General features: G+C 67.2%; 56 protein-coding genes (2 of these 56 cut by a window edge). 35 read left to right on the top strand and 21 right to left on the bottom strand.

Annotated elements, in window-relative coordinates; genetic code table 11:
• Positions 1–514 carry the 3' portion of a GntR family transcriptional regulator gene (locus tag FOA17_RS10450; protein WP_149141400.1) on the top strand. The gene continues 134 nt to the left of window position 1, outside the view, so 514 of the gene's 648 nt are visible here — the last part of the coding sequence; its start codon lies off the left edge, out of view; it ends in the stop codon at positions 512–514.
• A 3-nt stretch (positions 515–517) separates the two neighbouring features.
• Here the strand turns inward: FOA17_RS10450 and FOA17_RS10445 are convergent, their stop codons facing one another.
• Positions 518–1,366 carry an SDR family oxidoreductase gene (locus tag FOA17_RS10445; protein WP_149141399.1) on the bottom strand — a complete coding sequence of 283 codons (849 nt, stop codon included), beginning with the start codon at positions 1,364–1,366 and terminating at the stop codon, positions 518–520.
• Positions 1,367–1,534: 168 nt separating this feature from the next.
• On the opposite strand from FOA17_RS10445, the gene FOA17_RS10440 reads away from it, so the two are divergent.
• The 3 genes from FOA17_RS10440 (at position 1,535) to FOA17_RS10430 (ending at position 4,398) form a co-directional block, all read left to right on the top strand.
• Positions 1,535–3,013 (top strand): AMP nucleosidase, encoded by a 1,479-nt coding sequence (locus FOA17_RS10440; RefSeq protein WP_238991779.1) that lies wholly within the window; start codon positions 1,535–1,537, stop codon positions 3,011–3,013.
• Between the two features lie 162 nt (positions 3,014–3,175).
• Positions 3,176–3,463, top strand: a complete 288-nt coding sequence (locus FOA17_RS10435) for an HU family DNA-binding protein (protein WP_149141397.1) — start codon at positions 3,176–3,178, stop codon at positions 3,461–3,463.
• Positions 3,464–3,531: 68 nt separating this feature from the next.
• Complete coding sequence (locus FOA17_RS10430) at positions 3,532–4,398, top strand: DMT family transporter (protein WP_149141396.1); 867 nt, start codon at positions 3,532–3,534, stop codon at positions 4,396–4,398.
• Here the strand turns inward: FOA17_RS10430 and FOA17_RS10425 are convergent.
• Positions 4,386–4,973: a glutathione S-transferase family protein gene (locus tag FOA17_RS10425; protein WP_149141395.1), complete on the bottom strand. Its 588-nt coding sequence runs from the start codon at positions 4,971–4,973 to the stop codon at positions 4,386–4,388. The genes FOA17_RS10430 and FOA17_RS10425 overlap by 13 nt on opposite strands.
• Before the next feature lie 69 nt (positions 4,974–5,042).
• Here FOA17_RS10425 and FOA17_RS10420 point away from each other — a divergent pair, with 69 nt between their 5' ends.
• Positions 5,043–5,735 (top strand): helix-turn-helix transcriptional regulator, encoded by a 693-nt coding sequence (locus FOA17_RS10420; RefSeq protein WP_149141394.1) that lies wholly within the window; start codon positions 5,043–5,045, stop codon positions 5,733–5,735.
• Here the strand turns inward: FOA17_RS10420 and trhO are convergent.
• A complete protein-coding gene (gene trhO, locus FOA17_RS10415; RefSeq protein WP_149141460.1) occupies positions 5,720–6,622 on the bottom strand; it encodes an oxygen-dependent tRNA uridine(34) hydroxylase TrhO in 903 nt (300 codons plus the stop codon). The two genes, FOA17_RS10420 and trhO, sit on opposite strands and share 16 nt — an antisense overlap.
• Positions 6,623–6,720: 98 nt before the next feature.
• Here trhO and pncA point away from each other — a divergent pair, with 98 nt between their 5' ends.
• From pncA to pncB, 3 genes are all read left to right on the top strand, one after another.
• Entirely contained in the window at positions 6,721–7,326 is a 606-nt protein-coding gene (gene pncA, locus FOA17_RS10410) for a bifunctional nicotinamidase/pyrazinamidase (RefSeq protein WP_149141393.1), read from the top strand.
• Positions 7,327–7,395: 69 nt separating this feature from the next.
• On the top strand, positions 7,396–9,660 hold the full coding sequence (locus FOA17_RS10405) for a hybrid sensor histidine kinase/response regulator (RefSeq protein WP_149141392.1): 2,265 nt from the start codon (positions 7,396–7,398) through the stop codon (positions 9,658–9,660).
• Positions 9,661–9,707: 47 nt separating this feature from the next.
• Positions 9,708–10,997 (top strand): nicotinate phosphoribosyltransferase, encoded by a 1,290-nt coding sequence (gene pncB, locus FOA17_RS10400; protein WP_149141391.1) that lies wholly within the window; start codon positions 9,708–9,710, stop codon positions 10,995–10,997.
• Positions 10,998–11,013: 16 nt separating this feature from the next.
• On the opposite strand, the gene FOA17_RS10395 is transcribed toward pncB, so the two are convergent.
• From FOA17_RS10395 to FOA17_RS10360, 8 genes are all read right to left on the bottom strand, one after another.
• Complete coding sequence (locus tag FOA17_RS10395) at positions 11,014–12,489, bottom strand: inorganic phosphate transporter (RefSeq protein WP_149141390.1); 1,476 nt, start codon at positions 12,487–12,489, stop codon at positions 11,014–11,016.
• 83 nt (positions 12,490–12,572) lie between these two features.
• A complete protein-coding gene (locus tag FOA17_RS10390; RefSeq protein WP_149141389.1) occupies positions 12,573–13,511 on the bottom strand; it encodes a phosphotransferase enzyme family protein in 939 nt (312 codons plus the stop codon).
• A complete protein-coding gene (arfB, locus tag FOA17_RS10385) occupies positions 13,508–13,927 on the bottom strand; it encodes an alternative ribosome rescue aminoacyl-tRNA hydrolase ArfB (protein WP_149141388.1) in 420 nt (139 codons plus the stop codon). Before arfB ends, FOA17_RS10390 begins: the two co-directional genes overlap by 4 nt.
• 354 nt (positions 13,928–14,281) lie before the next feature.
• Positions 14,282–14,905 (bottom strand): queuosine precursor transporter, encoded by a 624-nt coding sequence (locus FOA17_RS10380; protein ID WP_149141387.1) that lies wholly within the window; start codon positions 14,903–14,905, stop codon positions 14,282–14,284.
• Positions 14,906–14,993: 88 nt separating this feature from the next.
• The gene (locus FOA17_RS10375; protein WP_149141386.1) at positions 14,994–15,878 is read right to left on the bottom strand and encodes an esterase-like activity of phytase family protein; all 885 of its coding nucleotides are present in this window, start codon (positions 15,876–15,878) and stop codon (positions 14,994–14,996) included.
• Positions 15,851–16,741, bottom strand: coding sequence for a penicillin-insensitive murein endopeptidase (gene mepA, locus FOA17_RS10370; protein ID WP_149141385.1), 891 nt, complete (start codon positions 16,739–16,741; stop codon positions 15,851–15,853). The genes FOA17_RS10375 and mepA overlap by 28 nt, the downstream gene beginning before the upstream one ends.
• Positions 16,738–18,105 carry an MFS transporter gene (locus FOA17_RS10365; protein ID WP_149141384.1) on the bottom strand — a complete coding sequence of 456 codons (1,368 nt, stop codon included), beginning with the start codon at positions 18,103–18,105 and terminating at the stop codon, positions 16,738–16,740. The genes mepA and FOA17_RS10365 overlap by 4 nt, the downstream gene beginning before the upstream one ends.
• A 57-nt stretch (positions 18,106–18,162) precedes the next feature.
• A complete protein-coding gene (locus FOA17_RS10360; protein ID WP_149141383.1) occupies positions 18,163–18,696 on the bottom strand; it encodes an acyl-CoA thioesterase in 534 nt (177 codons plus the stop codon).
• A 135-nt stretch (positions 18,697–18,831) separates the two neighbouring features.
• On the opposite strand from FOA17_RS10360, the gene FOA17_RS10355 reads away from it, so the two are divergent.
• The 3 genes from FOA17_RS10355 to yaaA are packed head-to-tail and all read left to right on the top strand — an operon-like array spanning position 18,832 to position 21,948.
• Positions 18,832–19,116 carry a YggT family protein gene (locus FOA17_RS10355; protein ID WP_149141382.1) on the top strand — a complete coding sequence of 95 codons (285 nt, stop codon included), beginning with the start codon at positions 18,832–18,834 and terminating at the stop codon, positions 19,114–19,116.
• A gap of 3 nt (positions 19,117–19,119) precedes the next feature.
• Entirely contained in the window at positions 19,120–21,159 is a 2,040-nt protein-coding gene (recQ, locus tag FOA17_RS10350) for a DNA helicase RecQ (RefSeq protein WP_149141381.1), read from the top strand.
• Positions 21,160–21,162: 3 nt separating this feature from the next.
• Entirely contained in the window at positions 21,163–21,948 is a 786-nt protein-coding gene (gene yaaA / locus FOA17_RS10345; RefSeq protein ID WP_149141380.1) for a peroxide stress protein YaaA, read from the top strand.
• Here yaaA and FOA17_RS10340 read toward each other — a convergent pair.
• On the bottom strand, positions 21,924–24,464 hold the full coding sequence (locus FOA17_RS10340; protein WP_149141379.1) for a hybrid sensor histidine kinase/response regulator: 2,541 nt from the start codon (positions 24,462–24,464) through the stop codon (positions 21,924–21,926). The two genes, yaaA and FOA17_RS10340, sit on opposite strands and share 25 nt — an antisense overlap.
• A 166-nt stretch (positions 24,465–24,630) precedes the next feature.
• Here FOA17_RS10340 and FOA17_RS10335 point away from each other — a divergent pair, with 166 nt between their 5' ends.
• Both FOA17_RS10335 and pbpC read left to right on the top strand, forming a co-directional pair.
• A complete protein-coding gene (locus tag FOA17_RS10335) occupies positions 24,631–30,066 on the top strand; it encodes an alpha-2-macroglobulin family protein (protein ID WP_149141378.1) in 5,436 nt (1,811 codons plus the stop codon).
• On the top strand, positions 30,063–32,099 hold the full coding sequence (gene pbpC / locus FOA17_RS10330; RefSeq protein WP_162528223.1) for a penicillin-binding protein 1C: 2,037 nt from the start codon (positions 30,063–30,065) through the stop codon (positions 32,097–32,099). The genes FOA17_RS10335 and pbpC overlap by 4 nt, the downstream gene beginning before the upstream one ends.
• A gap of 31 nt (positions 32,100–32,130) precedes the next feature.
• Here the strand turns inward: pbpC and FOA17_RS10325 are convergent, their stop codons facing one another.
• Positions 32,131–33,306 (bottom strand): acetyl-CoA C-acyltransferase family protein, encoded by a 1,176-nt coding sequence (locus FOA17_RS10325; RefSeq protein WP_149141376.1) that lies wholly within the window; start codon positions 33,304–33,306, stop codon positions 32,131–32,133.
• A gap of 146 nt (positions 33,307–33,452) precedes the next feature.
• On the opposite strand from FOA17_RS10325, the gene FOA17_RS10320 reads away from it, so the two are divergent.
• Positions 33,453–34,577 (top strand): MFS transporter, encoded by a 1,125-nt coding sequence (locus tag FOA17_RS10320; RefSeq protein ID WP_149141375.1) that lies wholly within the window; start codon positions 33,453–33,455, stop codon positions 34,575–34,577.
• 28 nt (positions 34,578–34,605) lie between these two features.
• Here FOA17_RS10320 and FOA17_RS19750 read toward each other — a convergent pair whose 3' ends face one another.
• From FOA17_RS19750 to FOA17_RS10310, 3 genes are all read right to left on the bottom strand, one after another.
• Positions 34,606–34,773, bottom strand: coding sequence for a hypothetical protein (locus tag FOA17_RS19750; protein ID WP_162528222.1), 168 nt, complete (start codon positions 34,771–34,773; stop codon positions 34,606–34,608).
• A 112-nt stretch (positions 34,774–34,885) separates the two neighbouring features.
• Positions 34,886–35,446, bottom strand: coding sequence for a DUF2585 domain-containing protein (locus FOA17_RS10315; RefSeq protein WP_149141374.1), 561 nt, complete (start codon positions 35,444–35,446; stop codon positions 34,886–34,888).
• 73 nt (positions 35,447–35,519) lie between these two features.
• Complete coding sequence (locus tag FOA17_RS10310) at positions 35,520–36,254, bottom strand: metallophosphoesterase family protein (RefSeq protein WP_149141373.1); 735 nt, start codon at positions 36,252–36,254, stop codon at positions 35,520–35,522.
• A gap of 341 nt (positions 36,255–36,595) precedes the next feature.
• Here FOA17_RS10310 and FOA17_RS10305 point away from each other — a divergent pair, with 341 nt between their 5' ends.
• The 15 genes from FOA17_RS10305 (at position 36,596) to FOA17_RS10235 (ending at position 47,356) form a co-directional block, all read left to right on the top strand.
• Positions 36,596–37,102 (top strand): hypothetical protein, encoded by a 507-nt coding sequence (locus FOA17_RS10305; protein ID WP_149141372.1) that lies wholly within the window; start codon positions 36,596–36,598, stop codon positions 37,100–37,102.
• 281 nt (positions 37,103–37,383) lie between these two features.
• Entirely contained in the window at positions 37,384–38,886 is a 1,503-nt protein-coding gene (gene ffh, locus FOA17_RS10300) for a signal recognition particle protein (protein WP_149141371.1), read from the top strand.
• Positions 38,887–38,938: 52 nt separating this feature from the next.
• Positions 38,939–39,493 carry a GNAT family N-acetyltransferase gene (locus tag FOA17_RS10295; protein WP_149141370.1) on the top strand — a complete coding sequence of 185 codons (555 nt, stop codon included), beginning with the start codon at positions 38,939–38,941 and terminating at the stop codon, positions 39,491–39,493.
• On the top strand, positions 39,490–39,789 hold the full coding sequence (locus FOA17_RS10290) for a chorismate mutase (protein WP_149141369.1): 300 nt from the start codon (positions 39,490–39,492) through the stop codon (positions 39,787–39,789). The genes FOA17_RS10295 and FOA17_RS10290 overlap by 4 nt, the downstream gene beginning before the upstream one ends.
• A gap of 42 nt (positions 39,790–39,831) precedes the next feature.
• On the top strand, positions 39,832–40,185 hold the full coding sequence (gene rpsP, locus FOA17_RS10285) for a 30S ribosomal protein S16 (RefSeq protein ID WP_149141368.1): 354 nt from the start codon (positions 39,832–39,834) through the stop codon (positions 40,183–40,185).
• Positions 40,182–40,823, top strand: a complete 642-nt coding sequence (gene bluB, locus FOA17_RS10280; protein WP_275259869.1) for a 5,6-dimethylbenzimidazole synthase — start codon at positions 40,182–40,184, stop codon at positions 40,821–40,823. The genes rpsP and bluB overlap by 4 nt, the downstream gene beginning before the upstream one ends.
• A gap of 1 nt (position 40,824) precedes the next feature.
• On the top strand, positions 40,825–41,349 hold the full coding sequence (rimM, locus tag FOA17_RS10275; RefSeq protein WP_149141367.1) for a ribosome maturation factor RimM: 525 nt from the start codon (positions 40,825–40,827) through the stop codon (positions 41,347–41,349).
• An 89-nt stretch (positions 41,350–41,438) separates the two neighbouring features.
• On the top strand, positions 41,439–42,320 hold the full coding sequence (locus FOA17_RS10270; protein WP_203232298.1) for a hypothetical protein: 882 nt from the start codon (positions 41,439–41,441) through the stop codon (positions 42,318–42,320).
• 3 nt (positions 42,321–42,323) lie between these two features.
• The gene (locus tag FOA17_RS10265) at positions 42,324–43,109 is read left to right on the top strand and encodes a hypothetical protein (RefSeq protein WP_149141365.1); all 786 of its coding nucleotides are present in this window, start codon (positions 42,324–42,326) and stop codon (positions 43,107–43,109) included.
• A 56-nt stretch (positions 43,110–43,165) separates the two neighbouring features.
• A complete protein-coding gene (trmD, locus tag FOA17_RS10260) occupies positions 43,166–44,008 on the top strand; it encodes a tRNA (guanosine(37)-N1)-methyltransferase TrmD (protein ID WP_149141364.1) in 843 nt (280 codons plus the stop codon).
• On the top strand, positions 44,005–44,517 hold the full coding sequence (locus FOA17_RS10255; protein WP_162528221.1) for a GNAT family N-acetyltransferase: 513 nt from the start codon (positions 44,005–44,007) through the stop codon (positions 44,515–44,517). The genes trmD and FOA17_RS10255 overlap by 4 nt, the downstream gene beginning before the upstream one ends.
• A 232-nt stretch (positions 44,518–44,749) precedes the next feature.
• Positions 44,750–45,124, top strand: coding sequence for a 50S ribosomal protein L19 (gene rplS / locus FOA17_RS10250; RefSeq protein ID WP_149141363.1), 375 nt, complete (start codon positions 44,750–44,752; stop codon positions 45,122–45,124).
• 11 nt (positions 45,125–45,135) lie between these two features.
• Entirely contained in the window at positions 45,136–45,357 is a 222-nt protein-coding gene (rpmE, locus tag FOA17_RS10245; RefSeq protein WP_149141362.1) for a 50S ribosomal protein L31, read from the top strand.
• A gap of 148 nt (positions 45,358–45,505) precedes the next feature.
• Complete coding sequence (locus FOA17_RS10240) at positions 45,506–46,432, top strand: restriction endonuclease (RefSeq protein ID WP_238991778.1); 927 nt, start codon at positions 45,506–45,508, stop codon at positions 46,430–46,432.
• A gap of 114 nt (positions 46,433–46,546) precedes the next feature.
• Positions 46,547–47,356, top strand: coding sequence for a division plane positioning ATPase MipZ (locus tag FOA17_RS10235; RefSeq protein ID WP_149141456.1), 810 nt, complete (start codon positions 46,547–46,549; stop codon positions 47,354–47,356).
• On the opposite strand, the gene FOA17_RS19745 is transcribed toward FOA17_RS10235, so the two are convergent.
• The gene (locus FOA17_RS19745; RefSeq protein WP_162528220.1) at positions 47,325–47,489 is read right to left on the bottom strand and encodes a hypothetical protein; all 165 of its coding nucleotides are present in this window, start codon (positions 47,487–47,489) and stop codon (positions 47,325–47,327) included. The genes FOA17_RS10235 and FOA17_RS19745 overlap by 32 nt on opposite strands.
• A gap of 205 nt (positions 47,490–47,694) precedes the next feature.
• On the opposite strand from FOA17_RS19745, the gene FOA17_RS10230 reads away from it, so the two are divergent.
• Positions 47,695–49,203, top strand: coding sequence for a malonate--CoA ligase (locus FOA17_RS10230; protein WP_149141361.1), 1,509 nt, complete (start codon positions 47,695–47,697; stop codon positions 49,201–49,203).
• A 186-nt stretch (positions 49,204–49,389) separates the two neighbouring features.
• Here FOA17_RS10230 and FOA17_RS10225 read toward each other — a convergent pair whose 3' ends face one another.
• A complete protein-coding gene (locus tag FOA17_RS10225) occupies positions 49,390–49,764 on the bottom strand; it encodes an ArsR/SmtB family transcription factor (protein ID WP_149141360.1) in 375 nt (124 codons plus the stop codon).
• A 204-nt stretch (positions 49,765–49,968) separates the two neighbouring features.
• Here FOA17_RS10225 and FOA17_RS10220 point away from each other — a divergent pair, with 204 nt between their 5' ends.
• The 5 genes from FOA17_RS10220 to FOA17_RS10200 all read left to right on the top strand — a co-directional run bounded on the left by FOA17_RS10220 (position 49,969) and on the right by FOA17_RS10200 (position 52,547).
• On the top strand, positions 49,969–50,319 hold the full coding sequence (locus FOA17_RS10220; RefSeq protein WP_149141359.1) for an AtpZ/AtpI family protein: 351 nt from the start codon (positions 49,969–49,971) through the stop codon (positions 50,317–50,319).
• Positions 50,316–51,086: a F0F1 ATP synthase subunit A gene (locus FOA17_RS10215; RefSeq protein ID WP_238991777.1), complete on the top strand. Its 771-nt coding sequence runs from the start codon at positions 50,316–50,318 to the stop codon at positions 51,084–51,086. Before FOA17_RS10220 ends, FOA17_RS10215 begins: the two co-directional genes overlap by 4 nt.
• A 49-nt stretch (positions 51,087–51,135) precedes the next feature.
• Entirely contained in the window at positions 51,136–51,369 is a 234-nt protein-coding gene (locus FOA17_RS10210) for a F0F1 ATP synthase subunit C (protein ID WP_054300836.1), read from the top strand.
• Between the two features lie 79 nt (positions 51,370–51,448).
• Entirely contained in the window at positions 51,449–51,985 is a 537-nt protein-coding gene (locus FOA17_RS10205; protein WP_149141358.1) for a F0F1 ATP synthase subunit B', read from the top strand.
• Positions 51,986–51,989: 4 nt separating this feature from the next.
• Positions 51,990–52,547, top strand: coding sequence for a F0F1 ATP synthase subunit B (locus FOA17_RS10200; RefSeq protein ID WP_149141357.1), 558 nt, complete (start codon positions 51,990–51,992; stop codon positions 52,545–52,547).
• A 69-nt stretch (positions 52,548–52,616) separates the two neighbouring features.
• On the opposite strand, the gene FOA17_RS10195 is transcribed toward FOA17_RS10200, so the two are convergent.
• From FOA17_RS10195 to FOA17_RS10185, 3 genes are all read right to left on the bottom strand, one after another.
• Positions 52,617–53,384: a FadR/GntR family transcriptional regulator gene (locus tag FOA17_RS10195; RefSeq protein WP_149141356.1), complete on the bottom strand. Its 768-nt coding sequence runs from the start codon at positions 53,382–53,384 to the stop codon at positions 52,617–52,619.
• Between the two features lie 116 nt (positions 53,385–53,500).
• The gene (locus FOA17_RS10190) at positions 53,501–54,151 is read right to left on the bottom strand and encodes a YiaD family glycine zipper/OmpA-like lipoprotein (protein ID WP_149141355.1); all 651 of its coding nucleotides are present in this window, start codon (positions 54,149–54,151) and stop codon (positions 53,501–53,503) included.
• A 102-nt stretch (positions 54,152–54,253) separates the two neighbouring features.
• Positions 54,254–55,108, bottom strand: the 3' portion of a protein-coding gene (locus tag FOA17_RS10185; protein WP_149141354.1) for a methylated-DNA--[protein]-cysteine S-methyltransferase. The gene runs 39 nt beyond the window's last position; the window shows 855 of its 894 coding nt (coding positions 40–894); its start codon lies beyond the right edge, outside the window — the gene reads right to left on this strand; the stop codon is at positions 54,254–54,256.

Here is a 55,108-nt window from a genome sequence, read left to right as displayed (position 1 = left end):
CACGCTGCGCGAGGTGTTCCGCCTGCTGACGCATGAGGGGCTGTTGCGGCATGAACCCAATCGCGGCGTGTTTGTCGCGACGCCCTCGATGGCGACCATCGTCGATATCTACCGCCTGCGGCGTCTGATCGAGGTGCCGGCGCTGGCCCAGGCCTGGCCGCGCCACGAGGCGGTGGCGCGGATGCGCCAGGCGGTCGAGCAGGCCGCCCGCCAGCAGGCCGAAGGCGATTGGCGCGGCGTCGGCAGCGCCAATATGGAATTTCACGCGGCCATCGTGGCGCTGGCCGACAGCCCGCGTCTCGATACCTTCTTTGGCCAGATCATCGCGGAATTGCGGCTGGCCTTCGGGTTGCTGCACAGCCCTGAACGGCTGCACGCCCCCTATGTCACCCGCAACGCCGATATTCTGGCGCGGCTCGATGCCGGCGACGCGGCGGGGGCGGCGCGCATCCTCTCCGACTATCTGGACCAGTCGGAGCGCGAGATCATGCAGGCCTTCGCGCGGATCGCCTGACCCTTAGTCCTCGCCCTCGGCCAGCAGGGCAGCCAGCCCCTCGCGGTAGCTGGGATACAGCAGGCGCACCGCCAGATCGCGCTTCATCCGGTCATTCCGCACGCGCTTGTTCTCGGCATAGAAGCTGCGGGCAAGCGGGGTCATCTCGGCCGTGGCGAAATCCTCGGCCGGGGGGAGCGGCAGGCCCAGAAGCTGCGCGGCATGGCCGATCACCGCCTCGGGCGGGGCGGGATCGTCGTCGCAGACGTTATAGACCGCGCCCGGGTCGGGATGGCGGATCGAGGCCTCCAGCACCTGCGCGATATCCTCGACATGGATGCGCGAAAACACCTGCCCGGGCTTGAGGATGCGCCGCGCCGTCCCGTTGCGCACCTTGGCAAAGGGGCCGCGCCCGGGGCCATAGATACCCGCCAGCCGAAAGATGTGCAGCGGCAGGCCAAGTGCCTGCCATTCGGCCTCGGCCCGCACCCGCTGCACCCCGCGCAGGGTCGAGGGGGTCAGGGGGCTGGTTTCATCGACCCAGCCGCCGTCATGATCGCCATAAACCCCGGTGGTGGAAAGATATCCGACCCAGGCCGGTCGCGCGGCCCGCAGCGCCGCGGCCGCCTCCGCCACAACCGGGTCACCCCCCGGCCCTGGCGCTACGGAACACAGGATGTGGCTTGCCCCGGCGATCAGCGGCGCCAGCGGCGTGCCGGGCCAGATCACGGGTTCCACCCCGTCGCGGCGCAGGGCCTCGGCCTTGTCGGGGCTGCGGGTGGTGCCGATGATGCGCCAGCCCTGCGGCAACAGCCGCCGGGCAAGGGCCTGGGCCGAATAGCCATGGCCAAGGGAAAGAAGCGTGCCTGTCATGGCGTCATTCTGGCCCCGGCACGCGCGCCCCGCAAGGCCTGCCGCCCCATCGTCATGGCGCCGTCATGTCGCAGCGCCAGGGTCGGGGCGCGGCCTTTGCGCACGCCGCGCTTGATTTCGCCCCCCGGGAGGGTGCAGAAAGAACGATCAAAAAATGGACAGACCCGAGTGACCCAGATTTCGCAGACCTATATCGCGCCGTCCGATGCGGCGCATGAAAGCTTTACCGACGCGGCCGAGGCCGTGGCCCGGCTGGAGGCGCTTTATACCCAGGCCGTCGATTTCCTGACCGAGCAGTTCAACGCCGTGATGTCGGGCCATCCGCCTGCCGCGCGCGTGCGCGCCTGGTATCCCGAAATTCGCTTTACCACGACCAGCTTTGCCAAGACGGATTCGCGCCTGTCCTTCGGCCATGTGGCGCAGCCCGGCACCTATGTCACCACGATCACCCGGCCTGACCTGTTCCGCAACTACCTGGTGCAGCAACTGACGCTGCTGATCCAGAACCATGGCGTGCCGGTGCAGATCGGGCCGTCGGAAACCCCGATCCCGGTGCATTTCGCGGTGGCCAACCGGCCCGGCGTGGTGATCCCGCAGGAAGGCGTGCTGGATTTCCCGCTGCGTGACGTGTTCGACGTGCCGGATCTTTCGACCACCAATGACGATATCGTCAATGGCATGCTGACCGAATATGCCGACGGCTCGCGCCCGCTGGCGCCCTTTACCGCGCAGCGGGTGGATTATTCGCTGGCGCGGCTGTCGCACTATACCGCGACCGACCCCGCGCATTTCCAGAACCACGTCCTGTTCACCAACTACCAGTTCTATGTCGATGAATTCGAGGCCTATGCCCGCAAGGTGCTGGGCGATCCGGCCTCGGGCTATACGGCCTTTGTGGCGACCGGCAACCAGACCCTGACCACGCCGGACGGGGTGCTGACCCATCCGACCAAGATGCCGCAGATGCCGACCTATCACCTGAAACGGGCGGACGGGCAGGGCATCACGCTGGTCAATATCGGTGTCGGTCCGTCGAATGCGAAAACCGCGACCGACCATATCGCCGTGCTGCGCCCGCATGCCTGGCTGATGGTCGGCCATTGCGCCGGCCTGCGCAATTCGCAGAGCCTGGGCGATTTTTGCCTGGCCCATGCCTATCTGCGCGAGGATCACGTTCTGGATGATGATCTGCCGGTCTGGGTGCCGATCCCGGCTCTGGCCGAGATCCAGATCGCGCTGGAAGACGCGGTGGAGGCCGTGACCCAGCTTGAGGGCTATGAGCTGAAGCGCATCATGCGCACGGGCACCGTGGCCACGATCGACAACCGCAACTGGGAACTGCGCGACCAGTCCGGCCCGGTGCAACGTCTGAGCCAGTCGCGCGCCATCGCGCTGGATATGGAAAGCGCGACCATCGCCGCCAACGGCTTCCGCTTTCGGGTGCCCTACGGCACGCTGCTCTGTGTCAGTGACAAGCCGCTGCATGGCGAATTGAAGCTGCCCGGCATGGCCAGTGATTTCTATCGCACGCAGGTTGCCCGCCATCTGCTGATCGGGGTGCATGCGATGGAGCTGATCCGCGAAATGCCGGTGGAGCGTATCCACAGCCGGAAATTGCGCAGTTTCGAGGAGACCGCCTTTCTCTGACATTGCGGCAAAAGCGGGCATTTGCGGCCTTCGGGGCCTTGGGCGCGGGAATCTGGGCTTGAACTTTGCCCGGAAAACCTGTGTAGCAAGGGCACCAACCCGGCAAGGCCCGGGGGCCGACATACCGCCACTGGGAGGCGGGATAACGATAAGGATGACAAGATGTCCAAACCGATGACCAAGACGCAGCTCGTTGCCGCCCTGGCCGACGCCATGGGCGCAGACAAGAAAGTTGCGGGCGCTGCGCTGGATGCCGTGGCCGCCGTCGTGGCGCGCGAAGTTGCTGCCGGTGGCGCCGTGACCCTGCCGGGTCTGGGCAAGGTGGTCTGCAAGGCCCGCCCCGAGCGTCAGGTGCGCAACCCCGCTACCGGCGAAACCGTGACCAAACCGGCCGACAAGCAGGTGAAATTCACCATCGCCAAGGCGCTGAAAGACAGCGTGAACGCCTGATCCTGCCAGATCACGGTGACAGGGCCGCCCCGAGGGGCGGCCTTTTTCATAGCGGAGGGGCACGCGCAATGGATCTGCGGGCAATTGTCATGGGGCTGGTCTTTGCCCTGGTCTGGTCATCTGCCTATGCGACGGCGCGGCTGATCGTCGCCGATGCGGCGCCGATCCTGTCGCTGGCCATCCGTTTCAGCGTGTCGGGCGCGCTGGCGCTTGGCCTTGGCGCGGCCCTGGGGCAGAGCCTGCGGCTTGACCGGGCGCAACTGCGGGCCACGCTGGTCTTTGGCCTGTGCCAGAACGCGATCTATCTGGGGCTGAACTTCGTCGCGATGCAATGGATCGAGGCTTCGCTGGCGGCGATCATCGCCTCGACCATGCCGCTGATCGTGGCGGGGCTGGGCTGGGCCGTGCTGGGGCAGCGCCTGCCACGGCTGGGTGTGCTGGGCCTTGCCTTGGGTTTTGCCGGGGTGACGCTGATCATGGCCTCGCGGCTGGGGGCGGGGGCCGATCCGCTGGGCGTGGCGCTCTGCCTGGTGGCGGCGCTGGCGCTGGCCACCGCGACGCTGACCCTGCGCGGCGCGGCCTCGGGCGGGAATGTGCTGGTGGTGGTGGGCTATCAGATGTGGGTCGGCGCCGCCGTCCTGTGGGCCGTGGCCCTGACGGTCGAGCCCTGGCGGCTGTCGGTCACGCCGCAATGGCTTTTGGCGATGTCCTATCAGATCGTGATGCCGGGCATCTTTGCCACCGTCCTGTGGTTCGCGCTGGTGCGGCGCATCGGGGCGGTCAAGGCCGCGACCTTCCACTTTCTGAACCCGTTTCTGGGCGTGGCGATCGCGGCGCTTTTGCTGCACGAGGCGGTGCGGCTGACCGACATGATCGGCGTCGCCGTGGTCATGGCCGGCATCCTTGCCGTGCAACTGTCGCGTCAGGCGGTATAGGTCGCCTGCGTGACCGGCCGCGCCTGACAGCGCGCCACCCAGTCGCGGATCGCCGGGTCATCCGGCATCAGATCGGGCACCCAGGCATAGGGCGAATGCAGCAGCAGATCGACGGCGCTGTAGCTCTCGCCCATGATCCAGGGCCGCCCGTCCAGCGCGGCGCGCAGCCGGTCGGTCACCGCCTGCGGGTCGCGCCAGGTGGAATAGAGCACCGGATGCGAGGCCCCGGCCATCGCCGTCAGCAGCGCCGGCTCCATCGCGGCGGTATACCAGCACATCCAGCTCAGAAAGACCCCCCAATCGGGCGTGCCGGGCGCGGGCGCCATGGTGCTGCCGGGGAACAGCGTGGTCAGATAGATCATGATCGCCGGGGTTTCCGAGATCAGCCGACCGTCATGATCGAGGATCGGCACCTTGCCTTCGGGATGCGGGTTGGCCGGGTCGCGCCCGCCCGAGCCGTCGGCGCGCAGGATATTCACCGCGCGCAGGTCGATGCGGTCGCCCAGACCCATCTCCTCGATCAACGCCAGGATGCGCCAGGACCGCGAATGGGGGGCATGGTAGAAGGTGATCATCGCTTTTCCTTTCCATTCTGCATGGCGCTGTTATCATTGAGTGCTCCTGCCAGAACCTGTCAGCATGTCATGGCCAAGCCCGATCGTCTTTTTCGCCTTCTGGATGCGCTGCGCCGGCTGCCGCAGCCGGTGACCGCTGCCCGGCTGGCCGCCGAGATGGAGGTGTCGCCCCGCACGCTGTATCGCGATATCGCCGCCCTGCGCGCCGCCGGGGCACGGATTGAGGGCGAGGCGGGGCTGGGCTATACGCTGGCCGAAGACCCGGCCCTGCCGCCGCAGATGTTCACCCGGCTGGAGGTGGAGGCGCTGATGCTGGGCCTCGCCGAGATCGGGCTGGCGGGCGACCCTGCGCTGGCGCGTGCGGCCGAGGCCGCCGGCGCCAAGATCATCGCCACCCTGCCAGAACGGGTGCAGCGCCAGGCGCTGCATGCGGCGCAGGCGGTGTTTCGCTGCGAGCCGCGCGCGTCGGCCCCCGCCCATCTGGGCCTGATCCGCGAGGCCATCTGGGAGGAACGCGCGCTTGACATGACCTATACCGATCTGTCGGGCCGCCAGACCCGGCGACGGGTCTATCCGCTGTCGGTGGTGTGGCTGGATCGGGCGCTGATGCTGCTGGCGCAATGCCAGTTGCGGCAGGATTTCCGCCGCTTTCACCTGCGCTCGATGCAGGATGTGGCGATGACCGGCGAGAGCTTTCGACCGCGCCGCGTGACGCTGCTGCGGGCCTTTCACCGCATCCTGAAGGATCAGCCGCCCAGATGACGCTGGCCGCGCCGCGCGGCAAGGTCCATCTGTTTCATGCGCTCGCGGAACCGCGCGCGGTCGGCCTCGGAATATTCCGAGACGCAGGCGGGGCAGCAGACGCCCGGCTCATAGGCCGGGTGCGCCTTGTCTTCCGCGCTGATCGGGCGGCGGCAGGCGTGGCAACTGCCATAGTCGCCCGGCACCAGCCCGTGCCCGACGCTGACGCGCCCGTCAAAGACATAGCATTGGCCGTGCCAGAGGCTCTGATCCTCGGGCACTTCCTCCAGATATTTCAGGATGCCGCCCTTGAGGTGATAGACCTGCTCGATCCCCTCGCCCAGCAGGTAATTCGTCGATTTCTCGCAGCGGATGCCGCCGGTGCAGAACATCGCGATGCGCTTGTTGTGGAACCGTTCGCGATTGGCTGCCCACCAGGCGGGAAAGTCGCGAAAGCTGCGGGTGCCGGGGTCGATCGCGCCCGCGAAACTGCCGATCGCCACCTCGTAATCGTTGCGGGTGTCGATCACCGCGACATCGGGGGACGATATCAGCGCATTCCAGTCCTCGGGGGCGACGTAATGGCCGACGCGGGCGCGCGGGTCGATGCCGGGCTGGCCCATCGTCACGATCTCGCGCTTGAGCTTTACCTTCATCCGGGCAAAGGGCATCGCCTCGGCGTGGCTTTCCTTATGCTCCAGCCCCGCGCAGCCGGGCAGGGCACGCAGATGCGCCAGCACCGCGTCGATGCCCGCGCGGCTGCCGGCAATGGTGCCGTTCACCCCCTCGGCCGCCAGCAGGAGCGACCCTTTCACCCCCTCGGCCTCGGCCAGCGCCTGAAGCGGCGCGCGCAGGGCGTCCGGGTCGGCAAAGCGGGTAAAGTGATAAAGCGCGGCGATGGTGATCATGCCCCGCATCTGCCCCTTTGGCCGCGCCAATGCAAGCGCGGCATTGACGCATGGCCCCTTGCGGCATAGCCAAGGGAAAACCTGACCGGGGGAAAGCCATGCGTGCAGCCGAAGAAGCCCTGATCGTTGTCGATGTGCAGAACGATTTCTGCCCGGGCGGTGCGCTGGCCGTGGCCGGGGGCGATGCCATCATCCCCGAAATCAACGCCATGATGCGGCAATTTCCGGTGCGCGTGCTGACGCAGGACTGGCACCCCGCCGATCACAAGAGCTTTGCCGAAAACCACCCCGGCGCCGCGCCCTTTTCGCTGACCCAGATGCCCTATGGCCCGCAGATCCTGTGGCCCACCCATTGCGTGCAGGGCAGCGACGGCGCGCTGTTCCACCCCCGGCTGGAAACCGCGCCGGGCGATCTGATCATCCGCAAGGGCTTTCGCCCCGAAATCGACAGTTATTCCGCGTTCTTCGAAAATGACCGCACGACGCCGACCGGGCTTGAGGGCTATCTGCGCACGCGCGGTGTGACGCGGTTGACGCTGGTCGGGCTGGCCACCGATTTCTGCGTGACCTATTCCGCACTGGATGCCGCACGGCTGGGCTTTGCCGTCGCGGTGAAGATGAGCGCCTGCCGCGCCATCGACCTGGAAGGATCGCTGGCCACCGCCTGCCAGCAGATGATGCAGGCGGGGGTCGATCTGATCTGACCGGCGCCGGGTCAGCATTCATTAAGGCATTGCCCCTAGGATCACCCCGAGTCGAGGGACGAGGGTGCGATGCCAGCAGGCAGCGTCGAGGCGCGGTCAGAGTTCTTGCGGAGGAACAGCCCCGACGGGCTGCTGCGCCGCTATGCGCGCGGCCGGTTGCGCGCCTTTGCCCTGCGCCAGACCATGACCCTGATCGGCTCCCTGGTGCTGAGCCTGCTGGGCAATCCCTGGTTCGGCCCGCTGGCGGTGCTGTGCGTCCTGACCGGCGAGGGGGTCGAGGCCGCGGCGCTCGGCTGTGTGTTGCGGCGGCGCGACGGTGCGTTGCCAGCCTGGCTGCGGCTCTGCGCCAGCGTGGCGGCAGCGGTGCAGGCCATGACCATCTCGGCCTGCATCCTGTTGTGCTGGGGCTGGGTTCCGCTGATCGAGGCGCGGTTCTTCGCCACGGTCTTTCTGATGTCGGCGGTCACCAATGCCAGCCTCGCCGCCCGCCACTTCCCCGAGGCGACAACGGCGCGGATCTGGGTCTATGGCCTGACGATGGGGGTCATGGTGATGGATCTGCTGCGCGTGGCGCCGCATCGCGGATCGCTGTTCATGATCCTGTCGATGGTGATTTTGGCCTATGCGGTGATCCTGTTCACCCGCACCATCGGCCGCAGCCAGATCGCACGCTATCAGTTTGAACGCGCGCTCCTGGACAAGCAGGTCGCGCTCAGCCAGTCGCGCAGCGAATTGCTGCGCGCCGCCCGCCTGTCGGAGCGGCTGGCCCTGGTCGCGCGCCACGCCGCCGACAGCATCCTGTTCACCAGCCCCGATGGCCGTATCGAATGGGTCAATCCGGCCTTCACCCGCATCACCGGCTACAGTTTCGACGAGGCCGTGGGGCGGTTTCCGGGCGATCTGCTCAATGCCGAGGAAACGTCACCCGAGGCGTTGGCCTATCTGCTCCGGGCGATCGAAGCGGGGCAAAGCTGCCGGGTGCAATTGCAAAATCGCACCAAATCCGGGGGACGGGTCTGGATGGATATCAACATGAGCCCGGTCTTCACCGCCGAGGGCGCGCTGGATGTGTTTATCGCGCTGGAACGTGACGTGACCGAGGAACGCGCGCAACGTGCCGAATTGGCCGCCGCGCGTCAGACGGCCGAGGCGGCGGCCCAGGCGCGGGCGCAATTCCTTGCCACCATGAGCCACGAGATTCGGACGCCCTTGAACGGGGTGATCGGCGTGGCCGAGCTGCTGGCGGATACCCCGCTCGATCCGGCGCAGCGCCACTATGCGCGCACGATCATCGATTCGGGGCGAGCGTTGCTGACCATCCTGAACGATGTGCTGGATCTGACCAAGCTTGAGGCCGGCAAGATGGTGCTGGAGGAGCGGCGCTTTTCCCTGCCTGACCTGTTGCTGGGCAGTCTCGACCTGATGCGCCCGGCGGCGCGGGCCAAGGGCATCGCGCTGACCGCCGACCTGCCGGAAAACCTGCCCGATTTCCTGGGCGATGCCGGGCGGCTGCGGCAGGTGGTGCTGAACCTTTTGGGCAATGCGGTGAAGTTCACCGAACAGGGCGGCGTCACCCTGCGGCTGAGCGTGAGCCCCGGAAAGGACCATGATGAAATGGCGATTGCGGTGACCGATACCGGCATCGGCATCCCGTCAGAACGGCAGGAGCGGATCTTTGACAGCTTTTCACAGGCCGACAGCACGATTTCGCGCCGCTTTGGCGGCACCGGGCTGGGCCTGACCATCTCGCGCGAATTGATGGGGGTGATGGGCGGGCGGATAGCGCTTGTCTCGCAGACCGGTGCGGGCACGACCTTTACCGCCACGCTGCCGCTGCGCCGGGCGCCCGGCACCGCGCAAGGCACGCCACCCGTCGTCGCCCCGCCGGTTACCGCGCTGCGGGTGCTGCTGGCCGATGACAACCGGACCAACCGCATGATCGCGGAAAAGCTGCTCGGCCCCTGTGTCGCGCAACTGGATCAGGCCGCCGATGGCGAGGCGGCGCTGCGCCTCGCGCGGGCGGGGGCCTATGATCTGGTGCTGATGGATATTTCCATGCCCGGCATGGACGGCGTTCAGGCCACCCGCGCGATCCGTGCGCATGAGGCGCAGATGGGCTGCCCGCCGGTCACCATCTTCGCGCTGACCGCCTATAGCGGCGAGGACGATCTGCGCAGCTTTCGCGAGGCCGGCATGGATGGCGCGCTGGCCAAGCCCTTTGTGCGGGCCGAACTTTACCATCTCTTGCGCCTGCTGGAGGAGCGGCGCACCGCCACGCCCCCGCCAGACCCGGCTGTGCCCGCCGCGCCACAGGGCAGGGCAGCGGGCTTTTGACCTTGCCCCCCGCTTTGCCGTAGACAGGGTGCAAAGCGGAGGGAAACATGGTTGATATCGCCACTCGGGTGCATAATCACAACTGGAAGATCGACCCGATCGTCCGTTCGCTTATCGATACCGATTTTTACAAGCTGCTGATGTGCCAGTCGATCTTTCGCAACAAGCCCGACACGACCGTCGCCTTCAGCCTGATCAACCGCAGCCATTCGGTGCGGCTGGCCGATCTGATCGACGAGGGCGAGCTGCGCGAGCAGCTTGACCATGTGCGCGGTCTGAGCCTGTCGCGGGGCGAAAGCACCTGGCTGCGCGGCAATACCTTCTACGGCAAACGCCAGATGTTCCGCCCCGATTTCATGGAATGGTTCGAGCAGATGCGCCTGCCCGCCTACCACCTGGAAAAACGCGACGGCCAGTTCGAACTGACCTTCGAGGGGCGCTGGCCCGAGGTCATGCTCTGGGAAATTCCGGCGCTGACCGTGCTGATGGAGTTGCGCTCGCGCGCGGTGCTGAAGGGGATGGGCAAATTCGAATTGCAGATCCTCTATGCCCGCGCCATGAGCCGGCTCTGGGAAAAGATCGAACGGCTGCGCCGGATCGAAGGGCTGAAGATCGCCGATTTCGGCACCCGCCGCCGCCACGGTTTCCTCTGGCAGGACTGGTGCGTTCAGGCGATGCAAGAGGGGCTGGGCGATGCCTTCACCGGCACCTCGAACTGCCGCATCGCGATGAAACGCGACATCGAGGCGATCGGCACCAATGCGCACGAACTGCCGATGGTCTATGCCGCACTGGCCGAAAGCGACGCCGAACTGGCCGAGGCGCCCTATCGCGTTCTGGCCGACTGGCACGAGGAACATGACGGCAATCTGCGCATCATCCTGCCCGATACCTATGGCACCGAAGGCTTTCTGAAACGCGCGCCCGACTGGCTGTCCAAATGGACCGGCATCCGCATCGACAGCGGCGATCCCGCCACGGGCGCCGAGATCGCGATCCGCTGGTGGCAGGAACGCGGCGAGGATCCGCGCAACAAGCTGGTGATCTTTTCCGACGGGCTGGATGTCGAAAAGATCGAGGAACTGCATGCGCGCTTTGCCGGGCGGGTGAAGGTGTCCTTTGGCTGGGGCACCATGCTGACCAACGATTTTCGCGGCCTGGCGGGGGACCGCCTGGCGCCGTTCAGTCTGGTCTGCAAGGCGATCAGCGCCAATGGCCGGCCCACCGTCAAGCTCTCGGACAATCCGAACAAGGCAATGGGGCCCGCCGACGAAGTGGCGCGCTACAAGCGCGTCTTCGGTGTGGGCGATCAGGCCGCGCAAGAGGTGGTGGTCTGACGCGGGGAACCCGCGCTCAGCCCAGCCAGTTCAGCACGACGAAGATGCCGGCCGACAAAAGCGCGGTCAGCGGCACGGTGATCACCCAGGCGGCGCCGATCGACAGCACATGTGCGCGGCGCACCAGCTTGCGGCGGGCGCGTTCCTCGGGGGCCACGGGCTTGCCCTTGATGATGCCGCTGCGGCGGCTTTTCCGCTCCGCATTCCATTCGCGATAAAAGCCAACGCCGAACACCGCGCCGACCGCGATATGGGTCGAACTGACCGGCAGGCCCAGCCAGCTTGCCACGATCACGGTGATCGCCGCCGACAGCGCCACGCAATAGGCCCGCATCGGGTTGAGCTTGGTGATTTCCGTCCCCACCATGCGGATCAGTTTCGGCCCGAACAGCGTGAGGCCAAAGGAAATGCCGCCCGCACCGATCAGCATCACCCAAAGCGGGATCTGCACCTTTTCGGCGGTGCCGCCGTCGGCCACGGCATGCACGATCGCCGCCAGCGGCCCCACGGCATTGGCCACGTCATTGGCGCCATGCGCGAAAGACAGCAGTGCGGCCGAGATCACCAGCGGCATGCCGAACAGCGCCTTGAGCGATTTCTTGCGGTTCTCCATCCCCTCGGACTGGCGGCGGATGATCGGGCGGGTCGCCAGCACAGACAGCAGGCCGATGACCAGGCCCAGCAGCAGCGCGCTGCCCATCGACACGTCGATGACCTTCTTGAGGCCCTTGATCGACAGATAGGTGGCGAAAGTGCCCGCCATGATGCCGATCAGGATCGGCACCCAGAACCGGGCGGCGCTGATCTTGTCTTCCACGTCATTGATGCGGCCCTTGATGAAGGCCAGAAACGCCGCCGCAACCACGCCGCCCAGAATGGGCGAGATCACCCAGCTGGCCGCGATCTGGCTCATCTTGCCCCAATCGACCGCGCCAAACCCCGCCGCGACGATGCCCGCCCCCATCACGCCGCCGACAATGGCATGGGTGGTGGAGACCGGCGCGCCCAGCCAGGTCGCGAGATTGAGCCAGAGCGAGGCCGCGATCAGTGCGGCCATCATCGCCCAGATGAAGACATGCGGTTCGGCCACGGCCGAGGGCGCGACGATGCCGCCCGAGATGGTGGAGACGACATCGCCCCCCGCAATCAGTGCCCCGGCGGTTTCAAACACCGCCGCGATGATCAACGCGCCGCCCATGGTCAGCGCATTGGCGCCGACCGCCGGCCCCATGTTGTTGGCCACGTCATTGGCGCCGATGTTCAGCGCCATATAGGCACCAAAGGCGGCGGCGGCGATGATGATCATGGAATTCGGGGCGCCGCCGGTGAACATCGCCGCCGCCAGCGCGCAGATCGCGACAAAGGCCAGCGCGACGCCGACCGCGATCAGCGGGCGCGAGAGAAAGGCCGTGGCCTGTTCCAGAACGACGAGGCGCGACAGATCCTTGTCGAGTGTCTTCCACTGGTTCTGCTGCGGCTGGGGGTCAGTCATGTTGCGGTCATCCGGTTGTCATGCTGCCGTTGCATTACCGGGCCGGGGCCAGTGGGGCAACAGATTCCCGCAACCCCGTCGCCTCAGTCGCCGCCCGACATGACATGCCGCGCCCACATCCGCGCGCGGGCAATATGGCTCCGATGCACCGGATGATCGGCGGGCAGGCGCGGCGCGGCCCAGCCGACCGAGGCCAGAACCCGCGCCAATGTGAACGCTGGCACCATATTGCGATCCAGCGGCCGCAGGCTGGCATAACCATCGCAGAGCGCGGCCTGAAGGGCGGGGCGGTCGGGCTCATACAAATCCTGCGACAGGACGGTGCCCAGATCATAGAGCCGGAAGCCAAAGCCGCTGTCGTCAAAGTCGATCAGCGCCGGGCCGTCGCCGGTCAGCAGGATGTTTTCGCGCAGCACGTCGGCATGAACCAGGCCGATCGGCGCCTCGGTGGCGTGATCTTGCAGCCGCTCGCGCAGGTAGTCGCGGGCGCGGCGTAGCTCGGCCGCGCCTTCTTCATCCAGCAGCGGGTGATCCCAGAACCGGCCCCAGAACGGCGTTTCGCCCAGCAGCCCGTCGATATCCCAGCGGGGGCGGGCAAAGCCCTCGGGCAGGTGCAGCCGGTCGGTCGCGTCATGCAGCGCGGCCAGCAGCCGGCCAAGCTGGTGGTGGCGGGCGCATTTCTCGTCGGTGCTGCCAGCCAGCGGCTGCCCGGCCTCGCCAAAGGCGGTGCCGTCGATCCAGCTGACGACCGAGGCGACGCGCCCGCCGGGCAGGGGGGGCAGCATCTCGCCGGTCAGGCTGGGCAGGGGGCGGGGCACCGGAAGCCCGGCCTCGGCCAGCGCGCCGCACCACCACAATTCCGACCGGATCGCCGCTTCGGTCTGATAGCCCAGCCGGTGCAGCCGCAGCGCGGCGCGGGCGCCATCGGGCAGGCGGATGGCATGAACCGCATTTTCGCGATTGCGCAATTCGGCGGTGATCTGCGCGCCCCAGAGCGACGCGGCCTGCTCTGCCTCGGTCATTCGTCTTCGATCTTTCCGCGCAATGCCTTCACCTCGGATCGGGCCGACTTGCCCGCCAGCCGTCGGCGTTGGCTGCCCAGCGTGGGCTTGGTCGGGATCCGGCGCTTGGGCGCCACAAGGGCGGCGCGGATCAGTTCGACCAGCCGTTCCTCGGCCAGGGCGCGATTGCGGGCCTGGCTGCGGGTTTCCTCGGCCCGGATGACGATCGCGCCCTCTTGCGTCCAGCGTCGGCCCGCCAGCCGCTTCAGCCGCGCCTTAACCCCGGGGGCAAGATGGGGCGAGCGTTCGGCCTCGAACCGCAATTCCACCGCGGTTTCCACCTTGTTCACATTCTGCCCGCCCGGGCCGGACGAGCGCGAAAAGCTCTCGCTCAGTTCCCAGTCAGCAATGATGAGGGTGTCGGTGATCCGCAGCATGGGCGCGACAGTAGCGGATTTCCGTCGCAGGGGAAGGGGGGTGAGAATAGACGATAGCCCAAGTCGTTCATAATGCGTTTATATTTTAAGCGCGCAAGCCGGCGATTTTAAGGCGACGCTGAAAGAGAAAGGGTCGCCGGCAATGCGGCGACCCTTTCCGAGTTCCAAGGAGATGGGCCAGTTAGGTTTCAAGCCCAATCTTGAGGTTTGATTTCAAGGGGTTGCCCTTAAATATCGCGCCTCCCGACTGTCCCGACACCTCTCTCCAATATCACTCTAGACACTGGATCACCTCCTTTCAAAAAGTTGCCGATAATTGGAGCGTGACACAGATTTTGCGATTGTCAAAAGGTTTTACACCGCGCGTAGCGTCAATTTTCCGACAACAAGCCGGAATGGCACAAGTGCCACAGCTGCCAGCGTCAGCTTCACCAGCCAGTCCGCCAGGGCGAGCGAGATCCATAGCGGCGCGACCGCCCCGATCCCCAGCAGCGGCACGGCCTCATTGGCCCAGCTCACATCGGTGGCGGGGTCGATCCAGGCCAGTTGCGCGGCAAAGGCCACCGAAAAGAAGATCGCCGTGTCGAGGGTCGAAGACACCAGCGTGGAGACCAGCGGCGCGCGCCACCAGCTGCCCTGGCGCAGGCGGTTGAACACGGCAACATCGGTCAGTTGCGCGCACAGGAAGGCAAGTCCCGAACCGATGGCGACGCGCAGCGTGACCAGCGGGCCGAATTCGCCCATGATCTGCGACCCGATGAGCGAGCAGATCACACCCACCACAAAGCCCACGATCACCACCTTGCGCGCCGCGGCGGCGCCTTGCAGGCGGTTGGTCAGGTCGGTCACCAGAAAGGCGATCGGATAGGTGATGGCCCCCCAGGTAAGCCAGGGGCCGAGCAGATATTGAACAAGGATGTTTGAGGCGACGACAATCGCCGCCATGGCAAGGATGCCGGGCAGAAGCGTTCTGGACATGTCTGTTCCGTTTTTTACAAGGTCGCGGAGACTTGGCCCGCCGGGGCGGGCGTGAAGGCCGCCCCGATACGCCCGGCCGGGGCTTGCGTCAATCGGAAATGCGATATTCCACGATTTCGGTGCGCAGGAAGAACCGGAAATTGTCGTCGGCGATCATGCTCAGCCGCAATTGGCCCGGCCCGTCGCGCCAGACCGCCAGCCCCTCCAGATTGTCATGCCGGCCCAGTGGCGTTTGCAGCACCGTCTCGCCCGCGCCATCGGGGGTAAAGCGGCGCACGCGCGATGCAAAGCCCAGAAGGCCGGCGAATTGGCGTTCCAGCACATAGAGCTTGCCATCCGGGCCGAAATCGGCGCCGACCGGCAGAAAGGCTCCCTGGCGCGGAATGGCAAAGGGCTGATCCCATTGCCCGGCCCGATAGCGATAGACCGGGATCGGGCCGCGATCCGTCTCGCGCCCCTCGGGCAGGGTATAGAGCGCGCCATCCGGGCCGATTGCCAGCGCCTCGAGCGAGGCATTGCGGCGCATCTTGCGAAAGGCGGGGGCGAGGGGCAGGTTTTCTGCCGGGCCTTGCAGCCGGGGGTAATGCAGCACCCGCGCCACCCCTTCCAGCGCGACATAGGCGCTGCCATCGGGGGCCACGGCCAGGCCCTCGCTGTCATTGCGGCCGGCGGCCAGCGGCGCCTTGCCCTTGCCGCGCAGCAGGCGCACCGGCGCCGCCTCGACCCGCACGATGCGCCCGCCTGCATCGCGCACCAGCCGGCCCTGCGTCCAGCCGCCCCGGTCGGATAGCGCGGTAAAGCTGCTGCCATCGGCGCCGATCTCCAGCGCGGACATGCCGCCCAGTTGCGGATCCGACCCGCGCCAGCCGAAGGCCCCGACGAATCCGTCGCTGCGCGCGGCGACCCGGTCCTGCGCCTCTGCCGTGCCGAGGGCGGCGCACAGGATCAGGGCGCTGAGAGAACGGAGACGCATTGGGCGGGCAGGTCGGCCATGGTGTATTCGCGCGCCCCGCGCACCCGAGGCGCCGGATCTTTCGGCTTTTTCGACGGTTTGGGCGGGTTGAGGTAATCCGTCACCCACCACATCAGCGTGTCGTCGCACCCGTTGCCGCCTTTCGACAGTTCCGCCACCGTGGGCTTTTGCGTCTGGCACAGCGTGGCGCCGTCCGGGCATTTCAGCCGCACATGGAAATGCGTGTCATGCCCCGCAATGGGGCGGATCTTTTGCAACCAGGCCTTGTCGCGGCGCGTGGCGGTCTTGCACATCTCGATCTTGACCGCAGCCGCGACAAAAATCCGGTCCACCCGCGGATCCGAGGCCGCCATCTGCAACAACGCGGCGTGCTGCGGGGTCCAGTTCGCGGTGACGCTGCGCTGATCGGCCGACCGCACGGGGATCGAGCTGATCTTTTCCCGCTCGGCCCGGCTGAGCGTCAGGCTCCGCGGCGGCAGCATCCAGATATCGGCATCCAACCCGATCTGGTGGCTGGCATGGCCCGAGGTCATCGGCCCGCCGCGCGGCTGGCTCATGTCACCGATGTAAAGCCCACGCCAGCCGATCTGCGTGGCCCCGGCCGAAAGATCGGCCAGAAACTGCACCAGCGCGGGCTGGCCATAATTGCGGTTGCGCGACAGGCGCATCGCCTGCCAGGTCGGCCCGGTTTCGGGCAGTTGCACCATCCCGGCCGCGCATCCCCGGGCATAAGACCCGATCGGCATCGCCGCCTGTTGCGACGGCGCGGCCATGGCACCGAACAGCTTGTTCGCCAGCTTCTCCGCCGAGGCGGGAAGTGCTGTCAGGCCCAATGCCAGGGCCAGGGGAATCGCACGGATCATCGGGTCGCCTGTTCACCATTCGGTTTGACCCAGACTAGCAGAATGAGCGCGATCAGGAACAGCCCGATCAGCGGCGCGACCCCGATGCGCTGCGATCCGCTCAGATCCGAGGCGACGGCGATGGCGAATGGCGCGATAAAGGCCGTGGCCTTGCCCGAAAGCGCGAAAAGGCCAAAGGCCTCGGTCGCGCGTTCGGGGGTCGTGTGGAACACCATCATGGTGCGCGAGGCCGCCTGCACCGTGCCGCCCGCCGCCCCGATCAGGATGCCGCAGCCATACATCACCAGATCGGGCAGCGACGATCCCGGTGCGAGCGGCAGGCCAAAGATCTGGTCGCGCGACATGCCCACGATCACCGCGCAGACCACAATCAGCACCCAGACCGAGCCGACGATCACCGGCTTCGGCCCGCGCAGCGCGTCGATACGCCCGCCGATCCAGGTCGCCAGCGCCCCGGCCACGGCGCCGATGATGCCAAAAACGCCGATCTGCGTGACGCTCCAGCCCAGCACACCCGAGGCATAGACCCCGCCAAAGCCATAAAGCGCATTGAGCGAGTCGCGGTAGAACATCGAGGACATGAGATAGGCAAACAGGCTTTGCCGGCTGGGCAGGGTCTTCAGCAGCCGCCCCAGATCGGCCAGCGATTGCCCAAGACTGCGCTTCGGCCCGTCAAGGCGCGGCTCTTTCACCCAGAAAAAGAAGGGCAGCATGAAGACGATATACCAGATCGCGGTGAAGGGCCCCACGGCGCGCGTGCCTTCGCGCAGGCTGGCATCCAGACCCAGGATCGGGTCCAGCCCGATCAGCGTCTTGCCGGTGGCGCCGTTCTCGGCAAACAGCGCCAGCATCACGATCAGCGACAGCACGCCGCCCGCATAGCCAAAGGCAAAGCCGGAACCGGAGATCTTGCCCATCTCGTCATGCGCGGCCAGCGAGGGCATCAGCGAATTGGTGAAGATGGTGGCGAATTCCATCCCGATCAGCCCGAGGCCAAAGCTCGCGATGGCCAGCGTCAGCGCGGGCGCGGTCGGCATCAGGAACCACAGCCCCCAGGCGCCCAGCACATAGCAGGCCGAAAATACCCAGATCCAGACCATGCGCCGCCCCGATCCGTCGGCGACCGCCCCCAGAATGGGCGCCAGCAGCGCGATGATGACCCCGGCCACGGTCTGCCCATAGCCCCAGACCGCCTGCGCCTCGGCCGCGGCTGCCTCGGGTGCCATGCCCAGCCCCGCATAATGGGCGCGCGCCACTTCGGCGAAATAGGGGCCGAAGATGAAGGTCAGAAGCAGGGTATTGTAGGGCTGGCTTGCCCAGTCAAAGAAATACCAGCCCCAGATCCGCTGCCGTGCCGTTGCCATGCCTGCCCCCGCGTTGTTTGCGCGATCAAGCCCGAAACCGGCGCGGGGCGCAAGGTTTCAGCGCGCGTCAGGCGGCCAGGGGCGGGTCGCGTCGGCGGCGATCCAGTGCTGCACCCAGTCGGGCAGGGCGGGGCTTTCCTGCGCCAGACCCATCGCCTCCACCACCCGCGCGGGTGGGATCATGCCCTGCCGCGAGGTGAAGGCCGACCGGCAGAGCATCTGGCTGGTGCATTCCTCGCCCCGCCACATGCTTTGCTCGATATACAGAAACCGCGCATCCCACCCGACGCAGCGCGACCGCATGGTGACGCGCTGAAAGGCGGTGACGCGCTTGCGATAGCGGGTGGAATTGCCGGCGATCGCCATGCCCCAGCGATGTTTCAGCACCACCTTGTCCAGCCCGGTGCGGATGCCCAGCGGCACCCGGCCCAGATCGAAAAGCGTCAGCGTGCGGCCGTTGTTCAGCTCCATCCAGGGGTCGATATCCCAGGGCCAGCAGACATGCCGGCTGACATGGGTGTCCAGCAGGCCCAGTTTCGGCGCCCGCCGGGCGTTCAGGATTTCTTTCAGAAGTCGGACATAAGGATACATGGCGCACCTCCGCCGCACGGCCTGCCGTGCCCGGCCTGCGGGGTCAAGCGGAACGCTGCGGCAATTCTTGCGCGGAAAAGGTTGTGCTTTTGGGGGGCGCGCGCTACCTCAACCACAACAGATAGTGAGGACGCCATGGTTTCGATCCTGCAAATCCTGCTGATGCTGATCGGCGTCGCGCAGTTCATCATCATCGCCCATATCATCATGTCGTGGCTGATCAACTTTCAGGTGCTGAACCTGCGGCAGCCGCTGGTCGCGCAGCTCTGGTATGGCCTGAACCGCCTGCTGGAGCCGGTCTATGGCCGGCTGCGCCGCATCCTGCCCGATCTGGGCGGGATCGACCTCGCGCCGCTGGTGGCGCTTCTGGCGATTTACGCGCTGCGCATCATCATCCTGAACAACGCCTACGCCTACTGACCTATGCAGCACCCGCGCGAGCTTCTGGCCTCGATCTTTGGCTTCGGGGCCTTCCGTCCCGGCCAGGAAGAGATCGTGGAGGCGGTGCTGGCCGGGCGCGACACGCTGGCCATCATGCCGACCGGCGGGGGCAAGTCGCTGTGCTTTCAATTGCCGGCGCTGTGCCGCGACGGGGTGACGGTGGTCATCTCGCCGCTGATCGCGCTGATGCGCGACCAGGTGCGCAGCCTGCGCGAGGCGGGGGTGGAGGCCGGCGCGCTGACCTCCGGCAATACCGAGGAAGAGACCGAGGCCGTCTTTCAGGCCATCGACGCCGGGCGGCTGAAGCTGCTTTACATGGCGCCCGAACGGTTGGCCCTTGGCGGCACCGCCGCGCTGTTGCGCCGGGCGCGTGTCAGCCTGATCGCCGTGGACGAGGCGCATTGCGTCAGCCAGTGGGGCCATGATTTCCGCCCCGATTACCTGCGCATCGGCGATCTGAAACGCGCGCTTGGCGTGCCGCTGGCGGCCTTTACCGCCACCGCGGATGAGGAAACCCGGGCCGAGATCGTCACCCGCCTGTTCGACCGTCAGCCCCCCGCCACCTTCCTGCGCGGCTTTGACCGGCCCAATATCCACCTCGCCTTTGCGGTGAAGGACAGCCCGCGCCGCCAGATCCTCGATTTTGCCGCCGCCCGGCGCGGCCAATCCGGCATCGTCTATTGCGCCACCCGCGCCAAGACCGAAACGCTTTCCCAGGCGCTGCATGAGGCGCGGCACCTGACCTGCCACTATCACGGCGGGATGGAGGCCGAGGAGCGCCGCCGCGTCGAGGAGCGCTTTCAGCGTGAGGATGGGCTGATCGTCTGTGCCACCATCGCCTTCGGCATGGGCATCGACAAGCCCGATATCCGCTGGGTTGCCCATGCCGACCTCTCCAAGTCGATCGAGGCCTATTATCAGGAAATCGGCCGCGCCGGTCGCGATGGCGCCCCGGCCGAGACGCTGACGCTCTATGGCCCCGACGATATCCGCCTGCGCCGCGCCCAGATCGACGAAAGCCCCGCGCCGCTGGAACGCAAGGAGGCCGATCACGCCCGGCTGAATGCGCTGCTGGGTCTGGCCGAGGCGACGGGCTGCCGGCGGCAGGTCTTGCTGCGCTATTTCGGCGAGGACAGCGCGCCCTGCGGCCATTGCGACCTTTGCGACCGGCCGGCGCAGCTTTTCGATGCGACCGACGCGGTGCGCAAGGCGCTGTCGGCGGCGCTGCGCACCGGCGAATGGTTCGGTGCCGGGCACCTGATCGACATTCTGACCGGCAATGCCACGCCCAAGGTGCGCGAAAAGGGCCATGACCAGCTGCCCACCTTTGGCGTGGGGGGCGAATTGTCGAAATCCGGCTGGGGCGCGGTGTTTCGGCAGATGATGGGGCGCGACCTGCTGCGCCCTGACCCCGAACGCTTTGGCGGCCTGCGCATGACCGAGGCGGCCCGCCCCATCCTGCGCGGCGAGGCGGCGATCACCCTGCGCCGCGACACGGTGCAGGCCGCGGCCCGCCCGGCGGTCAAGGCGCTGGTGGCCGAGGAGGACGCGCCGCTACTGTCGGCGCTCAAGGCCAAGCGGCGCGCCCTGGCCGAGGCCGCGCGCGTGCCCGCCTATGTGATCTTCCCGGACCGGACGCTAGCCGAAATGGCCGAACGCCGGCCCGCCACGCTGGATGACATGGCCGGGATCAGCGGCGTCGGCGCGAAAAAGCTGGAAAGCTATGGCGCGGCCTTTCTGTCAGTGATCACCGGCGCGGCGGAAAGTCTGCATCCGGCACGGATGCGCCTGGCCGGCCAACCCGCCGGCGCCATCTTCGACCGGCTGGCCGAGGCGCAATTGCGCCTGATGCGCGGCGAGGATGGCACCGGCAAGCCGCTGTCGCTGTCGCAATCCAGCCTGCGCCGCATCGCCGAGGCGCGGCCGCAGAACCTGGCCGATCTCGACCGCGCGGGCGATCTGGGGGCGGCCAAGCTCGACCGCTTTGGCACGGCCTTTCTCGAAATCTGCCGGAACGGATAACCCATGCTCACCGTGATTTCCCCCGCCAAGCGCCTGGCCGATCCGCCCGCTGCCCTGCCGCCCGGCATCGCCGCGACCGAGCCGGACTTCCCCGCCGAGACCCTTGCGCTGGCCAGCGTCGCGCGCGGGCTGTCCGAGGCCGATCTGGGCCGACTGATGGATCTGTCGCCGGCGCTGGCGCAGCTCAATCACCGGCGCTTCGCGGCCTTCGGCACGCAGGATCGTCATCCGGCGGCGCTGCTCTTTGACGGCGACACCTATGCCGGGCTGGAGGCGCCCCGGCTGGAGGCCGATGCCTGGCGCTGGTCGGGGCTGAGCCTGCGCATCCTCTCGGGGCTATACGGCCTCTTGCGTCCGACCGACCTGATCGAGCCCTATCGGCTGGAGATGGGCACGCGGCTGGTCAACCCCCGTGGCGCCGATCTTTACGCCTGGTGGGGCACGCGGATCGCCACCGCGCTGAATGCCGCGGCGGATGGGGCGGGGGCGCGGTTCCTCCTCAACTGCGCCTCGATCGAATATTTCCGCGCGGTCGATCGCGGCGCGCTGCGACTGCCCGTGGTGACCCCGGTCTTTCTGGAAGACCGGCCCGGCGGGCCCAAGGTCATCAGCTTTCACGCCAAGAAGGCCCGGGGCGCGCTGGCGCGTCATGTCATGATCCACCGCCTGACCGACCCCGCCGATCTGCGCGGTTTCACGGCGGGCGGCTATCGCTTTGACGCGGCGCAGTCGCAGCCCGAAACGCTTGTGTTCCGCCGCGCCGATCAGGCCGCCGAACTGGTATCCTGATCGGCCGGGACCGGCGGGCGCACCCCTGCGGGCGCAAGACTGGACAAGGCCTCGGTGATGGCGTTGCGGCGCAGGGGTTTCGTCAGATAACGATCGATCCCCGCGGCCAGAATCGATTCCGCGTCACCCTCCATCGCATGCGCGGTCAGCGCGATGATCGGCACATGGCCCCGCCCGCCCTCCTGGGTGCGGATGGCACGGGCGGCCTCGCGCCCGTCCATCTCGGGCATGGAAATATCCATGAAGATCAGGTCGGGGGCAAAGCTGGTGAACAGATCAACTGCCTCGCGGCCGTTATTGGCAAAGACCAGATCCATGTCGAAATCCCGCACCATCTTGCGGAAGACCAGCTGGTTGGTGCGGTTGTCCTCGGCCGCCAGCACCCGCATCTGCCGCAATTCCGCGACCGCGCGCGACCCCGCCACGCCGGGCGAGAGCGCCTGAAGCTTGCGATAGAGATCGGCGCGCAGCACCGGCTTTTGCAGAAAACCCGCCACCGCCTCGGCGCCGGGGGCATCGCGCAGCGTGGCGGGGTTGCTGGACAGGATCAGGACGGGCGTTTCGATCCCGGCGGCGCGGATTTCCTGAAGAAAGGTCAGCGCATCGAGTTCCGGCAGCGCATGGCTGCACAGGATCACGTCATGGCCGGGGTCGGCCTCCAGGATCGGCTGCGCCTCGGCCAGGCTGCGGCACAGGGTGACGGCGATGCCGCAGGTCGTCAGCTGCCGTTCCAGGATCGTGCGGTTGATGAACTGGTCGTCGATCACCAGCGCGCGGCGCAGTGTGATCGGCCCGGGCGTCTCATCGCTCTGTTCGGCAACCGGCAGCGACAGGCGGAAGCCAAAGCATGACCCGCGCCCCGGTTCGCTGTCCACCCAGACCGCGCCGCCCATATGTTCGACCAGACGCTGCGTGATGGCGAGCCCCAGCCCCGTCCCCTCGAACTTGCGGTTGGAGGCGCTGTCCACCTGATTGAACTCGCCAAAGATGTGATCGAGGTTTTCCGGCGCGATGCCGATGCCGGTATCCTCGACCGTGATATGAAGCTGCTGACAGCCGTCGCCGGCCTCGATCCCGACGACCCGCACCAGCACATGCCCCTGTTCGGTGAATTTCACCGCATTGCCCATGAGGTTGGTCAGCACCTGCCGCAGCCGGCCCGGATCGCCGACATAGCGCGTGGGCAGGAACATGTCGAAGTCGATCAGCAAATCCACCCCCTTGGGCCGTGCCCGGGGTTGCAACAGCATCGCGACCTCGTGGATCACCCGTTCAAGATCAAAGGGTTCGGGGTGCAGGGTCAGCCGCTCGGCCTCGATCTTGGAATAATCGAGGATGTCGTTGATGATGACCAGCAGCGCCTCGCCCGAGGAGCGGATCGTGTCGGCGAACAGGCGCTGCTCGTCGCTGAGCGGCGTGTCGCACAGCAGTTCGGCCATGCCGACCACGCCATTCATCGGGGTGCGGATCTCGTGGCTCATGTTCGCGAGGAAGGCCGATTTCGCCCTCACCGCCGCCTCGGCGGCCTCGCGTGCGCTTTCCAGTGCGGCCTTCTGGTCGCGCGCTTCGGTGATATCGACGCGCAACCCTACGCGGCCGCCATCGGGCGTGGCCTTGTCGATGACCCGCAGCCAGCGATTGCCGGAAATCGCATGTTCGAATTCCACGCTCGGCGCGCCGCGCATCGCCAGGCGTTCCTGCAACCACTCCTCCTCGCGGCCCATGGCATCGGCATATTGGCCATGCTGCAAGCCATAGCGCAGGATCGCCTCGAAGCTGGCGCCGGGCACCATGGCCGGGGCGCTTTCGGCATAGAGGTCGCGGTAGCGTTGATTGCAGACCATCAGCCGGTCCTCCCTGTCAAAAAGCACGAAACCGTCGGGGATCGCCTCGATCGCGGCCCAGATGCGCATCTGTTCGGTAATATCGACGGCAAGGCTGACCATGTCGCCATCGCGGGCGCGGCGATCGACCAGCCGCACCCATTGGCCCGAGGTCAGGTGCAGCACCACCGGCTCCAGCGGTTCCTGATCCCACCGGCTGACCATGCGGGCGCACCAGTCCTGCGGCGCTTCGTCCCCGATATCGACCACGCCATTTTCGGCGATGATGGCGAGGATCGCGACATAGCCCTGGCCGGGCAGGATATCGTCGCATTCGAACAGCCGGCGAAAGGCGGCATTGGCGGCGACCAGGCGGTTGGCGCCATCGAACACGGCAAAGCCGTCGCGAATGGTGTCGATCGAATCCCACAGCCGGCGTTCGGCCATGACGGCGGCGGTATGGGCGCGTTCCAGATCGTTCAGAAAGCGCAGGTTCTGACCCTTGAGCGCCTCAGCCTCCGACAGGGCGGATTTCACCATCTGCCGCTGTTCGACGATCTGGTCCGACAGGGCGCGGGCATGCAGCGCCAGCTTTTCATTGGCGGCGAACAATTCGCGGCTTTTCTGTTCCAGCAGCCGTTCCGCCGCCAGCCGCCCCCGCCTTTCCTTCGCCAGCCGATCCATCAGTTCCATGCGATTCTCAACCCGCGGCGGCCGTTCTGGCCCCTTGTTCCTGCAAACTGGCGCAACAACGTGAAACAAAACTTAACGGGAACAAATCGCGAAATTCCTGCCGCCTGACGTTGAAAGCGCGGCCGCGCCGTGCAACCATCCCCGCGTATTTTATGGGGAGTCGTTCATGCCCGCCTTTCATCGCATCCTTGCCACCGCCGCGACGCTTGCCTGTCTCGCCCTTGGCGCCTCGGCGCAGGAGATCGTGCCGGCCAAGCGCTTTGTTCTCAGCCAGGATGCCGATCTGCCGGGCGGCGATCTGTCGAGCCAGTTCGACACCACGATCGAGGCTTGCGAACGCGCCTGCATGGCCGATCAGCGCTGCACGCATTTCACCTTCAACAGCCGCAACGGATCGTGCTTCACCAAGCAGAATCCGGGCGAGGAAGCGTTTTATCAGGGCGCGTTTTCGGGCCGGCTGGTCAGCAATGATGCCAAGGTGGTGGCCGCGGCGCCCGACCGGCGGGCAGAGCTGACCTTCCTGCGCGATGACGAGATCGCGGCGGCGCTGGAGCAGGCGCAGGGCCTGGCCAACCGCCACACTACCGGGCAATGGACCGCCGAGGAACACCTCTCCACCGCGCGCGACCGCGAGGCCGAAGGCATGCTGCGCGCCGCCGCCGATCTGGCGGGGGCGGCGGTCAATGCCTCGGACAAGGCAGAGGTCTGGGTGGAATATGCGCGCCTGCTGGCCGAGGCATCGCGCGACAATCGCGAGGGGGCTACCGACTATCGCCGCCGCGCGATCCCGGCCGCGACCAATGCCTATCTGCGCGCCGCGAACAAGGCGATCCGCCACAATGCGCTGGTGATCATGGCCCGCGCGATGGAGACCGATGGAAGGGGCAATGATGCCGTCAAGGCACTGCGTCTGGCCCAGCAATTGCAGCCGCGCGACGATACCGCGGCGCTGCTGGACGACTACGCCGGCAAATACGGCTTCCGCATTCTGGAAACCGATGTGCAAAGCGATACCGCGCGGCCGCGGGTCTGCGTCAACACCTCTGAGGATCTGGTGGAATCGGGGCTGGATTATACCCCCTTCGTGCAACTGCCCGAGGCCGGGTTGACGGTGCAGCCCGGCGGCTGGCGCCAGCTCTGCGTGGAGGGGATGGCCCATGGCAAACGCTATCAGCTGACCTTCCGCGAGGGGTTGCCTTCGGCTGACGGGCAGGAACTGGCGAAATCGGTGCAGATCAGCGCCTATGTGCGCGACCGCCAGCCCGGCGTCCGCTTTGCCGGGCGCGCCTATGTCTTGCCGCGCGGCGATGGCGCCGCGCTGCCGGTGGTGACGGTGAATACCGACAAGCTGGATCTTGCGTTGTTCCGCGTGTCTGACCGCAACATCCTGCGGGCGGTGCAGAATGGCTATCTGAGCTGGCCGATTGCCGAATATCAGGAATCCGGCTTCACCGACGATGTGGGCGAACGGCTCTGGACCGGGACGGCGACCATGGCGCAAGAGGTGAACAAGGATGTCACCACCCGCCTGCCCATGGCCGAGGCGCTGAAGGACCGCCCGGCGGGGATCTATGCGCTCAAGGCCAGCGTGCCGGGGGTTGACCCCTATGCGGTGCCGGCGGCCTGGCAATGGTTCGTGGTCTCCGACCTTGGCGTGACCTCGCTGTCGGGGACGGACGGGCTGCATGTGATCGTGCGCAGCCTGGGCACGGCGGCGGCCAAGCCGGGGGTGACGGTCGAGCTTCTGAGCCGCACCAACGCGGTGCTGGCCATGACGACGACCGATGACAAGGGCTATGCCCGCTTTGACGCCGGGCTGACGCGCGGCACCGGCGGGGCGGCGCCCGCGATGCTCGTCGCGCGCGAGGGCGAGGGCGATCTGGCCTTCCTGTCGTTGACCGACCCGGAGTTTGACCTGTCGGATCGCGGCGTGGAGGGACGCGAGGCCGCCGGCCCGGTGGATGTGTTCCTGACCACCGACCGCGGCGCCTATCGCGCGGGCGAAACCGTCTATGCGACCGCGCTGACCCGCGATCCGCAGGCGCAGGCGATCACCGGCCTGCCGCTGACCGCCATCTTCAAGCGTCCCGACGGGGTGGAATATGCCCGGGCGCAGGCCCCTGATGCGGGGCAGGGCGGCCATGTCTTTGCCCAGCCGATTGCCGGATCCGCCCCGCGCGGCGTCTGGAAGATGGAGGTCTATGCCGATCCCGAGGCCAGCCCGTTGACCAGCCAGACCTTCCTGGTCGAGGATTTCCTGCCCGAACGCATCGACTATGCGTTGGCCCTGCCCGATACGCCGCTGCGTCTGGGCGACAGCGCGGAAATCGGGGTCCAGGCGAAATACCTGTTCGGCGCGCCGGGCGGCGATCTGGCGATCGAGGGTGATGTGGCTCTGCGCGCCGCCAAGGAACTGCCGGGCTTTCCCGGCTATGTCTTTGGCCGCCACGACCAACCCTTTGACGCACGGATGGAGCCGATCGCGGGCGCGCGCACCGATGCGGCCGGCAAGGCCACGGTGCGGGCCAGCCTGCCCGAGGTCGATGATCCGGGCCGCCCGCTGGAGGCGCGCTTTACCCTGCGCATCGCCGAAGGCTCGGGCCGCCCGGTGGAGCGGCGGGTGGAGCGGATCCTGACCCCTTCCAGCCCGATGATCGGGGTGAAACCGCTGTTTGACGGTGAGGTGCCGGAGAATGGCGAGCCGCGCTTTGCGCTGATCGGCATCGGTGCCGGTGCCGCGCCGGAACCGATGAAGGTCGCCTGGGAGCTGACCCGGATCGAGACGGAATATCAATGGTATAACGCCTCGGGCAACTGGAACTGGGAACCCGTGACCAGCCGTAGCCGCGTCGCCAATGGCGAGGCCGATCTGGGCGCCGCGCCGGTGGAGATTGCCGCCGCCGTGCGGTGGGGCGAATACGAACTGGCGGTCAGCCGGGTGGATGGCACGCCGGCCGAAACCTCGACCCGTTTCTATGCCGGCTGGTATGCGCCCGCCGATGCCTCGGCCACGCCCGACACGCTGGACCTGTCGCTTGACAAGCCCGCCTATCGCCCGGGCGAGGTGGCCCGCCTGCGGCTGGTGCCGCGCGCGGCGGGCACGGCGCTGGTCATGGTGCTGGCCGACCGGCTGGTGTCGATGCAGGCGGTGGAAGTGACCGAGGGCGAGAACATGATCGACCTGCCGGTAACCGATGACTGGGGCGCGGGGGTCTATGTCACGGCCTCGGTCCTGCGGCCGATGGATGTGGCGGCGGGGCGCAACCCGGCCCGCGCGCTTGGCCTGACCCATGCCGCCATCGACCCCGGCGCCGCCCGGCTGGAGGTGGCGGTCAAGGCCCCGCCCGAGGCCGCCCCGCGCGCGCCGGTCGATCTGGCGATCAAGGTTGCCGGTCTGGCCGAGGGGGACGATGCCTGGGTCACGGTCGCGGCGGTGGATGTGGGCATCCTGAACCTGACCGGCTTCAAGGCGCCCGACCCCGCCGGGTATTATTTCGGTCAGCGCAAGCTGGGCATCGGCATTCGCGATGTCTATGGCCGGCTGATCGAAGGGCTGAACGGGGCCGAAGGGCAGGTGCGTTCCGGCGGCGATGCCGGCGCGCAGGCCCGTCTGCAAGCCCCGCCCCCGACCGAGGAGCTGGTGGCCTATTTCACCGGCCCTGTGCAGGTGGGGGCCGACGGGCTGGCCCATGCCCGCTTTGACCTGCCGGCCTTCAACGGCACGGTCAAGGTGATGGCGGTTGCCTGGTCGGGCAAGGGCGTGGGGCAGGCCAGCGCCGACATTCTGGTGCGCGACCCGGTGGTGGTCAGCGCCTCCTTGCCGCGCTTCATGGCGCCGGGCGATGACAGCCGCCTGCTGCTGGAAATCGTGCATGCCACCGGCCCCGCCGGGCGCATGAAACTGGCCGCAACCGCCGAAGGCGTCACGCTGGGCGCCGTGCCCGCCGAGATCGACCTGGGCGAAAAGCAGAAACAGGTGATCCGCATCCCGGTCACGGCCACGGCGCCGGGCCTGCACCGCATCACCGTCACCCTGACCACGCCGGAGGGCAAGGAACTGGTCAAGACCCTGACCCTGCCCGTCCAATCGAACGAGCCGGAGATCGCGCGGATCAGCCGCTTTGACCTCGACAAGGGCCAGAGCTTCACCTTCGACGCCAATGCCTTTGACGGCTTCCTGCCCGGCAGCGCGAAGGCCACGCTGGCCGTCGGCCCCATCGCACGCCTGAACGCGCCGGGTCTGCTGGAGGCACTGGACCGCTACCCCTATGGCTGCACCGAACAGATGACGTCGCGTGCCTTGCCGCTGGTCTATTTCGATCAGGTCGCGCAGGTGATGCAGTTGAAGGGGGCCGAGAATATCCGCCTGCGCATCGCGCAATCGGTGACCGAGATCTTGCAGAACCAGAACGCCGAAGGGTCGTTCGGCCTGTGGTCTGCACCCGAAAGCGTGGGGCAGGATCTGTGGCTCGATGCCTATGTCAGCGACTTCCTGTCGCGGGCGCGGGCGCAGGGCTTTGAGGTGCCCGATCTCGCCTTCCGCAACGCGCTCGACAATCTGCGCAATCAGGTCAATTACTATGCCGATTTCGACAAGGGCGGCGAGGATCTGGCCTATGCGCTGATGGTGCTGGCGCGCGAGGGCGCAGCGGCGGTCGGCGATCTGCGCTATTATGCCGATGTGAAGGGCGATGCCTTTGCCACCGCGCTGGCGCAGGCGCAACTGGGCGCGGCGCTGGCCTCCTATGGCGATCCGGGCCGGGCGGATGCGATGTTCCGCAAGGCGATGGCGCGGCTTGATGCGGCCAAGCCCGATACCGCCCAGATCTACCGCGCCGATTACGGCACCAACCTGCGCGATACGGCGGCGGTGCTGACGCTGGCGGTCGAGGCCGGGTCCGAGGCGGTGAACCGCGACGAACTGGTCAGCCGCATCAGCACCACCGGCGCCATGTCCACGCAGGAAAGCGTCTGGACGCTGCTGGCCTCCAACGCGCTGATCGACGGGGCGGGGGTGGATGTCACGCTGAACGGCGCGGCGATTGACGGCCCGCTGGTGCGCGTGCTGTCCGAGGGCGGCGCGCCGACCGTGGTGCAGAATGACGGGGCCAAGACCCTCCTCACCGTCACCACCTATGGCACCCCGGCCGAGCCGCTGACGGCGGGCGGCAATGGCTATGGCATCACCCGCAGCTATTACACGCTGGAAGGCAAGGCCGCCTCGCTGGAGGGGCTGAAGGTGGGCGACCGGCTGGTTGCGGTGCTGGAGGTGACGCCCTTTGGCCGCGGCGAGGCCCGGTTGATGGTGAACGATCCGCTGCCCGCCGGGCTGGAGATCGACAACCCCAACCTGATCGGCGGCGGCGCGGTGGAGGCGCTGGATTGGCTCGGGCTGGAAACCGATGCCGCGCATAGCGAATTCCGGCAGGACCGTTTCCTGACCGCGCTGGATCGCTATGACAACGCGCCCTTCCGGCTGGCCTATATCGTGCGGGCAGTGTCGCCCGGCGCCTTTACCCATCCGGCGGCCTCGGTCGAGGACATGTATCGCCCGAGCTTCCGCGCCCAAAGCGGCACGGGCCGGATCACGATCGCCGAGTGATGCGCGCCCGCTGGCCCCTTGCGCTGGCCGTCGCCCTTTGGGCGGCGGCCTTCGGGCTGGATCGCGGCCGCGACTGGGTGGCGGCCACCGATCTGCCCGCGCTCAGCCTGCCGACCTCGGTCGAGGTGGTGGATCGCAACGGCATCCTGCTGCGCGCCTATACCGTCGCTGACGGGCGCTGGCGCATGGCGCTGCCGCCTGATGCGGTGGACCCGACCTATCTTGCCATGCTGGTCGCCTATGAGGACAAGCGGTTCTACCGCCATGCGGGGGTGGATTGGCGGTCGATGGTGCGCGCGGCGGGGCAGGCGCTGCGCCATGGTCGCATCGTGTCGGGCGGGTCCACGCTGACCATGCAGGTGGCGCGGCTGCTGGAACAGAGCGGCACCGGCAAGGTGGCGGGCAAGCTGCGGCAGATGCGGGTCGCGCTGGCGCTGGAACAGCGGCTGACCAAGGATCAGATCTTGCAGCTTTATCTGCTGCTGGCGCCCTATGGCGGCAATCTGGAAGGGGTGCGCGCCGCGTCGCTGGCCTATTTCGGCAAGGAACCGCGGCGCCTGACCCCGGCCGAGGCGGCGTTGCTGGTGGCCATTCCGCAGGCCCCCGAAAGCCGGCGCCCCGACCGCCATCCGGGCCGTGCCGCCGAGGCGCGGGGCCGCGTGCTGGAACGCGCGCTGCGCGATGGTGTCATCAGCGCCGAGGCCGCGCGCGAAACCGCGGGCGAGCGGGTGCCCGATGCCCGCAAGCCCGTGCCGATGCTGGCGCCGCATCTGGCGGACCGCGCCTTGGCCGAGGCCCCGGGCCTGCCGCTGCATCGCCTGACGCTGGAGGCCGGGTTGCAACGCGGGCTGGAGGCGCTGGCGCGCGAGGCGGTGGCGGGCAAGGGCGATCAGTTGCAGATCGCCATTCTGGTGGCCGATCACCGGTCGGGCGAGATCCTCGCCTCGGTCGGGTCGGCCGGGTTTCTGGCCGACCGGCGGCAGGGTTTCGTCGATATGACGCAGGCGCTGCGCTCGCCCGGCAGCACGCTCAAGCCGCTGGTCTATGGTCTGGCCTTTGACGAGGGGCTGGCCCATCCCGAAACCATGATCGACGACCGTCCGGTGAATTTCGGCACCTATGCGCCGCAGAATTTCGACAAGACCTGGCGCGGCACGATCCGCCTGCGCGAGGCGCTGCAACTGTCGCTCAATATCCCCGTGGTGCTGCTGACCGATGCGCTTGGCCCGGCCAAGGTCATTGCCGGGATGCGTCGTGCCGGCATGGCCCCGGTGCTGAAGGGCGACGAGCCGGGGTTGGCGATATCGCTGGGCGGGGTGGGGGTGACGCTGCAAGACATGGTGCAGCTTTACGCCGCCATTGCCCGGGGCGGTGTCGCCTTGCCCCTGCGCAGCAGCGGCGCGGGGCATGAGGGGCAGCGCGTCATGTCGGCCGTCGCGTCCTGGCAGGTGGCCGATATTCTGGCGGGCCTGCCGCCGCCGCCCGGCGCGCCGGAAAACCGGCTGGCCTACAAGACCGGCACCTCTTACGGGCATCGCGATGCCTGGGCCATCGGCTTTGACGGGGCGCATGTGGCGGGGGTCTGGATGGGTCGGGCCGATGGGACGCCGGTGCCCGGTGCCTTTGGCGCCGACAGCGCGGCGCCGGTGCTGTTTCAGGCCATGGGCCGCGTCAGCCGCAGCCTGACGCCGCTGCCGCCCGCGCCCAAGGCCACGCTTCTGGTGTCAAACGCGCAATTGCCGCAGCCACTGCGTCGTTTCCGGTCGCGCACCGCGGCGTTCGAGGCGGCGGCGGATGCGCCGCGCCTGACCTTCCCTCCCGAGGGCGCCGAGGTCGAACGGCTGGACGGGCAGGTGCTGGTCAAGCTGCGCGGCGGCACATTGCCGCTGACGCTGATGGCCGATGGCGTGCCGCTGCGCACCGGGCTGCGCAGCCGCGAGACGCTGCTGTCCCTGCCCGGCGCCGGTTTCGTCACGCTGAGTGTGATCGACGCCGAGGGGCGGTCGTCGCGGGTGCGCGTGCTGCTGCGCTAGGCCCCCGCCGGAACGGGGGCCAGGGCGGGGGTCAGACCCGCTCCAACGCGATGGCGATGCCCTGACCGCCGCCGATGCACATCGTGACGATGGCGCGCTTGGCGCCGGTGCGCTCCAGCTCATACATCGCCTTCACGGTCAGGATGGCGCCGGTCGCGCCGACCGGATGGCCAAGCGCGATGGCGCCGCCATTGGGGTTCACCTTGGCCGGGTCGAGGCCGAGTTCCTTTGACACCGCCAGCGCCTGCGCGGCGAAGGCCTCGTTCGATTCGATCAGGTCAAAATCGGCTACCGAAAGGCCGGTCCGCGCCAGAAGCTGCCGCACCGCCGGGATCGGGCCGAGGCCCATCACCTGCGGCCGCACCCCGGCCACCGAATAGCCAAGGATCCGCGCGCGCGGCGTCAGCCCCGCCTTTTCCGCCGCATCGGCGCGGGCCAGGATCACCGCCGCCGCGCCGTCATTGATCCCCGAGGCATTGCCCGCCGTCACTGTGCCATCCTTCTGGAACACGGTCTTGAGGCCCGAAAGCGCCTCCAGCGAGGTGGCCTTGGGATGTTCGTCAGTGTCGAACACCACCGGCCCCTTGCGTCCGGCGATTTCATAGGGCGCGATCTGATCCCTGAAATACCCCTCGGCAATGGCGCGGGCGGCGCGGTTCTGGCTTTCCAGCGCGAAAGCATCCTGATCGGCGCGGCTGATGCCGCATTCCGCCGCCACATTCTCGGCGGTGACGCCCATATGGCCGGTGCCAAAGGGGCAGGTCAGCGCGCCGGTCATCATGTCCATCGCCTTGGTGTCGCCCATCTTCTGCCCCCAGCGGGCGGCGGGCAGGGCATAGGGCGCGCGGCTCATGCTTTCGGCGCCGCCGGCCAGGGCGAAATCGGCATCGCCCAGCATCAGTGCCTGGGTGGCCGAGACGATGGCCTGCGCCCCCGATCCGCAAAGGCGGTTCACGTTCATCGCGGGCGCGCTGTCGGGAACGCCGGCCTGGCTGGCGGCGACGCGGCTCAGATACATGTCGCGCGGTTCGGTATTGATGACATGACCAAAGACCGTGGTGCCGATCTGCGCGCCCTCGACCCCGGCGCGGTCCAGCGCGGCGCGCGCAACATGCGCGGCCAGGTCGATCGGCGCGATGCCGGCAAGGCTGCCACCAAAGCCGCCGATGGCGGTTCTGGCGCCGGAAAGAATGACGATGTCGGTCATGGAGAAGCCCCTTTGTGAAATCGTGAGAAGACTGTCGATTGTCGCGCGCCGAGGCGAGTGTGACGTTACGTCCGGGATTCGGGCAAGACCTGTTGACTTTGCCCTGACGCAGGCAGATGAGGCGCGGCGCGCGAGGAGAGATGACCATGACCGACACCGCCGGAGACCGCATCCTGTTGCTGGCGGTCGGCCTTGTGACCTTTTTCCTGATGGGGGGCTTGCAGGCGGTCTATGGCCCGGCCCTGCCCATGCTGGCGCGCGAGACGGGGCAGAGCGTCGCGCAGGTCTCGGGGCTGTTCACAGTGCATTGGCTGGGATCGGCGGGCGGGGTCGCGCTGACCTTTGTGCTTGGCACGCGGATCACGCCGCGCGTGGTCGTGCTGCTGCTGGCGGCGGGGGCGGCACTGCTGGGGGCGGGGGCCGGCTGGCCGGTCACGCTGGCGGGGGCGGCGCTGTCGGGCATGGGGCAGGGCGGCGCGGCGGTGGTGTTCAACCCGCGACTGCTGGCCAGTTTCGGCGCGCGCGGCCCGGCCATGCTGAGCCTGACCAACGCGGTCTTTGGTGGCGGCGCGATCCTGGCGCCAATGGCGCTGGTTGTGCTGGGCGGGGCCTATGGGCTGATCTTCCTGTCGCTGGCCGTGGGCTTTGCCCTGTTGGTGGCGGTGGCGCGTGATGCGGGCCAGCCGGCAATGGCCGCCGCGGCGCCGGCCTTTCGGCCCGATCTGGCAATTCTGGCCTTTGGTGCCTGCGGCATCGGCCTTGAGGCGGCGCTGATCGGGCTGGGTCCGGCGGCGCTGGTGCGGGCCGGCGCGTCCGAGGTGCAGGGCGCCGAGGCGATGAGCGCCTTTTTCATCGCCTTTCTGTTGGCGCGGATCGGGCTGACCTTTGCCGCGCATCGCATCGCGCCCTTTGCGCTTTATGCGCTGTCGGTCGGCGGGGTCGCGCTGTGCATGGCGGCGGCGGTCGTCCTGCCGCCTTACTGGATGTTCGTGCTGGCCGGCGGCTTTGCCGGCATGATCTTTCCGGGCTATTTCGTCGAGGCCGCCCGGCGGATGGGCCAGCACCCGCGCGTCTCGCCGCTGATCGTGGCGGGTGGGCTGGTCGGTGGTATCAGCCTGCCCTTCCTGCTGGCACGCCTGACCGAGGGCATGGGCCAGCGCGGCTTTTTTCAGGTCATGGCGGGGCTGGCCATCGCGGTAACGGTGGCGGCGCTGCTGGCGCTGGTGCTGCGCCGGGCGCCCTTGCCCGGGGCGCGCGGCCAGGGTGCCTGACCGGCGCGCGCGCGCCCCGCAGCCCGCGTTACAAAAAACGGCGCGGGCTGATCGTCATGTCGCGCAGCATGTGATCGCCGCCCAGGAGCCGCCACAGATGCAGCAGCGTCAGGGCGTCATCCGACGCCGCACCACGCGCGCCCGCGCTATCCTTCAGTTTCAGAACCCTGATCCCGTCCTGCAATTCGACCGTCATCCCTGATGCTCCGCTGGCTATGTGACGCCCCCATGCTGTCAGCCTCGGCGCAGGCTGTGGGGGCAATCGCGCGGTGGCGTGTCACAAAGGCGGCGCTTGGGTCGATATTGCCTCAAATACCGCCTTGCCAGGACTTCACCGCCTCCAGCGGATACAGCAGCATCAGCACGTTCAGCGTCAGCCCGTCACGGATCAACCAGGTGGTCAGCACCTCGAACCCGATCACGATCAGCACCGACAGCCAGATCGGCAGCCGGGCCGCCAGAAAGAAACCCAGCACCATCGCCAGGATATCGGACAGCGAATTGATCACGCTGTCGCCAAAGTAATCCAGCGCGATGGTGACCGCGCGATAGCGTTCGATCACCGCGGCCGAATTCTCCAGGATCTCCCAGCCGCATTCGATCAGCGTGGCGATCGACAGGCGCCAGCCAAAGGACAGCCGCCGCGCCACCAGCCACAGCGCGCCATAGAACAGAAAGCCATGAATCAGATGCGAAGGCGTATACCAGTCGGCGATATGCTGTGAATTTTCCGAACTGATGACCTGCCCGTGCCAGAGCTTGACATAGCCGCAACTGCAATAGGGCACCCGCCCGACATGCAGCAGCCACAGACAGGCCGCGAGGATGATCAGGGCAGTCGCGACAAAGGGCCAGGCATTGCGGGTCATCGGCGGTGTTCCAGCAGGGTTTTGCCGGAGCCTAGCGAAATTCGCGCGGCAGGCCAGTGGCTTGTTTGCGCGGTCAGGCGGCGATTTCCAGCGCGACGCGGCCCAGCGGGGTCAGCAGCCAGGCCGCCCGCCCCTCGATCGCCACCGCCGAGAGCGGCCCGCCATAGGCCGCGCCGCTGTCAAGGTTCAGCCGGTTGCCGTAATGGGTCGCCGCGTCCAGCGCGGTATGGCCATGCACGATCAACGCGCCATGATCGCGCGTGTCTGACAGAAAGGGTTCGCGGATCCAGACCAGATCGGTTTCGGTCTGTTCCGCAAAGGGAATGCCGGGGCGGATGCCGGCATGGACGAACAGGCAATCATCCTGCCGGTGCTGCGAGGGGCGCCCGGCCAGCCAGTCGCGATGCGCCGCCGGCACCGCCTGCGTCGCATCGGCATGCACGGCGGCGACCGGCCGGTCGGCCGGGGCATGCACGCCATAGGATGCCAGCGTCGGCCCGCCCCCCAGCCGGGGATGCAGCCAGGACAATTCGGCGCGCAGGCCCGGCTCTGCCGCCTCGGGCGCTTCAAGGAAACGGCTGAACATGCGGTCGTGATTGCCCTTCAGCACGACCCAATCGGCACCCCGCGCCTGCCCCGCCATCAGGAATTCGATCACGCCGCGGCTGTTTTCGCCCCGGTCCACCAGATCGCCGACATGGATCACAGTGGCGTGACCCTCGCGCGCCATGTCCTGCGCAATCAGATCATGCGCCCTCTCCAGCAGATCGAGATGGCCGTGAATATCGCCGATGGCATAGGCGCGCATGCGTTGTTTTCCTGATCCTGTCCGCTGATCTGTGACGCCCCCTGCCGGGAATGGCAAGCCGGCGCGGTCAGCCCCGGGCGCAGGGTAAATGAACCCAACGGTTCAAATCGGGTGCGGCGGCGCGATTGCAAGGGGCGGCGCTTTCACCTTTCCGTCACGCTTTCGACACGGCTTCGTGTTGTGCGTGGTTGCACAGTGACCTATCAATCGATTGATATTACTAAAACATTTTTGCGGGTCTAACTCTGTCTCACCGAAGACGGATGGCCCGACGGGCACCGTTGAACGGAAGGCCCGGTGCAATCGGCACGGGTCGCAACCGAAGGACACAGGAGATCATCATGTCCGTGAAAACCATTGTCGCCGCCCTCGTTCTGGCCACCGCCGCCGGCGCCGCCTCGGCCCAGGGGCTGAACCCCGGCCTCGTGCAGCAGTCGAACCTGCTCGGCGTGGCCCCCGGCAGCCTGACCGCCACCGAACTGTCGCAACTGGCCGAAGCCAAGCGCGACAATGACACCAGCCGGATCGACGCGATCCTGTCCGGGGCGCGCGTGTCGAAATCCAGCATGGGTGCGGCCAGCGGCAATGCCGGCATCGCCCAGATCGAAGCGCAACTGCGCGTGGCCCCCGGCCAGTTCTCGGCGACCGAACTGTCGCGTCTGACCGAGGCCCGCCGTTCGGGCGACACCACGACCGAGGCCGCGATCCTGTCGGGCGCCACGCGCGCCGTCTCTGACGCCGCCAGCCTGAATGCCGGCAAGGTGCAGCTGGCCGCGCAACTGGGCGTGAACCCGGCCGATTACACCCTGTCGCAACTGGTGGGCCTGCTGCCGCAATCCGACAGCTGATCCGCAAGGATCGCCACGGCACGCCGCGCCGCCCGAACAGACCCCGCAGCCCGCACAGGGCTTGCGGGGTCTTTATGTTCAAGGCCCGAGGCTGGCCCGAAACCGCTTCGTCGCTTGACTCCGGCGCCCCTTGCGCCTATCCACAGCCCCAAATCCCCGGAGGCCTGTGCTTCCGGTCCCATCGCATTTGCGGGGATCGCCATCCGTCAGCGCGTTGCGCCCACGGGTGCCATACCGCATTGAACCTTCGGGCGCTGGCCCGGCCCTTGAGGAGACGACGCATGTTCGAATCGCTTTCCGAACGCCTTGGCAGCGTCTTTGACCGTCTGACCAAACAGGGCGCGCTGAGCGAGGCCGATGTCGAGACCGCGCTGCGCGAGGTGCGCACGGCCCTGCTGGAGGCCGATGTCTCGCTGCCGGTCGCGCGCGATTTCATCAAGGCGGTCAAGGCCAAGGCGACCGGGCAGGCCGTCACCAAATCGGTGACGCCGGGCCAGCAGGTCGTCAAGATCGTGCATGACGAACTGGTGCGCGTGCTGTCGGGCGATGGCCCGGCAGATGCGCTCAAGATCGACAATCCGCCCGCGACCATCCTGATGGTGGGTCTGCAAGGGTCGGGCAAGACCACGACGACCGCGAAGCTTGCCAAGCGGCTGAAGGAAAAGAACGGCAAGAAGGTTCTGCTCGCCTCGCTCGACACGCAGCGCCCCGCCGCGATGGAGCAGTTGCAGATCCTCGCCGGGCAGATCGGCGTGGACAGCCTGCCGATCGTCAAGGGCGAATCGGCGGTGCAGATCGCCAAACGTGCCAAGACCCAGGCCAATCTGGGCGGCTATGACGTGCTGTTCCTCGATACCGCGGGCCGTCTGCACATCGACGAAGTGCTGATGGACGAGGTTCAGGCGGTGCGCGACATCGCCCAGCCCCGCGAAACCCTGCTGGTGGTCGATGGCCTGACCGGCCAGGATGCGGTGAACGTGGCGACCGAATTTGACGGCAAGGTCGGCATTTCCGGCGTCGTGCTGACCCGGATGGACGGCGACGGCCGTGGCGGTGCCGCGCTGTCGATGCGCGCCGTGACCGGCAAGCCCATCCGCTTTGTCGGTCTGGGCGAGAAGATGGAGGCGATCGACGCCTTTGAGCCCGAGCGTGTGGCGGGCCGCATCCTCGGCATGGGCGATATCGTGGCGCTGGTCGAGAAAGCGCGCGAGACCTTTGAGGCCGAGCAGGCCGAACGCATGGCCAAACGCTTTGCCAAGGGTCTGTTCAACATGAACGACCTGAAGATGCAGCTTGACCAGATGCTCAAGATGGGTGGCATGCAGGGCGTCATGGGCATGTTGCCGGGCATGGGCAAGGCCGCCAAGGCCGCCGAGGAGGCGGGCTTTGACGACCGCATGCTGCGCCGCCAGATCGCGCTGATCAATTCGATGACCAAGAAGGAACGGGCCAATCCCGACCTTCTGCAAGCCAGCCGCAAGAAGCGTATCGCCCAGGGCGCCGGGCTGGAAGTGTCGGAGCTGAACCGTCTGCTGAAACAGCACAAGCAGATGGCCGACATGATGAAGAAGATGGGCAAGGGCGGCATGATGAAACAGGTCGCCAAGGCCATGATGGGCAAGGGCGCCGGCATGCCCGACCTCAAGAACATGGACCCGGCGCAGCTGGAAGAGGCCGCGCGCGCGATGAAATCGGGGATGCCGGGCCTTGGCGGCGGCATGCCCGGCCTGCCGCGCGGCATGGGCCTGCCCTCGGGCCTGTCGGGGCTGATGAAGAAGAAATGACCGCGCGCCGCGATCATATCGCCGTGCTTTCGCGCCGGGGCAGGGGGCAGCCATGCTGAGCTTTGGCCCGACCCCGGTGCTGGAAACCACGCGGCTGATCCTGCGGGCGCCGGTGACCCCGGATTTCGAGGTCTATGCCGATTTCATGGCCTCGGACCGTTCGGCGCATATCGGCGGGCCGATCACCCGCGCGATGGCCTGGCGCGCCTTTGGCCATATGACCGGCCATTGGGTGCATCGCGGCTATGGCATGTTCATCTTTACCGACCGCGCCAGCGGCGCCCCCCTGGGCATGTGCGGCCCCTGGTTCCCCGAAGGCTGGCCCGAGCCGGAAATCGGCTGGTCGGTCTGGGCTGCCGGGGCCGAGGGCAAGGGCCTGGCGCATGAGGCGGCACAGGCCGCGCGCGGCTATGTCTATGACGTGCTGGGCTGGCCCACCGTCATCAGCCTGATCGCCCGCGAGAATACCCGTTCGCAGGCGCTGGCCCGGCGCATGGGCTGCGCGCCCGACGGCATCTTCGTACATGAACAATACGGCGAAAGCACCATCTGGCGCCACCCCGCGCCCGAGACGCTGAGCGATGGCGGAATGGAGGCCTACGCATGACGACCGACGCAACCCGCCGCGCCGCCGAACTGCTGCGCGACCACCGCGACAGCATCGACCGGCTGGACGCGATCCTGGTCTATACGCTGGCCGAACGCTTCAAACACACGCAATCGGTGGGCCGGCTCAAGGCTGAACACGATCTTCCCCCCTCGGACCCGGCGCGCGAGGCGCGTCAGATCGAGCGGCTGGAGAAACTGTCGCAAGAGGCGGATCTCGATCCGGATTTTGCGAAGAAATTCCTGACCTTCATCATCAGCGAAGTCATCAGGCATCACGAGAAACTGCAAAAGTAACGCGGGCATGCCCGCTTCCCCGGACACTGAAGGAGAACACCCATGTCCATGAAAATCCGTCTGGCCCGTGGCGGCTCGAAAAAGCGCCCGTTCTACGCGATCGTCGCCGCCGACAGCCGCATGCCGCGCGATGGCCGCTTCATCGAGAAGCTGGGCACCTATAACCCGCTGCTGGCCAAGGACAGCGAAGACCGCGTGAAGCTGAACGTGGAGCGCGTGCAATACTGGCTGGGTCAGGGCGCCCAGGCCACCGACCGCGTCGCCCGCTTCCTGGAGGCTGCCGGCCTGACCGAGAAGAAGGCCCGCAACAACCCGAAAGCCGCCGTGCCGGGCAAGGCCATGGCCGAGCGCGCCAAGAAGAAAGCCGCCCGTTCGGCGGCCCCGGCCGAAGAGTGAGCGAGGACGCCGTCAGCCCCGGCCCGGAAATCCGGCGGGGGCTGTGGCACCTGATGCGATGGCGGCGCGACGTGCGCCGCTTTCGCACCGATCCGGTAGAGGCGGCGGTCCTGGACCGCTGCCTGTCTGCCTTTGCGCTGGCGCCCTCGGTCGGGCTCAGCGAACCCTGGCGGCTGATCCGGGTGCAAAGCCCCGAGGCCCGCGCCGCCGTCATCACGAATTTCGAGACCTGCAACGCCGAGGCGCTGACCCGCTATCAGGGGGCGCAGGCGGGGCTTTATGCCAGCCTGAAACTGGCCGGTCTGCGCGAAGCGCCCGAACAGTTCGCCGTCTTTTGCGACGATGCGACCGGCAAGGGCGCGGGGCTGGGGGCCGGCACCATGCCCGAGGCGCGCGCCTATTCGGTGGTGGGCGCCATCACGCTGTTCTGGCTGGCCCTGCGCGCCGAGGGGCTGGGGCTGGGCTGGGTGTCGATCCTCGAGCCCGCGCGGCTGGCCTGCGATCTGGCGGTGCCCGAGAGCTGGCGCTTCATCGGCTATCTTTGCGTGGGCATCCCCGAAACCGAGGCCGAGACCCCCGAACTGGAACGCGCCGGCTGGGAACGCCGCGCGCCCGCGCTCATCATGGAGACCCGCTGACATGTGCGCCGATACCCCCGATCACAGTGACCGCATCTGCGTCGGCGCGATTGCCGGCGCCTTTGGCGTGCAGGGCGAGGTGCGGGTGAAAAGCTTTTGCGTGGAACCGACGGCCATCGCCGATTACGGCCCGCTGTTCACCGAGGATGGCAGCCGCAGCTTCAAGCTGCGCCTGACCCGTCCGCTGAGCGGGGGGCTGGGCGCGCGCCTGTCAGGCGTGACCACCAAGGAAGAGGCCGACGCGCTGAAAGGCGTGCATCTTTATGCCGATCGCAGCCGCCTGCCGAAACTGCCCGATGACGAATTCTATTATTCCGACCTGATCGGCCTTGCGGTGCGCGATACCGGCGGCGCCGATCTGGGCAAGGTCATCGCCGTGCATAACCATGGCGCGGGCGACATTCTGGAAATCAACGGGCCGGGCCGCAAAGCGGCGCTTCTGCTGCCCTTCACGCTGGCGACTGTGCCCTCGGTGGACCTGTCGGCGGGGATTCTGGTCGCCGATCTGCCGGAAGGACTGGACTAAACGCGCCGCAAGGTTCACTCTGTCGCCCACCAGAATGGCATAAGCCACGGATGAGGCAGAGCATGACACTTCGGCTGCGGATCTTGCAGATGGCTACGGCATGTCTGTATGTCGGCCCGCTTTTGGCGGGCATGGGCGGGTATGGCTGGGCTGTAGTGCCCGTGTTCATCGCGATCTTCCTGTTGTGGCTGATCGTGCTGCGCCCGCAGGAATGGCCGCAGACGGCGGCCGATTGGCAAAGCCCCGACAGCTGGCTGGCCATCGCCACCCGCGCCGTGGTGCAGACCCTGCTGGTGGTGATCTGCTTTGGCGTCGGGCGCGGGTTGGCCGGCGTCGCGGGGCTGAGCGTGACGCTGCCCTTCATGGGGCCGATCTTCCTGTCGTTGCTGGCCATTCCGATTGCGCGTCTGGCCTGTCCGCCGGGGCAGTCGGCGGCGATCAATGCCTTTCTCGACGATGCGCTGACCGAGGTCGAGGCCGCGGCGACACCCGATGCCGAGGCCGGACGCCGCGCCGCCGCGCGCCTGTTCGCCGCCCGGCTGACGGAACCGCTGACCGAATTGCGCCCCGACACCGAGGCGTCGGTGATCGACGGCCATCTGGCTGCGCTGCGCGGGCATCTGGAGCCGGAGGTCTTGCTGGACGCGCTGCATGACCGGCTGGTCGATGCCGGCCCGGCGCTGCGCCGCGCCTTCATCCTTCAGGCGACCGATCCGCTGACGGTCGAGGCCTGCCAGGGCCGCGCCGCGCCGGTCCAGGCGATGCAGGTGGCGGGCGACGATCCGGCCCTGCTGGAGCTGTTCGCCGAACGCTGCGCCCTGCTGCTCGATCAGAATGCCGATGCCTGGGGCGATTGCCCGAACGAAACCGCGCTGGATGCCGCGCGGGCGCGGTTCCCCGAACAATCCGGGGTGGGCGCGGCCCTGCGCGCACTGATCCAGCGCAACCGGGCGCTTGCCCCGCTGGCCTGAGCCATGCCGCCGCGCATCCTGCTGCATGCGGGCTTTCACAAGACCGGCTCCTCATCGGTGCAGGCCGCCCTTGCGGCGCATCGCCCGGCGCTGCTTGAGGCGGGCTGGGCCGTGCGCCTGCCCGGCGATGCGGGCGGCGCGCTGCTGGTCGAGGCCGCGCGCCAGATGTCGCGCGCGCCGGGGATCGGTGCGCGGCGCATGGTGCTGCGGGCGCTGCGGGCCTGGCTTGCGCCGGTGGCGGGGGCGCCGGGTCTTATTCTGTCCTGCGAGGATCTGGCGGGGCTGATGCCCGGCCATCCCGGAATCGACAGCTATGACATGGCGCCGCGCCTGGCCGCCATCGCCCTGCGCGCGGTGGCCGAGATCTGGCCCGATGGCCCGGCCTGGCTGGTCTATGGCACGCGGGCGCCGGGCGATTGGCTGGCCTCGGTCTATTGGCAGCAGGCGCAGCATCCGCATCTGGCCGAAACGCCCGAGGATTTCGCGACCCGTCTGGCCCCCGCCGCCGATTTCACCGCCCTGCTGGCGCGGATCGGGCATGAGACTGGCGCCCCGGTGATTGCCGCCGCGCTGGCGCGCCATGGCCCGCGCCGGCTTGGCCCGGTCGAGGCGCTGTATGATCTGGCTGGCCTGCCCGAGCCGCTGCGCGAAGCCCTGCCGCCGGTGCCGCCGGCCAATGGCGGCGGCTCGGCCGAACTGGCGGCGCGGCTGGTCGCGCTCAACCGGCGGGGCCTGCCGGAGGAGGAGTTGACCCAGGCCAAACGCGCCCTGCTGGCGGCGGCATCCTGATCCGCCTGGCCGCCGAAACCCCTTGCGCGCCGCGCGCTTTGGCCTAAAGCGAAGGCATGAGCGATCCGACCGACGAACCCGCGAAACCCCGAAGCCATGGCCGGCTGACCATCTCGGCCAACCTGCAACCGCGCGACCTGATGGCGCCGCAGCGGGTAAAGGGCGCGTGGTGCGCAAAGATCGTCACCCTGTTCCCCGATGCCTTTCCCGGCACGCTGGGCCTGTCGCTGACCGGCAAGGCGCTGGACATGGGGCTTTGGGCGCTGGAAACCATCGACCTTCGGCCCTTCGGCCTGGGCAAGCATCGCAATGTCGATGACACGCCGGCCGGCGGGGGCGCCGGCATGGTGCTGCGCGCCGATGTGGTGGCGGCGGCGCTGGCGCAGGCCGGGCAGGGCACCCCGCGCGACCGCGCGCGCTGGCCCATCGTCTTTCTCAGCCCGCGCGGGCGGCCCTTCACGCAGGCCATGGCGCAGGGCTGGGCGGCGGCGGACGGGCTGACCCTGCTGTGTGGCCGTTTCGAGGGGGTGGATCAGCGGGTGATCGACGCCTTCGGCATCGAGGAGGTAAGCCTTGGCGATTTCGTCATGACCGGGGGCGAGATCGCCGCGCAGGCGATGATCGACGCCACGGTGCGGCTGCTGCCGGGCGTGCTGGGCAACATGGCCTCGACCGAGGAAGAAAGCTTTTCCGACGGGCTGCTGGAACATCCGCAATTCACCAAACCCCCGGTCTGGGAAGGGCGCGAGATCCCCCCGGTGCTGCTATCGGGCAATCACGCAGAGATTGCCCGGTGGCGCCGGGCGCAGGCCGAGGCGCTGACCGCCGCGCGCCGCCCCGATCTCTGGGCCGCGCATCAGGCACGGCAGGGGGCGGGCGACCGCAAGCCGCGCAAGTGACGCCGCTGCGCCGGGCAGGGCCGGCCGATGCGGGCGCGCTGGCGCGGATCCATCACTGCGTCTGGCTGGAATGTTACGGGACGCTCGCCCCGCCCGAGGCCGTCGCCGCCCTGACCGAAACGCATCGCCATGACCAATGGGCGCGCCTGCTGGCAGGTGACGATCCGGTCACGCTGGTCGCCGGGGCGTCGGAGCCGGTGGGCTTTGTCTGTTTCGGGGCGCCCACCGGCCCGCACCTTGCCGGGCTGGGCGAGATACGCCACCTGTATCTGCTGCCCGATCAGCGCGGCCGTGGCCAGGGGCGGCGCCTGCTGGCGGCGGCCCTGGCGGGGTTGCAGGTGCAGGGCTATCCGGGCGCCGCATTGGCGGTGGTGGCCGAAAACCATGCCGCCCGCGCCTTTTACGCCGCCGCCGGGGGCAGGGATGACGGCGCCTTTACCGACAAGGGGCCGCTCTGGCGTTCGGACAATCGTCTGGTGACCTGGCGCTTTCCCTCCGGCATGGCTTGACCGGAACCCACCTTCCCCCTATACGCGCGCAGTCCGGGGCATTCTTGCCCGTCGGACCCGATTCCCCATGCCGGGCCTGTCCGCTTCGCCGGGCCGACAACATGGGGGCGGCACAAGCAAAGCGTCGGTTCACCTCCGGCGGGCGCGGCCAAACCGCGGACCCGATCGAAGACCAGGAGCTCTGGCACGACATCACCTCTGCGGATCACCGCAGGCAGTCATGGAGACAGCGATGAACCTGATCGCACAACTCGAGGCCGAGCAAATCGCCGCCCTCGGCAAGAAGATCCCGGATTTCAAGGCCGGCGACACCATCCGCGTCGGCTTCAAAGTGACCGAAGGCACCCGGTCGCGCGTGCAGAACTACGAAGGCGTGTGCATCGGCCGCAAGGGCGGCATGACCATCTCCGCCTCGTTCACCGTGCGCAAGATCTCCTTCGGCGAAGGTGTGGAACGTGTGTTCCCGCTCTATTCGACCAACATCGATTCGATCGAGGTCGTGCGTCGTGGCCGCGTGCGCCGCGCCAAGCTGTACTACCTCCGCGCCCGTCGCGGCAAATCGGCCCGTATCGCCGAAGTCACCAACTACAAAGAAAAAGCTGAGTGAGGATTGGCGCCATGAAACAGGGCATCCACCCCGACTATCACTTCATCGAAGTGAAGATGACCGACGGCACCACCTTCCGCACCCGCACCACCTGGGGCAAGGAAGGCGACACGATGTCGCTCGACATCGACCCGCTTTCGCATCCGGCCTGGACCGGCCAGACCGCCAAGCTGATGGATACCGGCGGCCGCGTGTCGAAGTTCAAGAACAAATACGCCGGCCTGGGCTTCTGATCCCTGCCGCGAATGTTGCGAAAAGCCCCGCCCCCGTGCGGGGCTTTTTGTTTGTGCGCGCCAAGGCAGCACCGATCTTGTCCGCGCTTGCGGAGGCGACCTGTCCGCGCCAGAAATATCAGGCCATGGTTTTGCTTAAGGAGGCGGTGTGACCACTATCCCGGATTATCAGAGCTTGATGCTGCCGGTTCTCCGCTCCGCGCAACAGGGTGAAGTTCGCATCGGTGAGGTCGTCAGCAAGATCGCTGACCAACTTGAACTGGATGACGAGGCGCGAACAAAGCTCTTGCCTTCGGGGCGGCAAGGCGTCCTGTCGAACCGCGTGCATTGGGCCAAGACCTATTTGGTCAAGGCGGGCCTTTTGGAGATCAGCCGCCGCGGGTATTTTCGGCTGACGGCATCCGGCAAGTCCGTCCTGGATCAGCAATTGCCGAGAATAGATAACGCATTTCTTGTGCAGTTCGAGCCTTTTAGGGATTTTGTCGGACGAGAGGGCACGCGCGGGTCGCTCGGGGATCTGTCCACTTCGCAATTGCCGGCCGCTGTATCTCCGGGGCAAACCCCGGACGAAGTCATGCGGGACGCGCATCGCGAAATCGAGGAGGCGCTTGCCCAAGAGCTTCTGGAGCGCGTCCGTGCCGCGCCACCGGCATTTTTCGAATATCTAATTGTCCGATTGATGCTTGCCATGGGGTATGGCGGCACTGCCGAGGATGCGGGGCGCGCGCTAGGGCGCAGTGGCGATGACGGCGTTGATGGCGTCGTCGATCAGGATCCCCTCGGGCTGGATCGAGTATATATTCAGGCCAAGCGGTTCGGGCCGGGGAACACGGTCGGTTCCGCTGCGATCCGAGACTTTTTCGGGAGTCTGGATCGCCACAAGGCGAACAAGGGCTTGTTCGTCACGACATCCGGCTTTTCCGCAGCCGCACATGAGACTGCCTCGTTCCTCAGCAAGCGCATCGTTCTTGTCGATGGCGCACAACTGGCGCGTCTGATGATCCGCTACGATATCGGATGTCGGATCGCGGAAACTCTGCATCTCAAGAAACTGGACGAGGATTTTTTCGACTGAGCAGGTGCCTGCCCGAGTTTGCAAAGGCCCGGATCGGCGGCTTCCCGCTTCCCTCTGGCAGGCGCAGCGCATATGAAGGCGCGCAAGAGCAAGACCGAAGAAGGGGCGGCCGCCATGGCGCATATCATCGTTGTCGGCAACGAAAAGGGCGGTTCGGGGAAATCCACCACCTCCATGCATGTGGCGACGGCGCTGGCGCGCATGGGGCATCGGGTGGGCGCGCTGGATCTCGATCTGCGGCAGCGCAGCTTTGGCCGCTATGTGGAGAATCGCCGCGCCTGGATGGCCCGCAACGACAAGCAGCTGCCCAGCCCCGATTACCGCGAATTGCCCGAGGTGGACCCGGCCCAGCTGCCCGCCGGCGAAAACGCCTTTGATCACCGTCTCTCGGCCGCTGTCGCCGCGCTGGAGCCGGTCAGCGATTTCATCATCATCGACTGCCCCGGCTCGCATACAAGGCTGAGCCAGGTTGCGCATAGCCTGGCCGATACGCTGATCACGCCGCTGAATGACAGTTTCGTGGATTTCGACCTGCTGGCCCGGATCGACCCGGAGACCGGCAAGGTCAAGGGACCGTCGATCTATTCGGAAATGGTCTGGGCGGCGCGGCAGGCGCGGGCGCAGGCCGGGCTGAAGCCGATCGACTGGATCGTGCTGCGCAACCGGCTCGGGGCGCAGCAGATGCACAACAAGAAAAAGGTGGGGGCCGCGCTGGAGGAACTGTCGCGCCGCATCGGCTTTCGCGTGGCGCCCGGCTTTACCGAACGCGTGATCTTTCGCGAATTGTTCCCCCGGGGGCTGACGCTGCTCGACCTCAAGGATGCCGGGGTCGAACAGCTCAATATGTCGAACATCGCGGCGCGCCAGGAACTGCGCGACCTGATGACCGAACTCAGACTGCCGGGTGCAGCCGGGAGTGTTTGAACGGCGTGCTTTGCGGCGCAAGGCGGGCGCGGCCCTGCATCTTGCGCAGCCGCACCGAAAAGATGTCATCTTCGGCTTCCGCAGTGGCGGCGGGGGCGCGGAATTTTTCCAGCAGGCGGGTCACGAAGGTCATTGTCCTGTCTCCCGGTCAGGTCGGTGGGTGATGCCCTCCTGCCAGAGGGCGATGACCCCAATCTCGCGATGAAGCTGGGCGAAAATGCGGCGCCAAGGTGCCCGGGGCGGGATGCTTTCGCGGCTTTTCTGGCAACGCCCGCCCGGCAAGGCTTGAGCCGGCGGGCGCCGCCATGGCAGGAAGACCGCAACCGAGGGAGCCCGCCATGACCAATACCCTGTTCGATGCCCTGTTCGCCCCGCTTGGCGCGCGCGACGATGCCTTTCTGATCCTGCCCGACGGCGCGACCATGACGGGCCGCGCCTTTCTGGCACTGGTCGCGCGCCAGGCCCATGCGCTGCGTGCGGCGGGGCTGGGCGTGGGGGACCGGATCGCGGTGCAGGTCGCCAAGAGCCCCGAGGCGCTGGCGGCCTATGGCGCGGCGGTCGCGCTTGGCGCGATCTTCCTGCCGCTGAACACCGCCTATACGGCGGCGGAGGTGGATTATTTCCTCGGCAATGCCACCCCGCGCGTCTTTCTCTGCGATGAAGGCGCGCGGCCGGGCTTGCAGCCGGTGGCGGAGCGGCATGGCGCGCGGGTGCTGACGCTGAACGCCGATGGCAGCGGCAGCCTGCGCGCCGCCGCCCAAGGCCAGCCCGAGACGATCACGCCCGCCCCGCGCGGGCCGGAGGATCTGGCGGCCTTTCTCTATACTTCGGGCACGACCGGGCGGTCCAAGGGCGCGATGCTGACCCATGGCAACCTTCTGTCGAATACCGAGGTGCTGCGCGAGGCCTGGCGATTTAGCGATCGCGATGTGCTGCTGCATGCCCTGCCGATCTTTCACACCCACGGGCTTTTCGTCGCCTCCAACCTGGTGATGCTGACCGGCGGGCGGATGATCTTTTTGCCCGGCTTTGACCAGGAAGTGGTGCTGCGCCTGCTGCCGCAGGCCACCACGATGATGGGGGTGCCCACCTTCTATACAAGGCTGCTGGACGATGCGCGCTTTACCCGCGATCTGGTCGGGCATATGCGGCTGTTCATCTCCGGCTCCGCGCCGCTTCTGGCCGAGACGCATCGCGATTTCGAGGCGCGGACCGGGCATCGCATCCTGGAACGCTACGGGATGACTGAAACCAACATGAACACCTCCAACCCCTATGAGGGCGAACGCCGCGCCGGAACCGTGGGGCGCCCGCTGCCGGGGGTGGAATTGCGCGTGATGCAGGATGGCGCCGAGGTCGCACCGGGCGAGGTTGGCGTGATCGAAGTGCGCGGGCCCAATGTGTTCAAGGGCTATTGGCAGATGCCGGACAAAACGCGCGAGGAACTGCGCGAGGATGGCTGGTTCATCACCGGCGATCTGGGTTTCGTCGATGCGGACGGCTATGTGACCATCGTCGGACGCGCCAAGGATCTGGTGATCTCGGGCGGGTTCAACATCTACCCCAAAGAGGTGGAACTGCTGCTGGACGAGGTGCCGGGAGTGCTGGAAAGCGCGGTGATCGGTCTGCCGCATCCCGATTTCGGCGAGGCGGTGTTTGCCGTTCTGGTCGCCCGGCCCGGTGTGGCGCTGGCGCCCGAGGCCGCGTTGGCGGCGATCCGTGACCAGCTGGCGCGGTTCAAGCAGCCCAAGGCTGCGGTGGTGGTGGCCGAATTGCCGCGCAACACCATGGGCAAGGTCCAGAAGAACCTGCTGCGTGACCGCTATCGCACCTGGTTCACCGCCTGATCCGACGAGGGGGGGCCGCCCTTCTCGGGCCCCGGCGGGGCCTTCGTCGGGCGGCATTGCCATGGCCGGCGTTCCATGCAGTCCGACATCCGGGCCGGTCGCGGGCGGTAGGGGCGGCATTGAGTATTTGGGCAAGAAGCAAAGGGGAGAGCGGGCGGTCTGCTGTCTTGCTCCTTGCCCAAATACTCAATCTTCGGCGGGGTCCTCGTGGATCGGTCCGGCAAGGGTGTCTTGCTGCAATTCGGTTTCCAGAAAGCGTTCCAGCGCATCGAGATCGACCGGGTCAAACTGGCCGAAGCCCTGCATCCAGACCGAGGCGGCGCGCAGCGCGTCGGGCTCCAGCTTGCACCAGATCACGCGGCCGCGTTTCTCGCGGCTGATGAGACCCGCCTCGGCGAGGGTCTGGAGATGTTTCGACACCGCCGCCAGTGACATGGCGAAGGGTTCCGCCACATCGGTCACTGCCATGTCATCCTCGAGCAACATGCCCAGGATGGCCCGCCGTGTGGGATCGGCGAGGGCGGCGAAGATGGCGGAGAGGCGGTCAGCAGTGGAGGTCATCTGTCGTTACTGGCCTGCGGGGCTGGGTTTCGTCAACCGTCGGGTTGAATATGCCTCACGGGGGCGTGACAGCGCAAACAGGGGTTCCGGCGTGCGGAGAATTTTAGGAAGTCTCGATATATCAGTATGTTGCGCGGTGATGCCGTGCTTGACTCGGGCCGGTGGGCTGCGTAGGTTCGCGGCGACTGTTGAGGGGGCGTGACCATGGCGCAAGAACCCGATGCCGACCGGCTGCGCGCCCTTGAGGCGCGCCTGTCCGAGGCGAAGGGGGCCGCGGCCAAACCCGCCGGCACAGGCAAGGATTTTTCGCAGGCGGAAGTGGCCTGGCGGATGGTGATCGAACTGACCTCGGGCATTCTGATCGGGGGCAGTATCGGATACGGGCTGGACTATCTGTTCGGCACCAAGCCCATCCTGCTGATCCTCTTCATCCTGTTTGGCTTCGCGGCTGGCATCCGCACCGTCATCGGCACCGCCCGTGACTTGCAGGAACGCCAGATGCGGGCGCAGAAGGCACAGATCGAGGCGGAGCGCTCCGCCGGAACCGAAGGATGACAGACGTGGCCGAGACCGGTTTTGCTATTCACCCGATGGACCAGTTCATCGTGAAGCGGTTCTTCTGCGATGCCGCGCATGCCGACTGCACGTCGAACATCAAGTGGTATGAGATCACCAATGTCACGGTCTGGATGGCCGTCGCGGTTCTGGCGATCATCGCGCTGATGGTGCTGGGTTCGCGCGGGCGTGCCGTGATCCCGACCCGCCTGCAATCCATGGGCGAAATGATCTATGGCTTCATCTACAAGATGGTCGAGGACGTGACGGGCCATGACGGGGTGAAATACTTCCCCTATGTCATGACGCTGTTCCTGTTCATCCTGTTCTCGAACCTGCTCGGCCTGATCCCGATGAGCTTTACCACCACCAGCCATGTCGCGGTGACGGTGACGCTGGCGCTGCTCGTTTTCCTGGGCGTGACCATTCTGGGTCTGGTCAAGAACGGGATCGGCTTTCTCGGCATGTTCTGGGTTTCGTCGGCGCCGCTGGCGCTGCGCCCGGTGCTGGCGGTGATCGAGGTGATTTCCTACTTCGTGCGCCCGGTCAGCCATTCCATTCGTCTTGCCGGCAACCTGATGGCGGGCCATGCGGTGATGAAAGTGTTCGCGGGCTTTGCCTCGATGGCTGTCATCTCGCCGGTGGCCGTGGGCGCCGTGACCGCGATCTACGGTCTGGAACTGCTCGTCGCGGTCGTGCAGGCCTATGTCTTCACCATTCTGACCTGCGTCTATCTGAAAGACGCGGTGGGCGGCGCCCACCACTAAGGTCCGGACCTCAACCCTTCAATCTGACTTTCCACCAAGGAGAACTCAAATGGTCGAACTCGCGCTCATGGGCAAATACATCGGTGCTGGCCTGGCGGCCATCGGTCTGGGCGGCGCCGGCATCGGCGTGGGCAACATCGCCGGCAACTTCCTGGCGGGCGCCCTGCGCAATCCGTCGGCGGCTGCGTCGCAAACCGCCAACCTCTTCGTCGGCATCGCCTTTGCCGAAGCTCTGGGCATCTTCTCGTTCCTGATCGCCCTGCTGCTGATGTTCGCCGTCTGATCCTGACGCTTCGCATCTTCTCGGCCGGGTGGGCGTGTCGCGTCCCCCCGGCCAGGTTTTGACGACGTGAGGAACCAACATGGCGACCGAAGCACATGAGGCAGCGGCGGGCGCGGCGGGTCATTCCGCCGGGATGCCGCAGCTCGACATCTCGACCTGGGCGAACCAGATTTTCTGGCTCGTCATCGCGCTTGTCGTGATCTATTTCGTGCTGTCGCGCGTGGCCCTGCCCCGGATCGGGGCGGTTCTGGCCGATCGCAGCAGCACCATCACCAACGACCTTGCGGCAGCTGAAGAGCTGAAGCAGAAGGCGGTCGCCGCCGAGAAGGCCTATAACGCCGCGCTGGAAAAGGCGCGTGCGGATGCCGGTCGCATCGTGGCCGAGGCCAAGGCCGAGATCCAGGCGGATCTCGACAAGGCGACGGCGCAGGCCGATGTCGAGATCGCGGCCAAGGGCGCGGAATCGGAGGCCCGTATCGCCGAGATCCGTGCCGGCGCGCTGGAAAGCGTGACCGAGGTCGCCAAGGACACCGCGAAGGAAATCGTCGCGGCCCTGGGTGGCAAGGCCGATGCGCGCGGGATCACCGCTGCCGTCACCGCGAAGTTGAAAGGGTAAGGGCATGAAACTTCTGACCCCGATCCTTTTTGCGCTGATGGCCAGTCCCGCGCTGGCGGCGGAAGGTCCGTTCGTCTCGCTGCGCAACACGAACTTCATCGTGCTGCTGGCCTTCATCCTGTTTGTCGGCATCCTTCTCTACATGAAGGTGCCGGGCAAGCTGGGGGCGATGCTCGATGCCCGCGCGGCGGCGATCAAGGCCGAACTCGACGAGGCGAAAGCCCTGCGCGAGGAAGCCAAGGCGATCCTCGCCTCTTACGAACGCAAGTCGAAAGAGATGATGGAGCAGTCGGAGCGTATCGTTTCGGCGGCGAAATCCGAGGCGCAGGCGGCTGCGGCCCAGGCCAAGGAAGACCTGAAGACCTCGATCGCGCGCCGTCTGGCGGCTGCGGAAGAGCGTATCGCCTCGGCCGAGGCCGGCGCGATCCGCGAAGTGCGCGAGCGCGCGGTGGATGTGGCGGTGGCCGCCGCTTCCAGCGTGCTGTCGAAGCAGTTCGCGGCCGAAGGCGCCGCGGCCAGCATCGACGAGGCGATCGACCAGGTGGCGACCAAGCTGCACTGACAGCGCGACATCGTGACAAGATGGCGAACCCCGGCTGACAGGCCGGGGTTTTGCTTTTGGGCAGAGGGACTAGCGGTTGCGTTCGTGTTCGATGCGCTGCCGGGCGATGGCCTCGTTCCGGTCGGCCTTGGCCTGTTCCGCCAGCGACTGTTCGACGAAATCCATATGCGCGGCGGTGGCCGCCCGTGCCGCAACGGAATCGCGGGTCTGGATCGCGCGGTTGATGGCGCGGTGCTGATCCAGCAGCATGTCGCGGGTCATGCGATTGCGGAACATCATCTGCCGATTGTAGAACACGCCCTGTTTCAGCAGATCGAACATCGACCGCATCATGTGCAGCATGACGACATTGTGGCTGGCCTCGATGATCGCCATGTGAAACTGCGCATCGAGCGAGGCTTCGTCGCTCGGGTCGCGCTTCTGATGCGCGGCCTCCATCTTGGTGAAGATGGTGTTGATGACCTCCAGATCGGTGGACGAGCCCAGGCGCGCCGCGCGTTCGGCGGCCAGCCCCTCCAGATCGCGGCGAAAGGCGATGTAATCCTGCACCGCTTCGTCATGGGCGGCGAACAGCTCGATCAGCGCGGGCGCAAAGGCATTGCCCAGCACATCGGCCACGAAACAGCCGGCGCCGGCCCGGGTCACCAGCAGGCCCTTGCCCTCCAGCGTGTCGAGCGCCTCACGCAGCGAGGGGCGCGAGACGCCCATCCGTTCGGCCAGATCCCGTTCGGCGGGCAGACGCTCGCCGGGGCGCAGGATGCCGCGCAGGATCAGCAATTCGATCTGCTTCGCCACTGAATGCGACAGTTTCTCGGAGGTGATCTTTTCGAATGGCATCTGATCCTCGGCCCGACTGGCGGTCTGCGGTCAGATTTTATGACCGAAATCCGGGTGGGGGCAATGAAAAAGGGCGCGGCCGAAACCGCGCCCTTTGTGCGTCATGCCCGAAAGGGTCAGCGCGGGATGATGATGATTTCCACCCGGCGGTTCTGCTGCTTGCCCTGCGCGGTCAGGTTCGACGCGACCGGCTGGCTTTCGCCACGCCCATAGGCCGACAGACGGCCCGGCTGCACGCCATAGCTGGCGATCACGTCGCGCACGGCATAGGCGCGGCGCTCCGACAGGGTCTGGTTATAGGCGGCATCGCCGTCGCTGTCGGTATGGCCGACGATCTCGACCCGGCTGTTCGGGTAGCGGCCCAGGTTTTGCGCGATGGCTTGCAGGTTGTATTGCTGATCGGGCCGGACCGAGAAGCTGTCGGTGGCGAACAGCACATCCTGGCCCATGGTCACGTTGATGCTGTTGCCTGTCTGCACGACATTGGCATTGGCGCCAAGCTGCTGGCGCAGTTCGGCCGCCTGATTGTCCAGCGAATTGCCGATGGCGCCGCCGGCTGCCGCGCCAATCGCGCCGCCGATCACCGCCTTGGCCAGCCGGTCATCGCCGCCCGAGGTCGCGCCCAGCGTCGCGCCGATCAGGCCACCCATCACGGCGCCCCCCTTGGCCCGGGCATTGGGGTCGTCATACTGGTAAGGATCCTGCACGCAGCCGGCCAGAAGGCTCAGGCCCAGGGCGCCGCAGATCAGGGAAGTCTTGATGGTCATGTCATGCCTCGTTCGCATCGGCCCATGCGGGCTCTGTCCCAGCTTAGAGCCTAACGCGCGAAAGCGGAATTCGTTGCATGGGCAAAGGCGATTTTTCGCCCATCACGTTTCAGCGGGTTCACGATCGCGCGCGGGGCCGGGCGCGGGGCTGCCGGCCTCATGCCGCGCGGCCTCCCAGGCCAGCATCGCGCGTTTCACCGGCAGACCCCAGTGATAACCGCCAAGCGCGCCGGATTTGCGCAGCGCGCGGTGACAGGGGATCAGAAAGCTGATCGGGTTGCGCCCGACCGCCGTGCCGACGGCCCGCACCGCCGCCGGATGGCCGATGACGCGGGCCAGATCGGAATAGGTGGTGACATGGCCGCTGGGAATGGCCAGCAGCGCCTCCCATACCTTGATCTGGAAGGGCGCCCCGATCAGGCAGAGCGGCGCGGTGCCGCTGGCGCCAAAGGCCGCCAGCACCCAGGGGCGCAGCATCAGCGGGTCTTCCACAAAGTTTGCCTGCGGCCAGCGCCCGACGAGGTCTTCCATCACGGCGGCCTCGTCCTGTTCGCCGGCAAAGCCCATGCCACAGATGCCGCGCTCGGTGCCCATGACCAGCGCCGGGCCAAAGGGGCTGTCGAACCAGCCCCAGAACACCGTCAGCCCCGCGCCGCCCCGGGCAAACTCGCCCGGCGTCATCGCCTCCCATGTCACGAACAGGTCATGCAGCCGCCCGGTGCCCGAGAGGCCCGTGGCCAGCGCGGTCTCCAGCACCGAATGCCGTTCGGCCAGCAGGCGGCGGGCATGGTCCAGCGCCAGATATTGCTGATACCGCTTGGGGCTGACCCCCACCCATTGCGAAAAGGTGCGCTGAAAATGCGCGGGGCTGAGGCCGATCCGCTCGGCCAGCCCCTCGAGCGTCAGGCCGGCATTGCCCGCCGCCTGCATCTCGTCGATCTCGCGCAGGGCGCGGGC

Origin of the sequence: Gemmobacter caeruleus, from assembly GCF_008271655.1 — a bacterium.
Classification (GTDB): domain Bacteria; phylum Pseudomonadota; class Alphaproteobacteria; order Rhodobacterales; family Rhodobacteraceae; genus Gemmobacter; species Gemmobacter caeruleus.
This window is presented reverse-complemented; position numbering and strand designations above follow the sequence as displayed.

Coding starts and splice junctions, on each gene's coding strand:
- FOA17_RS10445 (WP_149141399.1), bottom strand. CDS start 1,366: ATGACAGGCACGCTTCTTTCCCTTGGCCATGGCTATTCGGCCCAGGCC.
- FOA17_RS10435 (WP_149141397.1), top strand. CDS start 3,176: ATGTCCAAACCGATGACCAAGACGCAGCTCGTTGCCGCCCTGGCCGAC.
- FOA17_RS10430 (WP_149141396.1), top strand. CDS start 3,532: ATGGATCTGCGGGCAATTGTCATGGGGCTGGTCTTTGCCCTGGTCTGG.
- FOA17_RS10425 (WP_149141395.1), bottom strand. CDS start 4,973: ATGATCACCTTCTACCATGCCCCCCATTCGCGGTCCTGGCGCATCCTG.
- FOA17_RS10420 (WP_149141394.1), top strand. CDS start 5,043: ATGGCCAAGCCCGATCGTCTTTTTCGCCTTCTGGATGCGCTGCGCCGG.
- trhO (WP_149141460.1), bottom strand. CDS start 6,622: ATGATCACCATCGCCGCGCTTTATCACTTTACCCGCTTTGCCGACCCG.
- pncA (WP_149141393.1), top strand. CDS start 6,721: ATGCGTGCAGCCGAAGAAGCCCTGATCGTTGTCGATGTGCAGAACGAT.
- FOA17_RS10405 (WP_149141392.1), top strand. CDS start 7,396: ATGCCAGCAGGCAGCGTCGAGGCGCGGTCAGAGTTCTTGCGGAGGAAC.
- pncB (WP_149141391.1), top strand. CDS start 9,708: ATGGTTGATATCGCCACTCGGGTGCATAATCACAACTGGAAGATCGAC.
- FOA17_RS10395 (WP_149141390.1), bottom strand. CDS start 12,489: ATGACTGACCCCCAGCCGCAGCAGAACCAGTGGAAGACACTCGACAAG.
- FOA17_RS10390 (WP_149141389.1), bottom strand. CDS start 13,511: ATGACCGAGGCAGAGCAGGCCGCGTCGCTCTGGGGCGCGCAGATCACC.
- arfB (WP_149141388.1), bottom strand. CDS start 13,927: ATGCTGCGGATCACCGACACCCTCATCATTGCTGACTGGGAACTGAGC.
- FOA17_RS10380 (WP_149141387.1), bottom strand. CDS start 14,905: ATGTCCAGAACGCTTCTGCCCGGCATCCTTGCCATGGCGGCGATTGTC.
- FOA17_RS10375 (WP_149141386.1), bottom strand. CDS start 15,878: ATGCGTCTCCGTTCTCTCAGCGCCCTGATCCTGTGCGCCGCCCTCGGC.
- mepA (WP_149141385.1), bottom strand. CDS start 16,741: ATGATCCGTGCGATTCCCCTGGCCCTGGCATTGGGCCTGACAGCACTT.
- FOA17_RS10365 (WP_149141384.1), bottom strand. CDS start 18,105: ATGGCAACGGCACGGCAGCGGATCTGGGGCTGGTATTTCTTTGACTGG.
- FOA17_RS10360 (WP_149141383.1), bottom strand. CDS start 18,696: ATGTATCCTTATGTCCGACTTCTGAAAGAAATCCTGAACGCCCGGCGG.
- FOA17_RS10355 (WP_149141382.1), top strand. CDS start 18,832: ATGGTTTCGATCCTGCAAATCCTGCTGATGCTGATCGGCGTCGCGCAG.
- recQ (WP_149141381.1), top strand. CDS start 19,120: ATGCAGCACCCGCGCGAGCTTCTGGCCTCGATCTTTGGCTTCGGGGCC.
- yaaA (WP_149141380.1), top strand. CDS start 21,163: ATGCTCACCGTGATTTCCCCCGCCAAGCGCCTGGCCGATCCGCCCGCT.
- FOA17_RS10340 (WP_149141379.1), bottom strand. CDS start 24,464: ATGGAACTGATGGATCGGCTGGCGAAGGAAAGGCGGGGGCGGCTGGCG.
- FOA17_RS10335 (WP_149141378.1), top strand. CDS start 24,631: ATGCCCGCCTTTCATCGCATCCTTGCCACCGCCGCGACGCTTGCCTGT.
- FOA17_RS10325 (WP_149141376.1), bottom strand. CDS start 33,306: ATGACCGACATCGTCATTCTTTCCGGCGCCAGAACCGCCATCGGCGGC.
- FOA17_RS10320 (WP_149141375.1), top strand. CDS start 33,453: ATGACCGACACCGCCGGAGACCGCATCCTGTTGCTGGCGGTCGGCCTT.
- FOA17_RS19750 (WP_162528222.1), bottom strand. CDS start 34,773: ATGACGGTCGAATTGCAGGACGGGATCAGGGTTCTGAAACTGAAGGAT.
- FOA17_RS10315 (WP_149141374.1), bottom strand. CDS start 35,446: ATGACCCGCAATGCCTGGCCCTTTGTCGCGACTGCCCTGATCATCCTC.
- FOA17_RS10310 (WP_149141373.1), bottom strand. CDS start 36,254: ATGCGCGCCTATGCCATCGGCGATATTCACGGCCATCTCGATCTGCTG.
- FOA17_RS10305 (WP_149141372.1), top strand. CDS start 36,596: ATGTCCGTGAAAACCATTGTCGCCGCCCTCGTTCTGGCCACCGCCGCC.
- ffh (WP_149141371.1), top strand. CDS start 37,384: ATGTTCGAATCGCTTTCCGAACGCCTTGGCAGCGTCTTTGACCGTCTG.
- FOA17_RS10295 (WP_149141370.1), top strand. CDS start 38,939: ATGCTGAGCTTTGGCCCGACCCCGGTGCTGGAAACCACGCGGCTGATC.
- FOA17_RS10290 (WP_149141369.1), top strand. CDS start 39,490: ATGACGACCGACGCAACCCGCCGCGCCGCCGAACTGCTGCGCGACCAC.
- rpsP (WP_149141368.1), top strand. CDS start 39,832: ATGTCCATGAAAATCCGTCTGGCCCGTGGCGGCTCGAAAAAGCGCCCG.
- rimM (WP_149141367.1), top strand. CDS start 40,825: ATGTGCGCCGATACCCCCGATCACAGTGACCGCATCTGCGTCGGCGCG.
- FOA17_RS10270 (WP_203232298.1), top strand. CDS start 41,439: ATGGCTACGGCATGTCTGTATGTCGGCCCGCTTTTGGCGGGCATGGGC.
- FOA17_RS10265 (WP_149141365.1), top strand. CDS start 42,324: ATGCCGCCGCGCATCCTGCTGCATGCGGGCTTTCACAAGACCGGCTCC.
- trmD (WP_149141364.1), top strand. CDS start 43,166: ATGAGCGATCCGACCGACGAACCCGCGAAACCCCGAAGCCATGGCCGG.
- rplS (WP_149141363.1), top strand. CDS start 44,750: ATGAACCTGATCGCACAACTCGAGGCCGAGCAAATCGCCGCCCTCGGC.
- rpmE (WP_149141362.1), top strand. CDS start 45,136: ATGAAACAGGGCATCCACCCCGACTATCACTTCATCGAAGTGAAGATG.
- FOA17_RS10235 (WP_149141456.1), top strand. CDS start 46,547: ATGGCGCATATCATCGTTGTCGGCAACGAAAAGGGCGGTTCGGGGAAA.
- FOA17_RS19745 (WP_162528220.1), bottom strand. CDS start 47,489: ATGACCTTCGTGACCCGCCTGCTGGAAAAATTCCGCGCCCCCGCCGCC.
- FOA17_RS10230 (WP_149141361.1), top strand. CDS start 47,695: ATGACCAATACCCTGTTCGATGCCCTGTTCGCCCCGCTTGGCGCGCGC.
- FOA17_RS10225 (WP_149141360.1), bottom strand. CDS start 49,764: ATGACCTCCACTGCTGACCGCCTCTCCGCCATCTTCGCCGCCCTCGCC.
- FOA17_RS10220 (WP_149141359.1), top strand. CDS start 49,969: ATGGCGCAAGAACCCGATGCCGACCGGCTGCGCGCCCTTGAGGCGCGC.
- FOA17_RS10215 (WP_238991777.1), top strand. CDS start 50,316: ATGACAGACGTGGCCGAGACCGGTTTTGCTATTCACCCGATGGACCAG.
- FOA17_RS10210 (WP_054300836.1), top strand. CDS start 51,136: ATGGTCGAACTCGCGCTCATGGGCAAATACATCGGTGCTGGCCTGGCG.
- FOA17_RS10205 (WP_149141358.1), top strand. CDS start 51,449: ATGGCGACCGAAGCACATGAGGCAGCGGCGGGCGCGGCGGGTCATTCC.
- FOA17_RS10200 (WP_149141357.1), top strand. CDS start 51,990: ATGAAACTTCTGACCCCGATCCTTTTTGCGCTGATGGCCAGTCCCGCG.
- FOA17_RS10195 (WP_149141356.1), bottom strand. CDS start 53,384: ATGCCATTCGAAAAGATCACCTCCGAGAAACTGTCGCATTCAGTGGCG.
- FOA17_RS10190 (WP_149141355.1), bottom strand. CDS start 54,151: ATGACCATCAAGACTTCCCTGATCTGCGGCGCCCTGGGCCTGAGCCTT.